This window comes from Thermoactinomyces mirandus (assembly GCF_013868055.1).
In the GTDB taxonomy this organism is placed as follows: domain Bacteria; phylum Bacillota; class Bacilli; order Thermoactinomycetales; family Thermoactinomycetaceae; genus Thermoactinomyces; species Thermoactinomyces mirandus.
Genome location: NZ_JACEOL010000006.1, coordinates 1 through 57,671, shown reverse-complemented (window position 1 = coordinate 57,671; position 57,671 = coordinate 1). Strand labels below are relative to the sequence as shown.

The window sequence follows — 57,671 nt, the reverse complement described above, 5'->3', positions numbered from 1 at the left end:
CAAGCAATGTCGCCTTCGTTTTACTGGGTCAAAAATTGGGGGAACAGAAACTGGTCGACTATATCAACCGGTTCGGGTTTGGGGATATTACCGAACAACTGGGCAAAAAAACGGGAATTGACCTTCCGGCTGAAGGAAGGGGATACTTTTTCGGACGCAATCTTTATTCTTCGGAACTGGCCACCGTCTCTTTCGGACAGGGGATTTCGGTAACACCCATTCAGCAGGTGGCGTCCTTGTGTGCCATTGCCAACGGGGGTACATGGCATAAGCCGCACATCCTCGATTCGGTATGGGAAACCGGTCTGGAAAAGAAAGTCCAGTCTTTTAAACCGGAGAGCCGTCGCATTATCAAGGAATCCACCGCCATGCAAGTGCGGGAACTGTTGCGTGAGGTGGTCAGGAACGGGACCGGTGTGGAAGCGGAGCTCCCCGGGTATGGTGTGGCCGGGAAAACGGGAACGGCCCAAAAACCGGATCCCGATGGCAGCGGATATCTGGAAAACAAGTATATTGTTTCTTTTATTGGATTTGCGCCATACAACAATCCGGAAGTTGTAGTTTATGTTGCCATTGACGAACCTTCTTCGGCTTCGGGAAACGCAACAGGCGGGACCGTGGCAGCACCTGTGGCAAGGGAGATTATGAAAAAGTCATTGCAAATAAGGCAGATTGAGCCCAATGATGAGTTTGCCCAGTCCATAAAATAAAGCGAGAGCGCCTGACCTGGAACAAAACGGGTCAGTTTTTTTATATGGACCCGGGTTATGGTTACCGGACGGGCCGTGTCATTTTTTGAATCTCTCAATCATAATTTCTAAAGTAAGAGACCTGATGGGAGGAAATGGAAAATGCGCGGCCAACAGATCCAAGTCAGGAAAAGACTGTTTTCACTGTTTCTGATTGCATTGTTTGTACTGATCGCTCTCATGGGACGCCTGGCCTATGTTCAGTTGATCGCAGGCGGCGATTTGGCTGAAAAAGCGAAAGAATTGTGGAACCGGAATATTCCGTTTGAAGCCAAAAGGGGAAAAATTCTGGATCGCAACCACAAAAATCTGGCTTACAATATCAGTTCTCCTTCCGTAATGGCGATTCCCGCCCAAATCAAGGACCCGGCCGGAACGGCAAAGAAACTGGCCCGCATTCTCCAGGCTCCGGAACAGAAAATCTATGAAAAAATAACCGAGCGGCAATTGATTGTACGCCTTCATCCATGGGGGAGGAAAATTTCAGAAGAGAAAGCCAGGCAGATTCAGGGATTGCGATTGCCGGGAATCGCAGTCACTGAGGACAGCAAGCGAAATTATCCCAACGGCAGTCTGGCTGCGCATGTGCTGGGATTTACAGGAATTGACAACCAGGGTCTGGCCGGTTTGGAACTCATCTATGATGAGAAGTTAAAGGGAGAAAAGGGGTATGTTTCCTTCAGCGCCACCGCCAGCGGAGAAAAATTGCCGGGCGGCGTGGACCGGTTTGTTCCCCCGAAAGATGGGCTGGATCTGATGTTGACCCTCGATTACCACATCCAATCCGTGCTGGAGCGGGAATTGGACCAGGCCACGGCCCGGTACCAGCCGGAAAACGCTTTGGCGATTGCCATGGATCCAGGTACTGGAGAAATATTGGGAATGAGCACCCGCCCGACGTTTCGACCGGATCAATACCGCATGACCGATCCCTTGATTTATAACCGAAATTTGCCTATTTGGAAAACGTATGAACCTGGCTCAACCTTCAAAATTATTACGCTGGCCGCTGCCCTGGAAGAAAACAAGGTGAATTTGAACGACTATTTTCATGATCCGGGGTACATCATGGTGAGCGGAGCCAGGCTGCGCTGTTGGAAAGCCGGAGGACATGGACACCAGAGTTTCCTGGAGGTTGTGGAAAACTCGTGCAACCCGGGATTTGTCACATTAGGCCAGCGGCTGGGAAAAGAAACGCTGTTCTCCTATATTAAAAAGTTTGGTTTTGGACAAAAAACAGGGATTGATTTAAATGGTGAAGCGAGAGGGATTTTATTCAAGGAAAGCCGGGTAGGGCCGGTGGAACTGGCTACGACAGCATTTGGACAGGGGGTTTCGGTCACGCCCATTCAGCAGATTGCGGCGGTATCTGCGGCGATTAACGGCGGCAAACTGATGACACCACATCTGGCAAAAGCGTGGATTGATCCGGAAAGCGGAGAAACGGTACAAAAGATCGAACCCCGGATGAAAAGGCGCGTCATCTCCGAAGAAACCTCGCAAAAAGTTCGCCATGCCCTGGAAAGTGTCGTTGCGAAAGGAACAGGAAGAAAAGCGTTTATTGATGGCTACCGCGTGGGGGGAAAAACGGGAACAGCGCAAAAGGTGGGGCCGGACGGCAGATATATGAAAAACAATCACATTGTCTCTTTTGTAGGGTTTGCTCCTGCCGATGATCCGCAGCTGGTAGTATATGTAGCACTCGATAATCCTAAAGGGATTCAATTCGGAGGTGTTGTCGCCGCCCCGATTGTGGGAAATATCCTGGATGACAGCTTGCGCTATCTGAAAGTGCCCAAGCGCCAGAAACAGATTCCTCCGGAAAACAATCCGACGGTTACCCCGATTGTTGCCACGCCCAACCTGATCAATCAGGATATTGACCAGATCCGCTCCAGCCTGTACTCTTTTCCTCTGAAAGTTTACGGCAAAGGGGAAAAAGTGATTGACCAGATGCCAAAGCCGGGGCAACGGGTCAAAAAGGGGACGATGATCAAAATTTATCTGGGGAACTGAAACGTTCCTGAAACCTTTGAGGAAGCATCTTCCTTTTGGACCAGACATTTTCATGATTTTAATTGCAAACAATTTGCAAACAAAATGCAAACAGGTAAATGGATATTCAGCCGTTCATACCTCTCTCCTTATACTTGCGAAATCCTGCCCGTTGGCGGCATGAAAAGTGCATGCTTTTTCTGACAAGTGACAAATGATAGAAAGGAGATTAAAATAGGGTATGTGAATAAACTATGCCAGGAATATCCCCTGGCTTTTTCTGTTGTCTTTCCGTCTAAAAAAGGAGGAAGAACATGCAAGTACGCGAGTTAATCCAGCCACTATTGTTGCACAAGGCAACAGGGGATTTGACAACTGAAATAAAAGGGATTCAACTGGATTCCCGTCAGGTTCAGCGAGGAGACCTGTTTATTGCACTCAGAGGGACAAAGGTGGATGCCCACCGTTTTGTTGAACAGGCCGTGGCGGGTGGTGCCGCTGCGGTAATGGTGGAAGAATCGGTGGCTTTGCCGGAAGTTCCCGTAATTCAGGTTCCCGATACGCGCAGAGCCATGGCAGTGGTAGCGGCAAAATTTTACGGATATCCGACGAAAGAGTTAAAATTGATTGGTGTAACAGGAACAAATGGAAAGACAACCACTACTTATCTGATTGAACAACTTCTCCGGCACAAAGGTGTATCAACCGGTGTCATCGGCACGATCCAGACAAAGATCAGAGGGAAAACACTCCCGGCCAAAAATACGACACCCGAAGCGGTTGAATTGCAAAAAACATTTCGTATGATGCGGGATGAGGGTTGTGAGTATTCAGTCATTGAGGTTTCTTCCCATGCCCTGGACATGGGCAGGACCAGAGGCTGTCAATTTCATATTGGTGTTTTTACCAATTTGACACAGGATCATCTGGATTATCATGGTACGATGGAAAAATACAGGGAGGCAAAAAGCCTGCTTTTCAGCCAGTTGGGAAACGCCTATTCCGGGCAGTTGGAAAACAATCCGGTTGCCATTTTTAATGCTGATGATGAAGCATCCCGCTATTTCATGAACCGGACTGCTGCCCAGGTTTTAACATATGGGATCGATCAACCCGCAGATGTGAGGGCTGAAAATATCCGATTTTTCTCCTCCGGGACTTCCTTTACGCTGAAGACGTATCGGGGAGAAGTGCCGGTCCGGTTAAAGCTGGTTGGAAAGTTCAATGTATATAACGTCCTGGCTGCTGTTTCTGTAGCTCTTGTGGAAGGAATGGATCTTCAGCAGATTCGGTCCGGACTTTCCGGAATCAAGGGGGTTACCGGACGATTTGAACCGGTGGATCTGGGACAGTCCTTCTCTGTTCTTGTCGACTATGCGCACACCCCGGACAGTTTGGAAAACGTTCTTGCAACGATTCGTGAATTTGCCAGGGGACGCGTTCTTTGCCTGGTCGGATGCGGGGGTGATCGGGATCGGAGCAAACGGCCGATTATGGCAGATATTGCGGTAAAATACAGTGATTATGCCATATTTACATCAGATAACCCGCGTACCGAAGATCCAATAGCGATTCTGGATGATATGCTGACTGGAGTTCAGTCCTGTCCCAAGGAACGTTATGCCGTCATCAGCGACCGCCGCCAGGCAATTCATGAGGCAGTCAGAAAAGCAGAACCGGAAGACGTGATCCTGATTGCAGGCAAGGGTCATGAAACCTACCAGGAGATCAATGGAGTCCGACATCATTTTGATGACCGTGAGGTGGCCCGGGATGCTATTGTATCACGCCTGGCAAAGTGAGGGTTAATGAGATGGAACGCACATGTAACTGGATTTTGAAAACAACCGATGGAGAATGGTTTGGAAGCCCTGTTGATATTTTCCGTCTGGTGAAGGGAGTATCGACCGATACCCGGACACTTTGTCCCAACCAGCTGTATATTCCCTTGACCGGCGAACATTTTGACGGGCATCAGTTTATCGGCCAGGCGGTGGAGCGGGGAGCAGCGGCTGCCTTGTGGAAAAAAGGCCGGCCTTTACCGGAATCACCCGACATTCCGTTTATTGTTGTGAACGATCCTCTCAAGGCATTGCAGCAACTGGCTGCAGGCTATCGTGCCGAGAGCAGGGTGAAAGTGATTGCTGTGACTGGAAGTAACGGGAAAACCACGACCAAAGATCTGGTCGCCTCGGTGCTGTCCGAAAGGTACTCCGTGCATAAAACGAAGGGAAACCTGAACAACCACATCGGTGTCCCGTTAACCTTGCTGTCGATGCCGGAGCAAACGGATCTGGCTGTCGTGGAAATGGGCATGAACCATTCAGGCGAAATTGCCGTCCTTTCCAAAATTGCCCGTCCTGACGTAGCCGTGATCACCAATATTGGCGAATCGCATATTGAACATTTGGGCAGCCGGGAAGGAATTGCGCGCGCCAAATTGGAAATAAGAGAAGGGCTTTCTTCTGACGGCACCATCATCTTTGACGGAGATGAACCATTGCTTCGACTATATTTAAGGGATGAAACCAGGTCGCAAATCAGGGTGGGCTGGCTGGAAGACGCAGATGATGCCCCTGAACAGGCTGAAGTAATGGGAACCAGGGGAATCGTTTTTCGGTCCCGCAAAAAAGGAACCTGGTTTACCCTGCCGTTATTGGGCAGGCACAATATAAAAAATGCGTTATATGCCGTGGAAGTTGCCCGCCATTTTTCATTAACCGAACAGGAAATCGCTTCTGGCCTGGCCAACGCGAACCTGACAGGTATGCGGCTCGAGTTGAAAAAGGCCAAAAATGGCATGCTGATCATTAATGATGCTTATAATGCAAGCCCCACATCCATGAGAGCTGCCCTGGACCTGCTTGCAGAGATCGAACCGGAGCGTGAGAAATGGGCCCTGTTGGGTGACATTCTCGAAATTGGCGAACAAGAGGAAAGTTATCATAGAGAAATAGGGGTTTATGCGATGAAAAAAGGCATAAACCGTTTATATACGATTGGCGAACGAGGTCGTTGGATTTATGAAGGTGCTGTGGAAGCGAAAAATTCTGCCCAGACCCTCGTTCATTTCCATACGCTGGACGATGCCGTAAATAGTTTGACCAAGGAAGGCAATCAAAAGTCTGTCCTCTTAGTCAAAGCTTCACGCGCAGCTCAACTGGACCAAATCGTAAATAAAATGACCGAAGGAGCGTAAGGGAAGAACTATGGGGAATCTAGAACTTCGATTCATATTAATTCCACTTGCTGTAGCTTTTGGTATAGCCGTAATACTCGGACCGATGGTGATTCCGGTTCTGAGGCGCCTGAAATTTGGCCAGAGCATTCGTCAGGAAGGACCGCAGGCCCATCTGAAAAAAGCGGGAACTCCGACGATGGGCGGAGTCATCATACTTACGGCGATTGTCTTGACTGCTGTTCCGCTTAGCAGCCTGACATTGCTCAATAATAATGACCGGATCATAAACGCCGACCTGTTCTTTTTGGTCTTTGCAACACTGGGATACGGGATTCTCGGCTTTTTGGATGACTATATCAAAGTGGTAATGAAACGCAACCTCGGACTGACGGCAAATCAAAAGCTGTTGGGGCAGCTGTTTATCGGTCTGGTCCTTTTCTGGGTTCTGCTCGTTGTACGGACCGGAAAACCAAACAACTATATTTTCAGCCTGGATATACCGTTTACCGATTTGACGATTCAACTCAACTGGCTGTACCTTCCGCTTCTTCTCCTGATGATGATCGGCGCTTCCAACGCCGTCAACCTGACGGACGGTCTGGACGGATTGTTGTCCGGAACAGCGGTTAGCGCATATGGCGCCTATGCCATTATCGGGATTTTGCAAAGCAACCCGACTGTTACTATTTTTTCGGTTGCCGTTGTAGGAGCCCTGTTGGGATTTCTGGTCTTTAACGCCAATCCGGCCAAAGTATTTATGGGTGACACAGGATCACTTGCCTTGGGCGGAGGAATTGCCGCCTTGGCAGTCATTACAAAAACGGAATTATTATTACCGATTATTGGTGGTATTTTTGTCATTGAAACATTGTCTGTCATGATTCAGGTAACTTCCTTTAAAATCCGTGGCAAGCGGGTATTCCGGATGAGTCCCTTGCACCATCACTTTGAATTGTGCGGCTGGTCCGAATGGCGTGTTGTCACGACTTTCTGGTTTTTTGGATTCCTGTTTGCAATTATCGGTGTATTAATGGAGATGTGGCTTAGATGAAAAAGACAAGCGAATGGGCAGGCCGTTACGTGATCGTATTGGGACTGGCCCGCAGCGGAGTGGCCGTAGCCAAACTGTTAAACGAATTAGAGGCCAAAGTGCTGGTCAATGATTGTAAGCCAAGGGAACAGTGCCCGGAAGCAGATGAACTGGAGATGCTGGGAATTCCGGTTCTTTGCGGGGGCCATCCTGACGATCTGGTCAGTGATGAGGTGGATCTGCTCGTTAAAAATCCGGGAATTCCTTATCATGCGAAGCCGATTGTTCAGGCAATCAAAAAAGGAATTCCTGTCATCACCGAAGTGGAAATTGCCGGGGCCCTGTCAGAAGCGCCGATCATCGGCATCACCGGGTCAAACGGCAAGACGACTACCACGACGCTGGTGGGGGAAATGCTGAGCAAAAGCGGTGTAAAAAACAAGGTCGCCGGAAATATCGGACAGGCACTGGCAGACGTGGTAAAGGACAGTACGGAAGATGAGTGGCTGGTGGCCGAATTGAGCAGTTTCCAGTTAAAAGGAACCCGCTGCTTCAAACCGAAGGCAGCGTCGTTATTGAATATTTACCCGGCACACCTGGATTATCATCAGGATATGGAGGATTATTTTTCCTCAAAACTGAAGCTGTTTCAAAACCAGACCGCCGAAGAAGTGGCCGTGCTGAATCTGGATCATCCTTATTGCCGCCAGGCTGCGGAACAGATTCAAAGCGATATCTGGTGGTTCAGCCGGTTACAGGAAGTCCCGAAAGGGGTTTTCGTTCGTGAGGAAACGGTGATCGCAAAATATTCCGATTCCAGGGAAGAACCTGTTATTCCAGTCAGTGAAATCGCGTTGCGCGGTGATTTCAACCTGGAAAACGTACTGGCTGCAATCGCGTTAAGCCTGGTGGCTGGCGCAAATGTTGCCGGTATTTGTGAAGTGCTGAAAAATTTTCCCGGAGTGGAACATCGCCTGGAATATGTGGCTGCCGTAAACGATGTCCGTTATTACAATGATTCCAAAGCGACCAATCCGCAGGCCGCCACCAAAGCCCTGGAGTCGTTTGCTGAGCCAGTGATCTGGATCGGCGGCGGACTTGACCGGGGAATTGATTTTAAAGAGATGGTCCCTGTTTTCAGAAAGAGAGTCAAGGCCATGATTGCCTATGGACAAACGAGGGACATTTTGATTGAGCGGGGCCGGGAAGCGGAACTGAAGGAAGTCCATGCGGCGGATGATTTGAAAAGCGCCGTAGAAATTGCCTCCCGTCTGGCCGGGCCGGGAGATGTGGTGCTATTGTCCCCGGCATGTGCAAGTTGGGATCAGTACACCTCTTTTGAAGAGCGGGGAAGCATATTTAAGCAGACGGTGCATAATCTTCAAATATAGGAAGCTTGCCCATATTTTCAAGAGGTGAAAGCGCCCATGAAAACAAGGAATAACACGCCTGATTTTGTGATTGTCGTCGCGATCATGCTGCTGTTGTCAATAGGTGTATTAATGGTATACAGTGCAAGTGCCTCTTTTGCATATCACAAATATGGTGATGCCTTCTTTTTTGCCAAGCGGCAGTTATTGTTTGCAGCTTTGGGTGTTTTCCTGATGTTTTGGATCATGCGGTTAGATCCTGACCAATTTCATAAATGGGCAAAACCGGGCCTTATTTTATGCTTTATTTTATTATTGATCGTCCTGATCCCGGGAGTCGGGATTTTGCGCAACGGTGCGAGGAGCTGGCTGGGAATCGGGGCTTTCAGCATCCAGCCTTCGGAATTCATGAAACTGGCGATGATCACTTTTTTGGCACGCATGTTTTCCAATCCCGGTTTCCAGATCCAGCGCTTTACCCGGGGATTTTTGCCGGGACTGGTTTTATTGGGAGCTGCTTTTGGGCTCATTATGCTGCAACCGGATTTGGGGACAGGAACTGTCCTGATGGGAACGGGGATCGTGCTGATTTTTGCCGCCGGAGCAAGAATGAAACATCTTACCTTTTTCCTTTTCCTCGGCATGGCCGGTTTTGCCGGACTGGTTCTGGCGGCTCCCTACCGGATCCAGCGTATTGTTGCTTTCTTTAATCCCTGGCAGGACCCGCTTGGTGCGGGATATCATCTGATTCAGTCATTATACGCGATTGGTCCGGGAGGTCTGATGGGACTCGGGCTGGGAATGAGCAAACAAAAGCATCTCTATCTGCCCGAGCCCCACACAGACTTTGTTTTTTCGATCCTGGCCGAAGAGTTGGGCTTTTTGGGAGCGGCAGCCGTTATTATCCTGTTTGTCGTGCTCGTGTGGCGCGGGATTCGTGTGGCAATCGGGGTGCCGGACATGTTTTGCAGCCTGGTGGCAGCAGGAATTACAGCGATGATCATGATTCAGGCCGCAATCAATATCGGGGTTGTTTCAGGGGCGTTTCCGGTAACGGGAATCACCTTGCCTTTTTTGAGTTATGGAGGTTCTTCCCTGACTTTGACGTTGGTGGCAGTAGGAATTTTGTTGAATTTGTCGAGATTTGTCCGTAAAACTGTTTAACCGGGGAGGAAACAGCATGAAACGAATTTTGTTGTCTGGTGGCGGTACCGGGGGCCATATCTATCCGGCTTTGGCAATTGCACGGGCGGTACGGAAAAGATTTCCCGATGTGGAAATTGCCTATATCGGCACGGAAAATGGCCTGGAATCGCGCATTGTTCCAAAAGAAGGAAACATTCGGTTTTATACGGTGGAAATTCAAGGGTTTAAACGCAGTGTATCCTGGGAAAATGTAAGGACCATCCGCAAATTTTTACAAGCAGTCCGCAAATCAAAACAGTATTTGCGGGAATTTAAACCGAATGTGGTTGTAGGCACAGGGGGCTATGTAAGCGGCCCTGCCGTATATGCCGCACACCAGATGGGCATTCCCACGCTGATTCATGAACAAAATGTTGTGCTCGGCTTGACCACCAAATTCCTGTCTCGTTTTGTCGATGTGATTGCAATTAGTCTGGAAGAGTCGCAGAAATATCTGAGCCGTGCCAATCGCATCGTGTTTACGGGAAACCCCAGAGCGACCGAAGTGGTTCAGGCAAACGCGGTCTTGGGGAGAAAATCGTTGGGGATCAAGGATTCACATAAACCGATTATTCTGTTTTGTGGCGGAAGCCGCGGCGCGAGGGTGATCAACGAAGCCGTGTTGCAAATGATCCCGGAAATGAAAAAAATGCCGGAAGTGCATTTTGTTTATGTTACCGGCGAAGTGCATTACGAAAAAATCCGTTCACAAATTCAAGCTGATGAGATTCCCAATTTGGAAGTAAAACCGTTTATCTATAATATGCCGGATGTGCTGTCCGCCACTTACCTGCTTGTAGGACGTGCCGGAGCATCCACACTGGCAGAGTTGACAGCATTGGGTTTACCTTCTATTCTTATTCCATCCCCGTATGTGACAAATAACCATCAGGAAGCAAACGCGCGATGGTTAGAAGAACAAGGGGCTTCCAAAATGCTTCTTGAAAGTGAATGTAACGCAGAAAACCTGTGGCGTGAAGTGAAGCGCCTGATTGAAAACAAAGAGGAGCACCACGCGATGAGTGAGGCGGCCAGCCGGTTGGGGCGCCCGCACGCGGCGGAGGTGCTGGTAGACGAACTGGAAAAGATTGCTTTTATCCAGGTTTAGCAATGGAGGGTGCCAGGTGGGCATTTGTCACATTCTCTGTTTAGCAGCATAAACTGTGTTAAACCAGGTTGGGATGGACTTTACCGGTGTTTTTTGGCTAGGAGGAGCGACAAAGTGAAACAGATCATAGAAGAACTGAAAAATATTGGGATTGAAGATGTGCGAGTCAATGAACCATTATCCCGTCATACAACATGGAAAGTGGGAGGTCCAGCCGACCTTTTGATATATCCGCGCAACAGACATGAGCTTGAGCGGGCGATGCGGTGGGTTTATCAGCACAAGCTGTCCTGGCGGGTCATTGGCAGAGGGTCCAATTTGCTGGTGCGTGACGGAGGAATACGTGGCGTTGTTTTCAAGTTGGATGAAGGCTTTAATCATTTGAATATTGATGGAAACCGGGTCACTGCAGGAGGAGGGGCTTCGACCATTCTGCTGGCAACAGTGACGGCAAAACAGGGTTTGACCGGTTTGGAATTTGCTGGAGGGATTCCCGGAAACGTGGGTGGTGCCATCTATATGAATGCAGGTGCTCACGGGTCAGATATTTCTAAAGTTCTTCATTCGGCCACCATACTTTTGGAAACAGGAGAATGGGTGACATTATCCAATAAGGAAATGGAATTTCGCTACCGTACTTCGGTCCTTCAAACCAAGCTGAAGGGAATAATCACAGAAGCTACATTTTTCCTGGAGTATGGCGAGCGGGAAGAGATCATGTCACGACTGACATCCTACAAGGAACATCGGAGAAAGACACAGCCATTACAATACCCTTGCGCTGGCAGTGTCTTCAGGAATCCGCCGGGGGATTTCGCTGGCCGCTTAATCCAGGAAGCCGGGTTAAAAGGCTATCGAATTGGCGGAGCTGAAGTTTCTTCCATGCATGCAAACTTTATCATTAACCGCGAACACGCAACGGCACAAAATGTAATCCAGCTCATTCAGCACATCAGGGATACCGTTGAGGAAAAGTTCGGTGTGCGTCTGGAACCGGAAGTGCAGGTGGTGGGTGAAGAATAGACGGAGGTGACACATTGGAACAGTTTGTGATTGAAGGTGGAAAGCCTTTGTCAGGATCTGTTCGTGTCCAGGGTGCCAAAAATGCAACTTTACCCATCGCAGCTGCCGTATTGGCAGAAGGAATCTACAAAATCGAGAATGTCCCGACCTGACGGATATACGGGCCATGTGTGAGATTTTGCAAGCACTGGGGGCAAACATTACTTATCGGCCATCTGCCTTATGGATCGATACAACCAGAATCAGTGGATATGGTATACCTGAACATCTGATGAGGCAGATTCGCTCTTCCGTTTTTCTGATGGGGCCTTTGCTGGGACGCCTGCAAAAGGTGAGTGTAACCAGACCGGGAGGCTGTAACATTGGCAAGCGCCCCATTGATCTGCACCTGAGGGGATTAGCCCAGTTGGGTACGGAAATCAGGGAAACGGAGGAGAAAATTACCTGTGAAGCACCCCAATTGACGGGAAGCAACATTTGTCTCGACTTTCCAAGTGTGGGTGCAACCGAGAATATCCTGATGGCTGCTGTACTGGCAAAGGGAACAACCGTGATCCGGAATGCTGCACGTGAACCGGAGATTGTGGATTTGGCAAGGTTTCTGTCCAAGATGGGAGCAAACATTGAGGGGGCGGGAACGCCAACTATACGCATGACGGGGGTTAAGCGGTTACAAGCTGCTTCTCACCGGGTAATGTCAGACCGGATTGTTGCCGGTTCGTTGGCAATTGCGGCAGCAGTAACACACGGAGAGATTGTGCTTAGAAAGGTAAATGATCATGAGATTGACACAGTGGCCCGGCATCTGGAGCCGATGGGCCTGCAGTTTGGCAAAGCTCCGGAAGGGATCAAGATGCGGTGCAGTTCAGTGATCCGGCCGGTCCGTCATCTGGTGACAGAGCCGTTTCCCGGGTTTCCGACAGATCTGCAGCCGCAAACAACCGTTTTGCTCGCCCTGGCAGACGGGAAAAGCAGGCTGACAGAAAATATTTTCGAATCGCGTCTGAAGCACGTGGATCAGTTGAAGAAAATGGGGGCAGTCATGGATTTGGCCGGGAACACGGTTGAGATCCGAGGGGTGAACCGGTTGAGAGGGGACCAGGTCCGTGCCTCGGATTTGCGTGCCGGGGCTGCCCTGATTATTGCCGGGCTTGCGGCAGACGGCCAGACGGTGATTTATGGTGTGAACCATATTGATCGGGGATATGAGTCGCTGGAAAAGGTGTTTCAGCAATTGAACGGAAATATAAAACGGATCAATATGGAAAAACAGTAGCACAGGCCGGTGCCGCTGTTTTTTGTGTAAAAACCTTTAAACATCGTATATTTGTGGTAATATATAGGGAAGATTAAGTATTTTTACACCTTGGTACAGTCAGGCGAAGAGAGAAGAAAGGAGTAAACACTGGCATGGTGGATGAGCATGTTCCTCCCTTTCGCAACCGGGTTGGTAAGAAACGGTCCCCATCACCATGGATTTTCGCTTTTATTTTTTTGTTTTTTACGGGAGCGTTGTTTGCCATATTCTTGCGATCGCCATTAAGCAAAATTAAAAAGATTGAAGTGACTGGAAATCAACTGGTGCCGGCAGAAGAAATCCTGGCCAGGACACAGTTAAAAAAAGGTGTTTCTTTTTTTGGCGTTCAATCCGAAGAAGTAATTGAGCGGCTTTCTGCCCTTCCGGAAATTGAACAGGTGAGGGTGAAAAAAACGTTTCCTGACAAGATTTCGATTTCCATCAGGGAAAAAGAGCACGCCGCATGGTTTGAAACCAAAGAACAGAAACGCTTTCCCATTCTCTCGGACGGTACCATTCTATCTCACCGTTTGTTATCTTCCCAACAGAACCAGATTGCTTTTACAGACTGGAAATGTTCAGATCCCCTTTTGAAATCAGCCGTACGGGAAATTGCAAAATTGCCAGACTCTATCAAACGTACGATCAGAAAAGTGAAACCTGTTTCCGATCACAGGGATCAGGTGGAGATATGGACTGACCGTTATCATCGTATTTTTGTGAGAGTTGAAGATCTTTCACAAAAAATGAGTTATTATCCCTCGTTTTTTAATCATCCACGAGGTACACTATTTTTGTTGGAAAGTATTTGGTTTATTCCAGAAACGTCAAAGAGAGCATCCTGATTTATGGTGGAAGGTTATTAAAAAAGAAAAATATGGAAAAGGAAATCATTAAAAATGGTTGACTTTAAAAAGGGGAAAGCTCAGCGATTGTTGAATATGGTTTGTGAGTGGTTTTTTCCTCCCTTTTCCTTAATATAATTCAAATGTCTGTCTTAAGTTTGACTCTCGGGCAAGGAGGTGCCCAGGATTTGAGCAATCAGGATTTCGTTATAACTTTGGATATCGGATCGTCACAGGTTCGGGTCATTGTCGCTGAAGTGAATGCAGATGGAACACCGCATATTGTGGGAGTAGGAACAGCAAAATCACAAGGGATGAAAAAGGGAGCTATTATTAATATTGACCAAGCTGTACAATCAATACGTGAAGCGGTAGATCATGCCGAGCGCATGGTTGGCATAGAGATTTCAGAGGTTTTTGTCGGAATATCGGGACATCATATCTCTCTGCAACCGAGTCATGGAGTTGTAGCTGTTTCCAGTGAGGACAGAGAGATCGGATATCATGATATTGACCGTGTCTTGCAAGCATCGAGAGTGATTGCTTTGCCGCCGGAACGGGCCATTATTGAAGTGGTTCCCAAACAGTTTATCGTGGATGGTCTAGATGATATCAAGGATCCCAGCGGAATGGTCGGAGTCAGGTTGGAAGTGGATGCGATCATTGTCACCGGGACAAAAACTATCATGACAAACCTGCTCCGCTGTGTAGAGCGGGCTAACCTGAATATAGGCGGCATGGTCTTTTTACCCCTGGCAGTAAGTGAACTTTGCCTGTCCAATGATGAAAAAAAACTGGGAGTGGTCATGGTCGATATTGGCGGTGGTACCACCACGCTAACGGTCTACCAGCAAGGTCATCTGGCAGGGACTTCTGTTATCCCGATTGGCGGAGAATATATAACCAACGATATTGCGATTGGACTTCGAACACAGACCAGCAGAGCCGAAGAGGTAAAATGCCAGTATGGAGTGGCGAGCAAGGAATTTGCAAAAACCGATGAAACTTTTAAAGTGCAGACAATTGGGACAAGCAGGGAACGGATTGTTACACAACTGGAACTTGCACAAATCATTGAGCCGCGTCTGGAAGAAATGTTTCAGTTAATTCGCCAACAAGTGAAAGTCATGGGTTTTTCCGATGAACCGGCAGGCGGTTATGTATTGACAGGAGGGGTCATGGCCACCCGGCATATTCTGGATGTGGCGCAAAGCCAGCTGGGTGCTGCCGTACGAATCGCCATTCCTCAAAATATCGGTGTCAAGGAGCCTTCATATACGGGTGGGGTTGGCATGATTCACTACTTGCATCAACGCGGGGTATTTCAAATTGAATCGGGTCGGTCGACTCATCACCCTCCTCGACAAAAAAAGCAGCGCGGGCCATCTGCTTTTGAAAAAATGAAAAACTGGTTAAGCGAATTTATCTGATCAAGATTTGATGAGATTATTGGAGGGACAAGACTATGTTGGATTTTGATCTGGAAATGGAGCAAATTGCCCAGATAAAGGTCATCGGTGTCGGTGGTGGCGGAAGCAATGCAGTAAACCGGATGATCGAAGCGGGGGTACAGGGAGTTGAATTTATTGCGGTCAATACCGATTCCCAGGCCTTGAACCGTTCAAAAGCACCCTATCGCCTGCAAATTGGTGAAAAGCTTACCAGGGGGTTGGGCGCCGGAGCCAAACCGGAAATTGGCAAAAAGGCGGCTGAAGAGAGCCACGAGCAAATCGAAAATGTGCTGAAAGGCGCAGATATGGTGTTTGTTACAGCGGGTATGGGCGGTGGTACGGGAACAGGAGCGGCACCGGAAATTGCAGCCATTGCCCGTGATTTGGGAGCCCTTACCGTAGGTGTGGTTACCAAGCCATTTACCTTTGAGGGCAGGAGAAGGACCAGCCAGGCCGAACAGGGTGTGGCAGCGCTTAAAGAGAACGTGGACACATTGATTGTGATTCCCAATGACCGCCTGCTGGAAATCGTTGACAAAAACACGCCGATGCTGGAGGCATTCAAGGAAGCAGACAATGTGTTGCGCCAAGGAGTTCAGGGGATTTCGGACCTGATTGCCGTCCCGGGGCTGATCAACCTTGATTTTGCCGATGTACGCACCATTATGACAGAGCGGGGATCGGCATTGATGGGAATTGGTCAGGCTAACGGGGAAAACCGGGCGGCAGATGCTGCGAAAAAAGCGATTTGCAGTCCGCTTCTGGAAACATCGATCGAAGGCGCCCGCGGTGTGCTGATGAATATTACCGGCGGTTCCAACCTGAGCCTGTATGAAGTCTATGAAGCGGCAGATATTGTGACACAGGCTTCACACTCGGAAGTAAACATGATTTTCGGAGCGGTAATCAATGAAGAGCTGAAGGACGAAATTTATGTAACCGTGATTGCAACCGGCTTTGATCATGAAGAACAACAGAAAAAGGGTTTCAAAATGCATCCGCATCAACAAACAGGACAAGGCAAACCTTCGTTCGTCAATACAAATTCGGATTTGAACCCATATGGCCAGACCAGGGAATTAAAACCGCGGTCTGATGATATTGATCTCGAAGTGCCTACATTTTTACGGACCCGCAAAAATAACAAACTCAATAAATAAATCCAGGTACAGATTTGGCGATCGTTTCCCAGATTCTGAGGGAAGCGGTCGCCGTGCTGTTTTGTGGAATTTTTGCGTGCAATATCCTGATAAATTGAACCGGATTTTCAAGGTAAAGGTGACAAGCAGGTTTCTTTTTGATTTGTTTTTCTGTCACACAATGAAATCCCATGAATCTCCGGAAAGAAATCGGAGAAGGGGTTCCTCCGTTGACCCTTTTTTAACGATGATTCAATATTCAATGTATTGCAGTTAAAGTGATGGCAGGATAGAATCGAAATATACCGATAATTTCGACAATAACGCGGTGTATTTTTTTATCACCGATTTCACCACCAATAAGGCGGAGTGGCACCTTGGCTCACCGAGGGGTCTGGAACGGATTTAAAAGGGGGTCTGGAATGTGAAAAAGGATTTTTTCATCATCGCTTCCCTTCTTTTTCTCAGTTCATGTACGGTGGGAGAAATGGAGATACAACAGGCACACATGGGAGTCATCTATACCGATTCCCTGAGAGAGGACAGCCAGTTTGTCCTGCTGGACAATCATGGCCGCATCATGGATTCGCATAAAATAAAAGAAAAAGGAATATTTCAGATTGCGGAAAAGGGAGATGGAAATTTGCTCCTGCCGGTCACCTTTGGCGAAAGGCTTGTCCATATTTCTTCCGACGGGGATATCACCATGGAAAAGACGCCGATTTATCCGCTGTATACGAGGGAAAAAGGCAAGATCCGGATGACGACATATAACACGCATCTGAATTATGGAACATTGGAAATCAGACAGGGAAACAAAAAGAAATCGGTCAGGTTGGATGGCTTCCTGCGCATAGTCGATTTTGATTCCAGGCATGTGTATGTCTTTGCCACCGTGATTCAGGAGAAGCGGCCTGTTCTGTATGTAATCGATCGGGAAACCGGGACCCGGATCAGGGATCTGAATCTGGAAATTGATCTGGCCAATGATCTGGAAATTACAGAGAAATATATTCTTGTCTCTTCCGTCGCCGAAGGAAATAACAAAATTGCGGTCATCAGCAAGAAGGATTGGCAGCAGCGGTACATATCCTTGCCCTGTTCCCAACCGGAATTCATCTATCGAAATGGCGGAAAAATTTATATTACCCACCGGACACAGGGAGAAATTACAGTGCTCGACGAGAACACTTTCAAGGTTTTGCAGGTTTCCCGCTTGCCCCAGTCCATATTTAAGGCAAGGCTGTTAAAGGACAAACTTTATGTACTGTCCCAGGCGGATGGCAAAAAAACGGCCGGAATAATCGGAATTTATGATATCCATACCTGGAAACAGGAAAAAAGGATTTTGCTGCCGAAGATCCGGAATACACTGGTTCAGGATTTAACGGTCATTCAATAACCCATACGGTTGCAGCCGGTTTCTGTCAGGAAGCAGGCTGTTTTTAACTTCAATTCCATAAACCGGGCTCCTTTGGGTGAGCAAAAAGAAGCGGGAAAGCTTATTGATAAGATCCAGTTACCCTTTAAAGTTTTATGCGAGCTTATTAATAGAGATAAAGAAGAGAAAAACCGGATTCAAGAAAAAACGAAGCGGCAAAGCGCTCACAGTGAAAGAGATTTTGCCTTTATCTTTTACGGTGCCAATGGACAGGAAGCAATTCACAAGAGGATCAAGTGAATGAGAAAAAAGGTTTCCCGGTCAGGGCAGCCTTTTTTGGTGCGAATGTAGAGAGATTGGAGAATCTTCAAATTTTTGCGGGCACAATAAATTTCATCAACACACCTGAATATGAATCTGGTTTAAGACCAACGGGTGAAATCAGGATGTTTCCAATTCTTGGGTACGATCAAAGTTCCAAAAGTGAAGCAATCAAGCCGTTCAGCAAATTCTTTTCCTTGCTGGATTTTTGGCGAAAAAAACCGGAAACCCGTCCTTAATATTGCTATTGAAAATTTTTATCAGAATATTTCCGGTCGTAGTATGAGGTTTCGACGAAAAAAGTCAAACAGGATTGGCAAGTTTAGACAGACTTTGAAATATAGATTAAGATATACTATTCTCACTTCGGTTTGGAGAGGGAGTTTTATGACCGTTTATGCTGATGTGATTTTCTTCCTCAACAGTGCCATTGATTTCCTGCTTTTATGGCTGACGTCAGGAATTCGCAAACAGCGGACAACCTGGTGGCGCCTGCTGCTTTCAAGTATGGTGGGCGGTCTGTATTCGATGTTGCACTTATGGTCCCGGTTTTCGATTGCTTATTTTTTTCCGGTGAAGATCATTGTTTCGATCTTCATGGTACTGATCGTGTTCGGCTGGAAGCATCCGTTCGCTTTTATGCGGAATTTGGGGATGTTTTACCTGATCTGTTTCATTACGGGAGGGGCCATGATTGCCTTTCATTATGTGATGACAGGAGACAGCCAGGCAGCCGGCGGCATTTTCTATTCCCAATCTGCTCACGGCTGGGGTTCACCTGTTTCATGGGCGCTCATCATTTTCGGGTTTCCCCTGGTATGGATGTACACGCGTTTTTCCCTGCGGTCCCTGGATGAATGGCAAATGTTCGGCCAATTCATCGCCGATGTGTCGATCCGGCTGCAGGGTAGGGAATTGACCTGCGCCGGCCTTGTTGATACAGGAAATCAGTTGCGTGATCCCATTACCCGGTCGCCGGTGATCCTGGTTGAGCTGGAATCGCTCAAACCGATGCTTCCTGAACCGCTGTGGCAAATGGCGCAAATCCGGGAACTGGAAAAAGGCTGGGACCTGTTGCCGGCCGAATGGCTGAACCGGGTTCGCCTGATTCCTTACCGGGCGGCAGGAAAAGAGAACGATCTGCTTTTGGCGGTCAAACCGGATCACGTAATTGTTTCGCAAGGAGAAAAAAAGAATAAGATTACAAAAATTCTCATAGGTATAGATGTCGGACGTCTATCATCCGATGGGGCTTACCAGGCGATTATCCATCCATCTTGTCTTTCTGCAGCTGTTTCCTGAATCCAAGCAAGAAAGGGAGGTATGGGCATGTTTGCCAAATGGAAAATTGTTTTTCAGATTTTTTGGTATCGTCTTTTATTTCATCTTGGAGTAAAAGGAGAAGAAATTTATTACATTGGAGGAAGCGAAGCCTTGCCACCGCCACTTTCCCGGGAAGAAGAAGCGCACTTGCTGAAGCGTCTCCCGAGCGGAGAATCGGCGGTCAGAGCCATCCTGATCGAGCGGAATCTGCGGCTGGTGGTTTATATTGCCAGAAAGTTTGAAAATACCGGTATCCATATCGAAGACCTGGTATCGATCGGGACAATCGGTCTGATTAAAGCAGTAAACACCTTTGATCCGACGAAAAAGATCAAACTGGCTACTTATGCGTCCCGGTGCATTGAAAACGAGATTTTGATGTTTTTGCGCCGCAACAACAAAATCCGGTCTGAAGTTTCGTTTGATGAACCGCTTAATACAGACTGGGATGGAAATGAACTGTTGTTGTCCGATGTACTGGGTACCGAAAATGATACCATTTACCGGGATATCGAGGATGAGGTGGATAAAAAAATCCTGCGTACCGCCTTGTCAAATCTATCAGATCGGGAACGGAAAATCATGGTTCTGCGGTTCGGACTGGATGGGGGAGAAGAAAAAACACAGAAGGATGTAGCCGATTTGTTGGGAATCTCCCAATCTTATATTTCTCGTCTTGAAAAAAGAATTATTAAGAGATTGCGTAAAGAATTCAATAAAATGGTTTAATTTCATTCTAATTATAAATTCTCCTTCTCAGGACATACTGTAATTTAGTTCCATCCTGAGGAGGAGAATTTGTCATGGCACGAAACAAAGTGGAAATTTGCGGTGTGGATACATCAAAACTTCCAGTACTAAAAAACAAGGAAATGCGTGTCCTGTTCCAGAAGTTTCAGGCTGGAGATCAAAAGGTGCGTCAGAAACTGGTAAACGGGAATCTGCGCCTGGTTTTAAGCGTGATCCAACGGTTCAACAACCGTGGGGAATGTGTGGACGATTTGTTTCAGGTTGGCTGCATTGGCCTGATGAAAGCCATTGATAACTTTGACCTCAGTCAGAACGTAAAATTTTCCACCTATGCAGTGCCAATGATTATCGGTGAGATCAGGCGGTATCTGCGGGATAACAATCCGATTCGCGTTTCGCGGTCCTTGAGGGACATTGCCTACAAAGCACTCCAGGTTCGCGACCAGCTGACAAACCGGTATTCGCGCGAGCCAACCATTTATGAGATATCCGAAGCGATGAATGTTCCGAAAGAAGACGTCGTTTTTGCGCTGGATGCCATTCAGGATCCCGTTTCATTGTTTGAACCCGTGTATCAGGATGGCGGTGATCCCATTTTTGTCATGGATCAGCTGAGTGACGAGAAAACGAAAGATATGCAGTGGATCGAGGAAATCGCCTTGAAAGAAGCGATGAACAAGTTGAATGACAGGGAAAAAATGATCTTATCGATGCGCTTTTTCGAAGGGAAAACACAAATGGAAGTCGCCGAGGAAATCGGTATTTCCCAGGCACAGGTTTCGCGGTTGGAAAAAGCGGCAATTCAACAAATGAATAAATTCATTAATTGAAATAAATGCGAAGCTTGCCCGTTCCGATCAGATGGCAAGCTTTTTTTAATAATAAAAGAACGAATTTCGTACTAAAGGTTTATTTTTCAAGATTTATTATAAATAAATATTTAATCCATAGATCTTAATTATAACAATGATTTGAAAAGTAGAGATATCGGCTTACCAAGCAGGCAGCGGATGGACCTGGTTAACGATCAGTACAAGAACAAAACTGCTTGATCAGTTTCCTGGGAGAACTGAAACTATATCGCCAGCAACAGAAAGAGATTGAAACAAACCTGTACAAACGGTGGGGAAAAATGACGGAAATCCAAAATACTGCGATTGTTGATGCAGTTAAAAGGGCTGCCGAATGAAACAGTCACTTTCCCAAAAATGGGGAAGTGATTATTTCTTATACATTTTCGACCCGTCAGACATATATATAAAATAAATTGAAATGGACGGAGGCATCCTTCATATGAAAATTTCGGAGTTACAGGCGAAAGATGTCGTAAATATCGCAGATGGCCGCAAACTGGGGCAGATATATGATCTGGAACTGGATTTGCGCCGGGGAGCGATTCGCGCCATCGTAGTTCCGGGAGAAAGCAAGTGGTTCGGGCTTGTTTCCGGAGGGCATGAATGGGTAATTCCATGGCGCCAAATCGTCAAGATTGGGTCCGATGTTATCCTTGTCAGGCTGGATGCCCGCGAACAGATTCCGTTTTCAGAATCCCATCCGGCATATATGTTTTCCGATGAACAGGACCAGCGTTAACCTATTTGTTCAGTTAGGAAATTGTGGTAATATGGTACGAAGGGAGGGAGTGTATGGAACCATTTAAATTTCAGGCTGAAAAGGATGTTCCTTATTTTGTGATTGAAGAATGGGAAAATGCGTTTCCCCATCTGACAGTGGGTTTTAGTGCTCGAAATAAAAGGGAAGATATGAATTGCAGGAATTATGCCTTTCATGTGGGCGACCAGCCTGAACGGGTGCTCTCCAACCGGAAGAAACTGGCGTCTCTGCTGAAAATGCCTTTTTCTGCCTGGACAAGTGGTGAACAGGTGCATGGAGTTCATGTCCAGGCCGTTGATGGCGGGCAGAAGGGAGCTGGAAAAGATATGCGCGAAACGGCCGTTCAGGATACGGACGGAATGATTACAGGCGAAACGGATCTTTTACTGGCTGCCTACTTTGCCGACTGTACCCCTCTTTATTTCTATGCCCCCGATATCGACTGGATTGGAGTTGCCCATGCTGGCTGGAAAGGAACCGTGGGGGGAATCGGCCAAAACGTAGTTTCCTGTTTGCAGGAAATGGGAGCCGATGTTGGGGAAATCCGTGCCGCAATCGGGCCTTCCATCGGCCCTTGCTGTTACGAGGTGGATGAACGCGTCATACGGCCGCTGGAAAAGATCCTGGCTGATCAAAAAGCTTTGCATGAGGTTGCGAAAAGTTATATTCCAGGCCGCTGGCAGCTGGATCTGAAAAAAGCAAACGCCAAAATATTGGAAAAATCAGGTATGAAATCACAGCATATCCTTGTATCCAAATGGTGTACAAGCTGTGATGAGGACTACTTTTATTCCCATCGCCGGGATCACGGGGAAACAGGAAGGATGGTTGCATGGATCGGAAAGAAGGAATAAAGGCAGGAATGAACGAATTTGCTTATCGATGGGAAAATGTAAAACAGCGGATTGAACAGGCATGCTTCCGGTCCGGCCGGAATCCGGGAGAGGTAAATGTACTTGCCGTTACGAAGTATCTGGATATTGAAGGTACCAGGAACATTCTCGATTTGGGTTTGCAACACATTGGTGAAAACAGGGTGCAAAATGCTCTCCCAAAATGGGAAGAACTGGGCGACCGCGGAACCTGGCATTTTATCGGACACTTGCAGCGAAGAAAGGTAAAGGATGTTGTTGGCCGTTTTGCCTATATTCATTCGCTGGACCGTTTTTCGCTGGCTGAAGAGATCGACCGCCGTGTAGCGGCAGGAGGATATCCGCCGCAGCGCTGTTTTTTGCAAGTAAATGTTTCCGGAGAAGAATCAAAATATGGAATTTCTCCGCAGGAATTAGAAGAGTTTGCCTGTGAAGTGGCGAATTTATCTACTATTGAGATAGTAGGCCTGATGACTATGGCACCTATTGCGAACGACCCGGAAGAAGTGAGGCCTGTCTTTCGAGAATTGAAACGATTGCAAGGAAAATTACAACGGTTAAGACCCCGTTTACGAGTTCCTCATTTGTCAATGGGCATGTCCCAAGATTTTGAAATTGCTATTGAAGAAGGGGCGACATGGGTTCGCTTGGGTTCCGTATTGGTAGGAGGTGGCAAACGGGGTAGGTAGCCTTGGTTCAGGAGGCGATTTCCTATGACATTGATGGACCGAATCATGGGCTTTTTTGGTGTGAACGATGATGAGTTATATGATGAGGAAGTGGAGGAAGAACGTGAATCCGCTTCATCAAACAAGGGGCGCAGCAACATCGTTTCATTGCATACGCAGAAAAATATCCGCATGGTGCTGTTTGAACCGCGCACTTATGAAGAGTCACCAGAAATTGCGGATCACCTCAAAAGCCATCGTCCTGTTGTTGTCAATCTCCAGTTAGTCCGTCGCGACCAGGGATTAAGAATTATCGACTTTTTGAGCGGGACAGTATATGCTTTAGGAGGAAACATTCAAAAGCTGGGTAACAACATTTTTATCTGTACACCGGCCAACGTGGATATTCAGGGAACGATCACAGACATTTTGAGTGAAGAAGAGGCTAGAGATTTGAGGTGAAGTGACACGAATGATTATTTACAGCATCGTCGACAAATTGTTCATGATTTATTATATTGTGCTCATTATATACATTTTGTCATCGTGGTTTCCCAATTTCAGGGGTACACCGGTTGGCACGCTGCTGGAGAAGTTGTCCGAACCTTATCTGAGTGTGTTTCGGCGTTTCATTCCCCCGATTGTCGGATTGGATTTATCTCCGATCCTGGCGCTGTTTGTCCTTCATTATGTGGAAATGGGATTATTTACTGTAATCAGTTGGGTCTTGTAGACGGATCATGAGCAAACAAAACATATTCATGCACTTTCGTTCGGAAGAATATCCTTTTGTGGAGCGTTCACTGGACTATGTTGAGCGCGCATCCGCAAAAAAAACAGCTGATACTGACGTCTTTTCTTGATCCTGGAAAAGTTGCAATTCTTGCCTCCATTGTACAGCGGGATCCCAATCTGGTTTTTCTGACGGATGGGGGTTATGAGGAAGCCGAGTGAAAACGGGCCATAATCGCACCTGACTACTGTTATGCTGTAAGTCCAGATTCATTTAACATAAGCTGTTTACGCCTGGAAGCCATCGGAATGAAACGCCTGGAACACCGGGACGTTCTGGGTGCCGTGCTGGGATTGGGAATCAAAAGGAATATATTGGGAGATATCATTCCGCACAATAAGGGTAGTGACATCATTGTCGCCAGTGAGATGGAGGATTACCTGTCTGCCAACATTGGACAAGTCGGACGCCATCGTGTTAGTATAAGAAAGATTACTCGCCCTGAACTGGCTCTTCCCGAACAGAACATAAGGATCCGAACAGTTTCTGTGGCCTCGTTGCGTGTGGATGCGGTTTTGTCGGAAGGTTATCGGATCTCTAGAACAAAGGCATCGTCCTTGGTAAAAAGCGGCAAATGCAAAGTGAACTGGAAATTAGTGGATAAACCGGATTGCCCGATTGCACCTGGTGACTTGATCTCCCTGAGAGGATTTGGACGCACGGTTGTAGAAGCTGTTGAAGGACATGGCAAAAAAGGGAGAATATGGATTAAGCTAATTACTTAGATTTGAGGGAAAGTTCTATTTATATAGTGCTTATAGTAATCCGGAAGGATATCTGGTAATATTGTCGAATAGAAAAGAATGCAATTTTTCTAGGAGGTGCGAATGATGCCGTTAACACCTTTAGATATACACAATAAAGAGTTCAAAAGATCTTTCCGGGGATATGATGTTGATGAAGTAAACGATTTTCTTGACCAGATCATCAAGGATTTCGAACTGCTTACCCGGGAAAAGCTGGAACTTGAACAACAGGTGGAAGAGCTTCAGGCGGAAGTAGAACGTTTGATGGAAAGCGAAACGATGTTCCAAAGCGGTCCACAGGAAATTCAGCAGCCGCCGGCTCCCGCTCCGCAAACGATGCAACGCTATCCGGAACCGATGCAGGTGCAACCTTCTCCGCAGGCGTTGTCATCCATGGAGCAAAGCATTCACAAGTCGATTCGGGTCGCCCAGGAAGTGGCGGAAGAAGTTCGCCTGAATGCAAAAAAGGAAGCCGAGTTGATTGTTCAGGAAGCCGAGAAAAATGCCGACCGCATTATCAACGATGCCTTGCAAAAAGCACGTGCCGTACACAGCGAGCTGCTTGATCTGAAACAGAAAGCAACCGTATATCGTGCGCGTTTCCGCACATTGGTACAATCCCATCTTGATATCCTGGAAAACTCCGATTGGGAATCTCTGGAAGAGTTGGAGGCTGGCCTGGAGGAACAGGGGAAAAAGCTGGAGAAACATGCCGAACATAACCAGTCCGACTTGTTGATGGATCAGGCCACACAAGAGTATCAGGATTTTGCCACCCAGGGGTATCAGGACTTCAGTACCCAGGAATATCAGGATTTCAGCAGCATGAATAAGATGGATGATACTACAGTCATGGATGAAGTAGCCGCATCTTCCTATTATGAAGAAGATGAACCGCGCCGCGAGTTGCGCAGGACTTCAAGAAAACTGAAGAAAAAAGCGATGTTTTAATGGACATGTCTATGTTCTGGATGATCAGCAGAAGAAAATTATGGCTAAAGGTTAGGAAAGGGAAGAGTAGATAGATAAACTCGTGTTCAGCGAATTAGGGATGGTGTAAGCCTAATCCGAGTTTCTGTCGAATATCACCCTGGAACCGTCACCTGAAACAGAGTAAGGTCGACCGCGTCATCCACGTTAAGGATGGTAGAGAGGCTTTGTTTCCAATCAAGCAAAGGATTCGAAGCCAGTAGGGTGGTACCGCGGGATACCTTCTCGTCCCTAGAGGATGAAGAAGGTTTTTTTATGTTTAAAACAAAGTCTTGGTTCATGTTTTACATAAAGGAGTGATTCAAAATGTCTGATTACGGGAAAACATTGAATCTCCCGAAAACCGCTTTCCCCATGCGCGGAAATTTGCCAAACCGCGAACCGGAAATGCAAAAATGGTGGGAGGAAATCGATATTTACGGGCAGGTACTGAAAAAACGGAATGGAGCCCCGTCTTTTGTCCTGCATGACGGGCCTCCTTACGCCAATGGCGATCTGCATATCGGCCATGCCTTGAATAAATCACTGAAAGATTTCATTGTCAGATATAAATCGATGAAAGGTTACCATGCTCCCTATGTCCCTGGATGGGATACCCATGGTTTGCCGATTGAGCATGCCGTTGTCAGCAAAAAGAAAGTGGACCGCAAAAAAGTGGATCCTGTCAAATTCCGCGAAATGTGCAAAGACTATGCATTATCGTTTGTCAACAAGCAAAAGGAACAGTTTAAACGGCTTGGCGTTCGTGGTGACTGGAACAATCCCTATCTCACCCTGAAACCGGAATATGAAGCAGAGCAGATTCGTGTGTTTGGTGAAATGGTGAAAAAAGGGCATATTTACCGGGGCATGAAATCCATTTACTGGTCTCCTTCTTCGGAAACGGCACTGGCGGAGGCGGAAATTGAATACCGTGACAAGCGTTCCGCATCGATTTACGTTTCCTTTCCGGTAAAAAACGGAAACGGGGTGATTCCGGAAGAAAATACGTATCTGGTCATTTGGACAACCACTCCCTGGACCATTCCGGCCAACCTGGGCATTGCCCTGAATGAAGACTTTGAATACTGTCTGGTGGAAACAGACGGGCGCAAATTCCTGTTGGCAAAAGAACTGCTGTCTCAAGTGATGGAAACGATCGGAATTTCTGATTACCAAGTCCTTTCCGTCATGAAAGGAACCGATTTGGCCGGAGTTGTCTGCCGTCATCCATTCTATGACCGGGAAAGCCCGATTGTTTTTGGTGACCATGTTACGCTGGATGCCGGAACGGGTTGTGTTCATACCGCACCGGGACATGGGGAAGAAGACTTTTACATTGGCCAAAAGTATAATCTGGGTGTGCTTTGTCCGGTGGATGAAAAAGGACGGATGACTGAACAGGCGCCTGGGTTTGAAGGATTGTTTTATGAGGATGCCAACAAAAAAGTGACAGAAAAGCTGGAGGAAGCCGGTTGTTTGTTAAAATTGACTTTCATTACCCACCAGTATCCTCATGACTGGCGCACGAAAAAACCGGTAATCTTCCGCGCCACGGAACAATGGTTTGCTTCCGTTGACGGTTTTCGCCAGGAAATGCTGGAAGAAATCAAACGCGTCAAATGGACTCCATCCTGGGGAGAAACAAGGATTCACAACATGATTGCCGACCGTGGAGACTGGTGTATTTCCCGGCAACGGATCTGGGGTGTTCCCCTGCCAATCTTTTACTGCAAAAAATGCGGTCATCCGCATATTACGGAAGAGACGATTGAGTATATTGCCAATCTGTTTGCCAAACATGGCTCTTCGGTATGGTACGCCAAACCGGTTGAAGAGCTGCTGCCTCCAAACCAGTCCTGCTCGGAGTGCGGACACCAGGCGTTCCGGAAAGAAACCGATACGATGGATGTCTGGTTTGATTCCGGAAGCAGCCACCGGGCCGTGCTGACCCAGCGGGAAGAATTAACCTGGCCGGCAAGCATGTATCTGGAGGGTTCGGACCAGTATCGCGGATGGTTCAACTCTTCTCTGTCAACAGCTGTGGCGACAAAAGGAAAGGCTCCTTATAAAGAGGTGCTGAGCCACGGCTTTACCCTGGATGGGGAAGGACGGAAAATGTCGAAGTCGTTGGGAAATGTTATCGCTCCTGCCAAAGTGATCAAACAGTACGGAGCCGATATTTTGCGCCTGTGGGTTGCTTCGTCCGACTATCAGGCCGATGTGCGCATTTCCGATGACATTCTGAAACAGACCGCTGAAGCATATCGGAAAATCAGAAATACATTCCGCTTCCTGCTGGGAAACCTGAAGGATTTTCAACCGGAGTCAGATCGGATCAGCGTCAGCGAATTGACGGAACTGGACCGTTTTGCGCTGATCAAATTGCAGCATTTGGTGAAACGTGTAACCAAGGCTTATGACGAATATGATTTCCATCATGTTTATTATCATGTCCATCATTTTTGCACCGTGTTTTTAAGCCAATTCTATTTGGATGTCTTAAAAGACCGGTTGTATGTACTGCCGACGAATGCCAAAGTTCGCCGTTCTGCGCAAACGGTTTTGTATGAAACATTGCTGTCACTGGTAAAAATCATCAGTCCGATTTTGCCGCATACCGCAGATGAAGTGTGGAAATATGTTCCGGCTGTGGAAGAGATCAGTGTCCAGCTTTGCGACTTCCCTGTCGTTTATGAGGAATGGCTGGATGACAGTCTGGAGCAAAAATGGAATCAGCTGCTTTCCATTCGTGATATCGTATTAAAAAATCTGGAAGAAGCCCGGGCAGCAAAATTGATCGGAAATTCGCTTGGCGCTGCGGTTGAATTGACGCCAAGCCCTGAGGCCGGACCCTTGCTTGAATCTGTCAGTGATTTGGATCAACTCTTTATTGTGTCAGGTGTAACCCTGAATAAACCTTCTTCCGGTGTATCGGATGAGGAAAAAGTGAAAGTAGCCGTCCATGTGGCTGAAGGCGAAAAATGCGAACGTTGCTGGATGATTTCGCCATCGGTAGGCAAACACGCAAAACATCCCACGCTCTGTGACCGCTGTGCAACCATTGTCGAAGAAAACTTTGCCGATGCCCTGAATGTGGAAGGTTAAGGGATCATACAAGGAAAAGGCTGATGCCTTGAAGGCATCAGCCTTTGCTATGTCCGCAGGTTATCCGTTCCGTCCGGGTTAAAAGCATTCCCGGCCCCGGGAAGTCCAAACGAATCGGTCAGAGGAAAGGAAATTTTTAAAATGGGAAAGGGAAATTGCTGTATACCGACAGATCGATACCGCAAAGGATGCTTATTTTGGGTTTGTAACACCTCTTTTTGTTTGCTGTCTGGTTCCTGTTTTTTCAAGGGAATGAAAGATTCGGTTTTTCCTATGTATGAATTACATGATATTCTTTATATTGAAAAGGGGGGTCCGTGGTCAGAGACAGTTAGCGTGAATAAGAAAAAAGTGTTTCTGAAAACCGAAGTGACAAGCAGAATACAGCTGATCCGGGGCAATCGGTGTGCAGGTGATTTTTGGACCAGTAACGATCATCAATAGTGAAATCGAAGAGCAGTCAGGAGAATCGTAACAATGACGAATCACAAAATTTTGTTGAGCTTATCCAAGAAATTGATTGTGTCATGTCAGGCACTAGAGCATGAACCGTTATATGGATCGGACATAATGGGCAGGATGGCGCTGGCGGCACAGCAGGGAGGCGCCTCCGGAATTCGGGCTAACACCCGGGAAGATATTGTGACAATCAAGGAGAACGTCCAATTGCCGGTGATTGGAATTATAAAACGAAATTATCCTGATTCATCGGTTTATATTACCCCAACGATAGCAGAAATTGAAGAATTGGTATCCGCAGGTCCTGAAATAATTGCAATGGATGCAACAAACCGGTTGCGTCCCGGTTCACTTACGCTGGAAAAATTGATCGGGCAAATCAAAGATCGATATCCCGGACAAATGCTGATGGCAGATGTTTCGACGACAGAAGAAGCGATTGAGGCAGAGAAATTAGGTTTTGATGTGGTTTCTTCTACCCTGGTGGGATATACGAAGGAGACAGGGGGGAAAAAGATTTATGATGATGACTATGCAATTCTGAAGCAAATGTTGCAACATGTTCATATTCCGGTGTTTGCGGAAGGAAATATCTATACACCGGAAGCGGCCAAACGCTGTTTGGAACTGGGATGTTACGCGGTTGTCGTTGGAGGAGCCATTACTCGCCCGCAACAGATTACCCGGCGTTTTGTTGAAGGGATTTCTTTTTGACGAGGTAATAAGCGGGAAAGGGGTCGGTTGTACTCCTTGCCCCGCTCGTAAACAGGTGAAAGGATTATACTTGGCGGGTCAGCCAAGGTAATCGTTCTGTTCGGAAGGGAATTTCATCCCTTTATTTCTTTTGATTAAATTTGTATGCAAACAGAAATCTTCCTCATTTCAATCGCCCCGGGCGGACTCTTCAAACAGTATTTTCTGGTATAAATCTGGTTATGGAGTGCGAAAAAAATGAAACTGCGGGTGAATTGCGATTCCCGGGAAAATCCGGTGTTAATCGGTTTCATGGTAAGGGAAAATTACCGATTCCCTGGAAAGGCAGTTTACGAAGAATAACTCCTCAACGGGTGGTCACTCTGCAAACCACCTGTTTTCTTTAATTTCTTTTTGATTAATGGAAAGGTGTGTTCATTGTGGGCATAAAAAACAGCATGAAAAAGGAATTCAGGCTTATTTCATTGGATATTGATGGAACAATTTTAAATGAGAAAGGAGAAATTTCCGGCGCGAATCGCCAGGCGATTGCAGAAGCTCGTAAAAAAGGAATTGATGTCGTTCTAAGTACGGGACGATCCATCTTTACTTGTTCACCAATTACTGAGTCTCTACAACTTGATTCGTATCTTGTCACTTTAAATGGAGGTGAGGTATGGGATGGTTCGGGAAACCTGGTGGAAAGATACGGACTTGAAGTTACCTGTATTCAGAACCTGTGGGAGTTGGCAAAAAAATACAGGGCCCAGTTCTGGGGTGTTACCACTGAAAAGGTGTGGAGTAATGAATTTCCCGCAGACATTTTCGCACACCAGTGGCTGAAATTTGGATTTGATATTGAGGATGATTTGATAAGAAAAAAAGTTATAGAGGAACTCTCTCAAGATCCCCGGCTTGAGATAAGCAATTCCAGCCTGACCAACATTGAAGTAAATGCGGCAGGAGTTAACAAGGCGAAAGGGGTGGCCAATGTTTGCCGCAGACTCGGCATATCGATGGATGAAGTTATGGCAATCGGAGACAGCCTTAATGATGTTGCCATGATTCAGCAAGCAGGCTGTGGTGTCGCAATGGGAAATGCTCAAGATATGGTAAAAGAGGTTGCTGACTGGGTAACGGGCACAAACAGGGAGGATGGCGTTGCCCGTGCAATTCGGCATTGGGTGTTGCAGGGATAAGGTTGGCTCCGGTTAGTTGAGTCGAGTCAAACAGCAGCCCACTAGTGGCGGGAGTCATGAAAATTATACTTTTCGTAATGAAGGGCAAATTCATGTGAAAAAGTTAAGCGGCTGTAGTTCAGGGGAATACTACAACCGCTTAATCCCATTTTATCTTGTTTGCTTCACGGGAGTCAGATAAATCTTTTTATTACGAAGTGGAGGTTGGCGTATCCGGCAAAGGATCTCCGGTGAGCTGAGAAGATTTCAATTTGGCTGTAATGATTAATACTGTCATCAGTGATGCATAAACAATGCTGTTAACCATGTTGTCCGGATTAAACAGCAAAGCGACGAAAATTGTTGCCAAAATTCCAAAGGTTAACATGGTCAGATACGGATAAAGAGCCACTTTGAAAAAAGGCATCTGCTGATATTGTTTCCGCAACTTCAATTGTGCCAGGCAGATCATCATCCAGAGCAGGATGGTTGAGTATCCGGGAATGCCCATTAAATACTGGAAAACTTTTTCCTGGGCAAACAGGGCAACAATTGATCCCAGAAACAGGCTGGCCCCGGAAACAATCAGGCTGTTTACCGGTACTCCATTTCTGTTCAGGCGTGAAAAGATAGCCGGGGCTTCCTTTTGCCTGGCCAGCGAATAAAGAACCCGGGAACTCGAATAAATGCCTGTGTTGGCAGCTGATGTAACAGCAATCAACAGGATAAAGTTCATCATATGGGCTACCCCTTTGAAACCGACGGCCGAGAACACCTGGACAAATGGACTGCCCGCTCTTCCAACCTCATTCCACGGAATCAATCCCATAATGATAAACAAGGGAAATACGTAAAACAGGAAAATGCGCAGAATAACACTTTTGATGACCTTAGGCAGAGACTGTTCGGGATTTTTCATTTCGGTGATCGTTAGCCCGACCATTTCAGTTCCTCCATAAGAAAAGATGACGATCAAAAGAGAAGATACAAGCCCCGTCCACCCAAGCGGCAAAAAGCCACCGTGTGCGGTCAGGTTGGACAGCATTGGAGGATGATCCGTGGGGATCAGTCCAAACATCAATCCCGCTCCCAGAACCACAAAAGCAAGCAGGGTAAAAATCTTTATCCCCGTAAGCCAAAATTCCACTTCACCAAACAAGCCGACACTCAACAGGTTAAGCCCAATCAGAATCAAAGCGATCAAAAAGCTGAGCAGCCAGAGCGGCTGGTCTGGAAACCAGAATTTTAAAAAACTTCCTGCAGCCGTAATTTCAACAGCCATGACAAGAATCCAGGTAATAAAGTAAAACCATCCGATCACAAACGAAACCTGATAACCCAACGCTTTAAAAAGCAGGCCCCGCAAATCCAAACCTTTATTGGCAAGAGCCATTTCAGCCAGTGCACTCATCACGACAAACAGCAACAGCCCTGCAAAGAAATAAGAGATTAATACACCAGGACCAGCAGCGTGAATCGTTTCGGCGCTTCCCTGAAATATGCCCGCGCCGATTGCACCGCCTAAGGCAATCATTTGAACGTGCCGGGGGCGCAGTTTCTGTTGCAATTGTCCCATTCGATTCACCTCTCACTTTATTACAAAAAAGCATAACAGTACAAAAGAAAAGAAGGAAGGGGTTTAATGAATTTATATTAATTCAAAATAGTTCGGCGATAATCTGTTCCAATTTATTGGCAGGAAGGATAGGTACATGAAAAGTCTTTGAAACGGAGAAGATAGGAAAGTGACAGGTATGCAGACAAAGTTTGAGGATAAGAAGCTGCTTCCTGACAGAGGTGCTGCTGAGGGAAAAGCGACAAAATATCTTGAACAAAAGCATTTTTTGGGTCCGCCAGAAAGCGCCGGCCGCTTATTCAACAGACAGGAGGAGGAGTTTATGAACGAAATTGAGAAACGACAATTACGGCAACAACTGGAACAGGAAAAGGCCGAGATCGAGCAACGGTTGCGGCAAACGGACAATTATGGACTGGAAGCAAGCATGAATGTGTCCACAGGCGAATTGTTGGGGTATGACAATCATCCGGCAGACCTGGGTACCGAACTTTTTGAACGGGGCAAGGATTTGGCGCTCAACGAAAATGACGAACGCCATCTGGCGGAAATTGAATCAGCTTTACGGAGAATGGACGAGGGAACCTATGGCTGTTGCAAGGTTTGCGGCGAGGAAATTGCCTTTGAACGGTTGGAAGCCGTTCCGGCGACAGAATATTGCATTGCCCATCAGCCGGACCGGCATTCATCCATTCGGCGACCGGTTGAAGAGGAAGTACTAAAGCCCGGTTATACCGATATTGATGGAAAGGACAAAACCTTTTACGACGGGGAAGATGCATGGCGGGAAGTGGAGCAGTACGGAACTTCCAATCCTCCGGATTTTTTTGTGGAAGGGCGCAATTATAACGAATTGACAGTTGACCACGATGAAAACCGGGGTTACGCAGATCTGACGGAAGGATTTTCAATCACCGATCTGTCCGGGCATACGGACGAGATTTCCGAGATTACGCATAATGATGCCTACCGTCAGAAAGAGTGGGAAGAAATTGCGGAAGAACAGGGCCGCGACGAGCTTGTTTGAACTTGTGGGAAAGAACGGGCCTGTGCTACAATCGGATAGATAAAAGGATATTCGACTGTGGGAGACAGGAGGAAGACTTTTGAGATACTTTTTTATTGCGCTTTTGGTGCTGATTTTTGATCAATCGACCAAATGGCTGGTTGTGCACAAAATGAACCTGTATGAATCGATTCCGGTCATACATGGTTTTTTTTACCTGACCTCACACCGGAATCGCGGTGCGGCATTTGGCATCCTGCAAGATAAAGTCTGGCTGTTCATATTGATTACCTTGATTGTGGTGGTGTTCATCATTTATTATTTGTGGCAATTGAAAAATGAAAGTACGGGAATGTCAATTGCCTTTTCCTTGATTCTGGGAGGTGCAGTCGGCAACCTGGTTGACCGGGTCCAGATGGGGGAAGTAGTTGATTTCCTTCATTTTCAATTTGGTTCTTACCAATTCCCGATCTTCAATATTGCCGATTCATCGATTGTCATCGGTGTCGCTCTTCTGTTGATCCTGACTTTCTTTACAGCGGAGCAAAAGGAATCATTTTCTGAAATGAGGGACACACATTGAGTGGGCAATCGGAAGAAATGGAATATTGTGAATGGACAGTGAACCCATCTTTTGAAGGTGAACGTTTAGATAAATATATCGTGCAAATGAATGATGAATGGTCACGCGCACGGGTTCAGGAGTGGATTCGTGCGCAATTGGCATCGGTAAACGGGCAAGCCAGGAAAGGAAACCATCGTCTGAAAGCGGGAGATATTGTTTCGTTAAAGGTGCCACCGGCTGTTGAACCGGAGATTCACCCGGAACCGATTCCTCTGGACATCCGGTATGAAGACCAGGACGTGCTGGTGGTGAACAAGCCGCGCGGCATGGTGATCCATCCGGGTGCGGGAAATTACTCGGGGACGCTGGTTCATGCCCTCCTTGCCCATTGCAGGGGAGAACTGTCAGGTATTGGAGGCGTGGCACGTCCGGGAATTGTGCATCGGATCGACAAGGATACCTCTGGTCTGCTGATGGTGGCCAAGAATGATCTCGCGCACCAGTCACTGGCTGAACAATTGAAGGATCATACGATTGAGCGCATGTATTCCGCTTTTGTCCACGGCGTGATTCCCCATGACCATGGAACAGTGGATGCCCCCATTGGCCGGGACAAAAAAAACCGCCAGCGCATGGCGGTCATCCATCAAAACAGCAAACCGGCGGTTACCCATTTTTCCGTGCGTGAACGGTTCCGGAGCGCAACGCTTGTCGAGTGCCGGCTGGAAACCGGGCGGACGCATCAAATCCGGGTCCATATGAAATATATCGGGCATCCGTTGATTGGCGATCCGGTTTATGGTCCCCAAAAAAACCCGTATGCCATCGAGGGCCAGGCACTCCATGCACAGGTTCTCGGTTTTACTCATCCGAGAACCGGAAAGCGGATCGTACTGGAAGCAGAGTGGCCGGAAGATATGGAAAAACTGTACCGGACATTGAAAAGCAAAAGTTTTGTTTGACAAACAGAAGAATTTTCGGCATAATTTTCTTTAGAAGGAATAGAACCTTTAAATCCAGTCCCGTGAGGCTGGCAAGGGCACGGAAAAATTACAGGCAATATCTTCCTGTTTTTCAAAAAGCCTTTTGTCTGCCAGCGAACTGGACAAAAGGCTTTTTTTGTGCCGACAGAAAAAGGAGGAACCTCTCGTCATCATGGAAAAAGAAAAAGTTATCCTCGACGAGCCAAGCATTCGGCGGGCATTGACAAGAATTGCGCATGAAATATTGGAGCGAAACAAAGGTGTTGATGATTGCGTCATTGTTGGTATCAAGACAAGGGGAATTTATCTGGCCAATCGCCTCAGGGAACGGATTTTCCAGATTGAAGGGAAATTTCTTCCGGGCGGGGAACTGGACATTACGCTTTACCGGGATGATTTGACGGAAAAAAGCAACCAGCCCAAGGTACGTGACACCGATCTTCCCGATGTTACCGGTAAAAAAGTGATCCTGGTTGATGATGTCCTGTTTACGGGAAGAACGGTGCGGGCTGCGATGGATGCGCTCATTGATCTGGGACGGCCGCAGATGATCCAGCTGGCAGTCCTGATCGATCGGGGACATCGGGAATTGCCTATTCGTCCCGACTATGTCGGCAAAAATGTTCCTACATCCAGATCGGAAGTGGTTTCCGTACATTTGAAGGAAGTCGATCCAGGTGAGGACCGGGTAAGTATTCAACAAAATCTGATATAAGGAATAAAAGGTTGTCCCTTTTAAATCGGTCCAGAGAGGCCGGCAAAGGGAACGCGGATGACTAGCGCTGTACAAGGTTTACTGCGTCTCTTTGCATGCGGGCAAAGAGACTTTTTTTATCTCAATTAAAGGAGCCGAAAAAGATGAATCAGCAAAAAATTATCATGGATGTGCACGACAGGCCAAAGGCGGTGAAATGGATGCTTCTCAGCTTCCAGCATTTGTTCGCCATGTTTGGTGCAACGATTCTCGTGCCGCTTTTGACCGGGCTGAGTCCGGCGATTGCACTGATGTCAAGCGGAGTGGGAACATTGGCCTATCTGATCGTGACACGGGGAAAAATTCCGGCATACCTGGGTTCTTCCTTTGCGTTCATTGTTCCAATCGTTTCGGTATCCCAAGGTGGAAAACATGTAGGTGAAGCACTGTTTGGCTGTTTGCTGGTAGGGATCACCTACGGTGTGGTTGCCCTGGTCGTGTACCGTCACGGAATCAGATGGCTTGACAAACTGCTCCCGCCGGTTGTCATCGGTTCGGTGGTAATCGTGATCGGACTGGCCCTGGCCGGAACCGCCGTGGATATGGCAAGCAAAACGGATATTACGGTACAGATGCCGCAAACGGCCGAAGAATGGGCAGCGGTCAATGGGACGATCAAAGAGGTTAATCCGGAAAACAGCACTGTTACGGTACATGTCTATTCCCTGAAAAATTTCATTGTTGCCCTTGTAACCCTGGGAATCGCCATTGTCGCAAACCTGTTTTGCCGCGGATTCCTGCGGAACATTCCCATCCTGGTTGGAATGATTGGCGGATATCTGGTGTCTTTGATGATGGGAATGGTTGACTTCACTGCCGTTTACAACGCAGAGTGGTTATCGGTTCCGGATATGACAATGCCGGTTGTTTCCTGGAATGCGGCCATGGTCATGCTGCCTGTTACTCTGGTTGTACTGGCTGAACACATTGGCCATCTGCTCGTTCAGGGAGATATCATGGGAAGAAATCTGGCGGAAGATCCAGGATTGCACCGCTCTTTGCTGGGAGACGGGATTGCGACAAGTATCGCTTCCATGATCGGCGGTCCTCCCACCACCACGTATGGGGAAAATATCGGGGTAATGGCCATGACCCGCATCTTCAGCGTCTGGGTGATTGGCGGAACAGCGGTTTTGGCTGTCCTGTTCAGCTTTGTCGGTAAAATTTCCGCGCTTATTCAAACGATTCCAACTCCTGTTATGGGGGGAGTATCGATTCTCCTGTTTGGAATCATCGCTTCAGCAGGCTTAAGAATGCTGATTGAAAACCGGATTGACTTTAACGACCGGCGCAATCTGGTCATCGCTGCTGTCATTCTGGTGATCGGAGTTGGCGGAGCGTTGCTTCGGCTGGCCAATATTCATCTGGAACTGGAAGGAATGGCTTTATCCACCGTTATCGGTGTTTTGCTGAACCTGGTTCTGCCCAAACAAGATCAAGAAAACCAGGAAGCAGTGAAAGCTGCGTAATGGACAAAGGGGGAGATTTCATGGTGATGCGGCTGTCGCAACCTGCAATGAAAAATCTGGTAGATACGAAACAGCTGTCCAAACCGGAATTGGTGACTCTTTTGGAAAGGGCCCGTTATTGGGAAGAACACTGGCGTCCCGGCTGCAAAAGATTTCAGGGACAGTTTGCGGCCAATCTGTTTTTTGAACCTAGCACTCGAACCCGCTTTTCTTTTGAAGTAGCAGAAAAACGTTTGGGGATGGAAGTGATCAATTTTACCCCGGAAGTATCCAGCACAGCTAAGGGGGAAACCCTGTATGACACGGTGAAAACTCTTGCTTCGGTGGGAGTGGAAGTGGCAGTGATCCGGCATTCCGATCCCGAGGCATTTCTGAACCTGACCGTTCAGGAACCCGGATGTGCGTTGATCAATGCGGGAGCCGGATGCTATGCCCATCCCACGCAGGCGTTGCTTGACCTGTATACGATGGTAAAACAGTTTGGAGATTTAACGGGGAAAAAAGTGGCAGTTGTCGGAGATATCAGACACAGCCGGGTAGTCCGGTCCAATATTTGGACATTGAAACAGTTTGGTGCAGAGATGATGGTGAGCGGTCCGGCTTCCATGCGCGATGATGAAGTAGAAAAAATGGTCCCTTATGTCCCCTTTGCCGAAGCACTCCAGACGGCAGATGTCGTCATGATGCTGCGTGTCCAGCTGGAACGACACCATCAGAAGCTGTTTTCCTCTGCGACCGAATACCATCAGCAGTATGGATTAACGCGGGAAAAGGCCGCCATGCTCAAGCCAGGTGCGATTATCATGCATCCTGGCCCCGTGAACCGCGGGGTTGAAATCGCAGATGAAGTGGTGGAACATCCCAGTTCCAGAATATTTGACCAGATGACAAACGGTGTGTGGGTGCGCATGGCTGTCATCGAAAGAGCGTTGGGGGGAGTAAATTGAAAATACTCATAAAAAATGGGATGCTCATTCATCCTGTTACCAAAAAACTTGAAAAAAGAGATATTATGATAGAAGAGCAAAAAATCAGGCAGATCCTTCCCGAAATCGATGCCGGGGAAAATGTCGCAGTGATCAATGCGGCAGACAAATTTGTTGCTCCCGGACTGATTGACATGCATGTACATTTACGGGAACCAGGATTTGTGCACAAAGAAACAATTGAATCCGGATGCCGGGCTGCAGCGCGCGGCGGGTTTACAACGATTGCCCCCATGCCCAATACGCGTCCGGTAACGGACTCTTCGGAAATTGTGAAAGAAGTTATTAGCCGGGCGGACAAACTGGGTATCGCCCGGGTGGTTCCTTTTGGTGCGATCACCCTTCGTGAAGAAGGCCAGGTACTGGCAGATATCGCCGGAATGAAAGAAGCCGGGATTATTGGCGTATCTGATGATGGTGTTGGGGTACAAAGCAGCAAAATGATGAAACAGGCGATGGAATTGGCCCGGTCTCTGGCTCTGCCGGTGGTTGCCCACTGTGAAGACAATACGCTGGCCAAGGGTGGATGCGTCCATGAAGGAGTTTTTGCAGAAAAATTCGGATTACGGGGAATCCCTTCATCTGCGGAATCGGTTCAGATAGCCCGCGATATTTTGCTGGCCGAAGAAACCGGCGCTCACTATCATGTCTGTCATATCAGTACGGAACAATCTGTCCGTCTTGTTCGTGAAGCGAAATCACGGGGACAGAAAGTGACAGCGGAAGTGACGCCTCACCATCTGCTTTTATGCGATGAAGATATCCCCGGGCCGGACGCGAATTGGAAAATGAATCCGCCTCTACGCTCCAGACGGGATCGGGCTGCCTTGCTGGAAGGTTTGAAAGACGGAACGATCGATATCATTGTCACTGATCACGCTCCCCACACCGAAGGGGAGAAGAAAAAGGGGATGTCATTGGCTCCGTTTGGAATTGTGGGTTTGGAGACCGCATTTCCGCTGCTTTATACACACCTTGTGTTAAAAGGAGTGCTTACGTTAGCTGAGTTGATCGAAAAGATGACGGAAAGACCGGCCCGACTTTTTCAATTGCCTTATGGTTCTATTGTGGAAGATGGGACGGCCGATTTGACAATCATCGACCTGAAACGGGAAAAAGAGATCAATCCGGAGGACTTTGCCTCCAAGGGACGCAACACACCATTTACCGGCTGGAAAGTAAAAGGCTGGCCCGTCATGACGATCAAAAATGGCCAAATTACATGGAAGGAACCAGGCTTTTATATGCAGTAAAAAAGGAGGATGGCTCATGAAAGCCAGAGTGTTACTGGAAGATAATTCGTTATTTTATGGGGAATCGTTTGGAGCAGAAGGAGCTTGGGTAGGAGAGGTTGTGTTTAACACAAGTATGACAGGATATCAGGAGATTTTGACTGATCCGTCGTATTGCGGACAGATTATTACGATGACTTATCCCCTGATCGGGAATTACGGAATTGCCCGGGATGATTTCGAATCCATGCGGCCGCACGCACAGGGATTTCTGGTCAGGGAATTTGCGGAATATGCCAGCAATTGGCGAAATGAAATGCCGTTGGCCCAATTTTTGAAAGAATACGGGATCATTGGAATCTCGGGAATTGATACCCGCATGCTGACCAGAAAAATCCGTTTGCATGGAACGATGAAAGCTGTGCTGACAACGGGGGACGAAAGCTTGCAGGAATTAAAAGAACGGTTGAACACGCCCCTGATGAGGGATCAGGTAGCACGGGTCAGCACGAAAAGTATTCACGTATACCCCAATACCGGTAAACGGGTAGTGCTGATGGACTTTGGTGTAAAACACAGCATTGTTCGAGGACTGGCAGGAAGAAATTGTGAAGTGGTTACCGTTCCGTATAATACCTCTGCCAAAGAAATTCTGCGTTTTCGGCCTGACGGGGTCGTGCTTTCAAATGGCCCTGGAAATCCCAAAGACGTTCCCGAGGCAATCTATACAATCAGGCAATTGTTGGGGAAAGTCCCCATTTTCGGCGTATGCATGGGACATCAATTGCTGGCGCTGGCTTGCGGGGCGGATACGGAAAAAATGAAATTCGGACATCGCGGAGGAAATCAGCCGGTGAAAGCGTTAAAGACGGGAAATACGGTCATTACTTCACAAAACCATGGCTATGCCGTAGTTAAGGAATCGCTTCAGGGTACGGGCCTCGAGGTAACCCATATCGCCTTGAACGACGGATCGGTCGAAGGACTTGCCCATCAGAGTTTGCCCTGTTTTTCGGTGCAGTACCACCCTGAGTCGGCACCTGGTCCCCGTGATTCTGAAAGTTTGTTTGACCATTTTGAAAAACTGATGGAATCATTTGCACAAAAAGGAGAGTCGATCCATGCCTAAAGATCCAACACTGAAAAAAATACTGGTGATCGGGTCTGGCCCGATTGTGATTGGTCAGGCTGCCGAGTTTGATTATGCGGGTACACAGGCTTGTGAAGCCCTGAAAGAGGAAGGGCTGGAAGTGGTATTGGTCAACAGCAATCCGGCTACGATCATGACAGATACCCATATTGCCGACAAAGTATACATTGAGCCCTTGTCTGCTGAATTTATCACCCAGGTGATCCGTAAAGAACGCCCGGACGGACTGCTTCCGACATTGGGCGGACAAACCGGATTGAACCTGGCTGTCGAACTGGCCAGACAGGGTGTGCTGGAACGGGAAGGGGTCCGGTTGTTGGGAACCGATTTGCGGGCAATTACCAATGCGGAGGATCGCGACCTGTTTCGGGAATTGATGAATGAATTGAATGAGCCGGTTCCCGAAAGCACGATTGTGCAGGATGTGGAGCAGGCCGTCCGGTTTGCGGAAGAAAACGGCTATCCGGTCATTGTGCGGCCGGCATATACCCTGGGAGGGACCGGAGGCGGCATTGCAGGCAGTGAACAGGAATTAAGGGAGATCGTGGAAAACGGACTGCGCTACAGCCCCATCAACCAGTGCCTGATTGAAAAAAGCATTGCCGGATATAAAGAGATTGAATATGAAGTAATGCGTGATGCCGCCGACAGCTGCATCGTGGTCTGCAACATGGAAAACTTTGATCCGGTCGGAGTACATACCGGGGACAGTATCGTGTTCGCACCCAGCCAAACCTTGTCAGACCGGGAATACCACATGCTCAGAAACTCAGCCTTGAAAATCATACGCGCTTTGGATATCCGTGGAGGATGCAATATCCAGTTTGCGCTGGACCCGGACAGTTTCCGCTATTATGTGATCGAGGTGAATCCGCGGGTCAGCCGTTCGAGCGCACTTGCTTCCAAAGCCACCGGCTATCCGATTGCCCGCATTGCCGCCAAAATTGCTCTGGGGTATACCCTGGATGAGTTGAAAAACCCCGTTACCCGGCAAACCTATGCCTGCTTTGAACCCACCACCGATTATGTTGTCAGCAAGATTCCGCGCTGGCCATTTGACAAATTTGTTTCGGCCAACCGGAAATTGGGCACCCAGATGAAAGCCACCGGAGAAGTGATGGCCATTGGCCGCACCTTGGAAGAATCCCTTTTAAAAGCAGTACGTTCTCTGGAAATTGGTCTCGATTATCTGCAATTGCCTGAAGCCGGGAAAATTTCAGATGAAGTGCTGGCAGAACGGATTGAAAAAGCGGATGACGAAAGGCTGTTTTTACTCGCGGAATGGTTCCGGCGCGGGCATAGCCTGGAAAAAGCCCACAGCCTGACGAAAATAGACCGGCTGTTCCTGTACAAAATTGAGCGCCTGGTGAAATTCGAGCAGGAACTGAAAGCTGCCCCGGAACTTTCCAAAGATCTGCTGCTAAAGGCTAAACGGTTTGGACTGACTGACCGCACCATCGGGTCGCTGGTCAACCAAACCGAAGTGGAGATTCGCGCTTTGCGCAAGGAATCAGGTATCCTGCCTGTTTACAAAATGGTCGATACCTGCGCGGCTGAGTTTGCTGCCGAAACTCCTTACTATTACTCTACTTATGAAACTGAAGATGAGGTTGTCAAAGGGAACAGGCAAAGCATCATTGTGCTTGGATCGGGGCCGATCCGGATCGGGCAGGGGGTCGAGTTTGACTACGCCACTGTCCACGCGATCTGGGCCATCCGGGAAGCCGGTTATGAAGCCGTGATTATCAATAACAATCCGGAGACCGTGTCGACCGACTTTAACACTTCCGACCGGCTGTATTTTGAACCGCTGTGTAAAGAAGATGTCCTGAATATCATCGAAAAGGAAAATCCGCTTGGAGTGATTGTGCAATTCGGTGGCCAAACGGCATTGAACCTGGCGCGGGATTTGAGCGAAGAAGGCATCCGGATTCTGGGAACATCCCTGGAGGAAATCGACCGTGCCGAAGACCGGAAGAAATTTGAGCAGCTGTTAAGAGATTATCACATTGCCCAGCCTCCGGGGACCGCGGTCACATCTGCGGATGAAGCTGTTGAAGCAGCCAAAAAGCTGGCTTATCCGGTCCTTGTGCGTCCTTCCTATGTGCTGGGGGGACGAGCGATGGAAATTGTTTATAACGAAACCGAATTGCGTTCCTATATGGATCAGGCTGTCAAAATAAATCCCAAACATCCGGTTTTGATCGATCGTTATCTGCTCGGGAAAGAACTGGAGGTCGACGCGATCTGCGATGGCGAGGATGTATTGATTCCGGGAATTATGGAACATATTGAACGGGCCGGTGTCCACTCGGGGGACTCCATTGCTGTTTATCCGCCGCAATCCCTGGCGCCGGAGCATAAAAAAAGGATCATTGGGATTACGGAAAATATTGCCAGGGCGCTGAAAACAAAAGGCTTGATCAATATCCAGTTTGTTCTGTACCAAAACCGGATGTATGTACTTGAAGTAAACCCCCGTGCGTCACGGACGGTTCCATTTTTAAGCAAGATAACCGGAATTCAGATGGCGCGGGTGGCTACAAAAATCATGTTGGGGCACAGTCTGAAAGAGCAGGGATATACCGGCGGATTGTGGCAGGAAAGCGAAATGGTGGCTGTCAAAGTACCGGTGTTCTCATTTGCCAAGTTGCGCCAGGTTGATGTCACTCTGGGGCCTGAAATGAAATCAACCGGAGAAGTGATGGGACGTGACCGGGATTATGCAAGAGCTTTGTACAAAGGCATGGTGGCCGCCGGAATTGAAATGCCCCGTTTCGGAACAGTGATTGCAACGGTGGGTGACAAGGAGAAAGAGGAAGCGATTCCGCTTATGCAACGTTTCCATCAATTAGGTTATAAAATTGTGGCTACCAACGGCACGGCCAAGGTTCTTGAACAAGCCGGCCTGCCGGTAGAACGGGTGAAAAAGCTGAAGGAAGGCTCTCCCCATATCCTTGATCTGATCCGGCAGGGAAAAGCCGATTTTGTGGTAAATACCTGGACCCGCGGCCGTACCCCCGAACGGGATGGTTTCCGGATTCGCCGGGAAGCGGTCGAGCATGGAGTAGCCTGTTTAACCTCTCTGGATACCGTAAACGCCTTGCTGGAAACACTGGAGTCCATTTATCTGAATGCTGAACCGTTCCAAGAGCCGGCTTGTGCCGCTGAAAATCGGGGCATGTAAGGAGGGTAGAAACTTGCAGAATCCGGCACATCGTATCATTCTTGCCCTGGATGTTCCGGACGGAAAGCAGGCAGAGCGCTTGCTTTCTGTTTGGGATGATGGTTTTCGCCCGTTTATCAAGGTGGGTTACCAGCTGTTTTTCAGAGTGGGGCCCGAGTGGGTTGCAAGGAGAAAAGAAGAAGGATATCCGGTTTTTCTCGATTTGAAACTGCACGACATTCCCAATACCGTAGCCAGGGGAATCGAGTCGCTTTGCCGCCTGGGAGTGGATTTTGTTACGCTTCATGCCAGCGGCGGCAGAAGGATGATGGAGAAAGCGCGGGAAACGGTGGAAAAGGAAGCAACCGGTTCCCGCCGCATGAAACTGTTGGCTGTCACTCAACTGACAAGTACGGATCAGCAGATGTTGCACGAAGAACTCGGGATTGGCGAACCGTTGGGCCAGTCTGTGCAAAGATTGGCGGTATTGGCACATCGCTCCGGCATGGATGGTGTCATTTGTTCAGGACTGGAAGTGCAAACAGTGAAAAAAGCTACCTCTCCGGAATTTTTGGCGGTAACACCCGGTATTCGGCCCGCCGGTGCTTCCGCCCATGACCAGAAACGGGTGATCACCCCTGACGAGGCGCTAAAAAACGGAGCGGATTATCTGGTGATCGGGCGGCCAATCACACAAGTTCCTGATCCGAAAAAAGCTTTTCAGGAACTGATTGAAAGTATTCAATAAAAAGGAGTGATCATACCTTGGCATGGTCATTGGAAGAAGCGATCAGGCGGACGGGTGTATTGAAGGAAGGGCATTTCCTGTTATCCTCCGGCCGACACAGTGACCGGTACATGCAATGCGCCCAGCTTTTGATGCATCCGGAGGAAGCGGAAAAAACGGGACAGGCACTGGCGGAGTTGTTTGCAACAGAACCGGTTGATCTGGTGGTCGGACCGGCACTGGGCGGAGTGATTATTGCCCATGAAGTTGCCCGTTCTTTGGGTGTGCCCTGTATTTTTACCGAACGGAAAGAGGGCGAGATGCAACTTCGGCGCGGGTTTACGGTTTCTCCCGGACAACGGGTTCTGGTGATTGAGGATGTGGTTACGACCGGAGGATCTGTAAAGGAAGTCATCCGGCTGCTCGAGGAGCGGGAAGCCAACATTGTTGCGGTCGGTTCGATTGTGGACCGGAGTGGGGGGATCAATCCTTTTAGCTATCCTTACCGGGCACTGATGAAGATCGATATTCAGAGTTATGCACCAGCAGAATGCCCTTTGTGCAAACGGGGAATTCCGGCAGTGAAACCGGGTAGCCGTACGCAAAAGCAAATATGAAAATAAGCAAAAATCCCTCAGGTAAATAGCTCACCTGAGGGATTTTATTTGTAGAAAGGTTGCGATTTGGGGACTCGTTCTACGCTCCTGTGTTCACCTGCAGAAGGTCTGTAAAACTTGCTTTCGCTCAAACCGTTTCACCCGTTTTCCCTTTCAGCAAATGCCTATATAGCGGTTTAAAATCACTTCATTTCTGAGAATCGCTTTCTCAAACTTGGTCGACAAGCTGATATTCCCCGGACGTACCGGGGATTTTTATCATCCATCAAAATCAGGTTATGAAGACGGGTTTAACAAACGCATGATCACTTCTTCCCGGGGAGTCACATAAATGGTTTGCTGATGGTCATAGGTGACAAAACCGGGTCTGGCTCCTGACGGTTTTTTTACATGCCTGACCTGTGTGTAATCGACGGGGACCTGGGAAGACTTGCGTGCTTTGCTGAAATAGGCTGCCAGCATCGCCGCTTCCATCAGAGTTTGTTCGCTTACCGTTTGTGAACGGATGACGACATGGGAACCGGGAATTTCTTTGGTATGAAGCCATATGTTTGAAGCGGACGCCAGTTTGTGGGTCAAATAATCGTTTTGTTTGTTGTTTTTCCCGATCAGGATGGTTGTTCCGTCTGTCGCAGTTGCTTTATAAGGGACGGGCTCTTCTTTTTTGCGCGGTTTCCTTTTCCTGTCAGGGTTTTTAAGCCAGCCTTCTTCAATCAGTTCCTCGCGAATCTGTTCAATGTCCCCCAGGCTTGCGTTTTCCATCTGCACCATGACGGATTCAAGATACCGGTTTTCTTCGCGGGCTTTTTCGATCTGTTCCCGGTTCCACTTCCGGGAAGCTTTCAATTTGTTGTATTTCTTGAAGTATCGCTGGGCATTTTGAGCCGGGCTTAGGGCGGGGTCCAGTTCAATGGTTATGTGCGGGGCATCCGATTCATAAAAATTGACCAGTTCTGCCTTATGGTCCCCGCGCTTTATTCCATGAAGATTGGCTGTGATCAGTTCCCCGAAAATCCGGTATCTGTCAGCTTTTTCCGCCTGTTTCAATTCTTTCTCCAAAATCCGGATCTTCTTCTTGTTCTTCTCCATTTCATTTTTCAGTTTACGCATCAGATCATGTGTCTGCTGCTGGATACGGTTGCGTTCGGCCTTGCCGTAATAAAAATGCTCCAGACATTCACTGATTGAGGCAAAGAACGTAACTTTTCCTGAAACATGGGCAAGCGGCCAGACAGAAAACACCATTTTCCTGTCTGTTTGCATGATGGCGGGATGGTATTCGTGTTTTGTAGCTTTTTCCATCAATTGCCGGAAGGAATCCCATAATTGATTGCGATCACCCAGCCCTGCCTGGTGGACAATTTCTTTGGCCAAGAGGGGACTGATGCCGGTAAAGCGCTCCACAATCTGTTTGTCCAGCCGGCCGCGGTTGTAATCAAATCCGGCGATAAAACGCTCCTTGTCGGTTTTAAGAGGATTGGCCTTGTTTTGTGCCGGCGGTGAAATATACTGAACACCGGGATAAATCTGCCGGTACTGGCTCATCCCATGGCTGACGCGGCGGATTCCGTCATATACCGTGTTTGTTACGGGATCAATGAAGATAATATTGCTGTGCCTGCCCATAATTTCCACAATCAGCCGGCGTGGCACTTCGTCTCCCAAATCATTGCGGGTTCGGAATTTGATGTGAACAATGCGTTCCAGACCGACCTGTTCAATCGAATCGATGATTGCTCCATCCAGATGTTTCCGCAGTACGCGGCAAAACATGGGCGGTTCCTTGGGATTATCCGGAGAGGAGGTAGTCAGTTGCAAGCGTGGGTAAGCCGGGTGTGCGCAAAGCAGCAGTTTATGATTTTTTCCTTGGGACCGGATCTGCAGGAGCAATTCAAATTCCCCCGGCTGATAGATTCTGGTGACTCTGCCTCCAGGCAAAGTCCGGTTTAATTCCCTGCAGACGGCCCGAGTCACAATTCCATCAAATGACATACGATTCATCCTTTGCATCTCATCATCGTCATACTTTTTTATTTTACAATAATCGCCGAATAAAAGACCACGTTTCAATCGTGGACTCTTTTATCATTTTGTATTCTTCATCGCCACTGTCGCCCCGTCGAGGGAAACAATGGAAAATCCTGTTTAAAGGAGCGTTGTAGTTGAATCATCCTGTTTGCCCTGTTCAGGTAACGGGATATTTGCTAATCCATTCCCGTTGCAGCTCTGTATCCCCGCAATAAGCAGGCTTACCTGACACGCACTTGATGTTTCTTCAAGATAAAGGAAAACCCGGGATTTCTCTTCTCCTGGCATGTTTGCAAGCTTGTCTGAATACATTGAAAGTGACAGTTGAGACAAAGGAGGTAGGATTTTGACAGAGCAAGTACGTTGGGTTGACTGGGAGAAAGAAGAAGTAGCCGAATATTTCCAGGTAAATCCGTCTGTTGGCCTCAGCGAAAAAGAAGCAAAAAAACGGCTGGACCAGGTCGGGCCAAACCAGTTGTCGGAAGGGGGGGAAATTTCCCTTTTGGCCCTGTTTATCGACCAGTTCAAGGATTTTATGGTCCTTGTCCTGTTGGCGGCTACCCTGATTTCGGGATTGCTCGGAGAATATACGGATGCGATTGCCATCATTGCGATCGTTTTTTTAAATGCCGGTTTGGGTTTTTTCCAGGAAGTGCGGGCGGAAAAATCGCTTCAGGCCCTGAAGAAATTGTCGGCTCCAACAGCGAAGGTGAAACGGGATAGAAAGTGGATAAAAATTGAGGCGCAACAACTGGTTCCCGGAGATATCGTGGCTTTGGAAAGCGGTGATCGCATCCCGGCTGATGTCCGGCTGATTGACACAGAAAATTTGTATGTTGAGGAATCGGCGTTAACGGGAGAATCGGTTCCGGTATCCAAAAACAGTGCCGCATTGCCCCGCGCCGATGTTTCACTTGGGGACCGGAGAAATATGGGTTATATGGGAACGATGATTGTTCGGGGAAACGGAACCGGTATTGTGGTTCATACCGGGATGGGAACCGAAATGGGAAGAATTGCCCACCTGATCGAAAACACCGAAGCGATGGACACTCCCCTCAAACGCCGGCTGGAACAGCTGGGCAAGGTATTGATTGTTGTCGCTTTCTTTTTGACGGCTCTTGTGGTTGTCACAGGAATCTATCACGGTCATGATGCTTATAAAATGTTTTTGGCCGGGGTGTCTTTGGCAGTTGCCGCCATTCCTGAAGGACTGCCGGCGATTGTCACGATTGCCCTGGCTTTGGGAGTACAGCGGATGATCAAACGGCGCGCCATCGTCCGCAAGCTTCCTTCCGTCGAAACATTGGGCTGTGCCACTGTGATCTGTTCCGACAAGACCGGAACCCTGACCCAGAATAAAATGACGGTAACCCACATCTGGGCCGATCAGGCACTTTTTCAGGTGACAGGAGACGGCTATGATCCAAAAGGAGATATTCTTTTGGAGAGAAAGAAGGTGAACGTTCGAAAGTGGGCTTCCCTGGAGCGTCTGATGGAAATTGCGGCCCTGTGCAACAATGCCAGTTTCCTCCCGAAAGAGAAAAAAGGGATGTTCCACAAAAACGGCGGCTGGGAAATAGACGGTGACCCGACTGAAGGGGCTCTGATGGTAGTTGCACATAAAGCCGGTTTTGACCGCAGGCGCCTGGATGCAGAGTGGAAACGGCTGAAAGAGTATCCGTTTGATTCGGAAAGAAAAATGATGTCCGTGCTGGTTCAGCATTCATCGGGAAAACAGTTCCTTTATGCCAAGGGGGCGCCTGATGTCCTGTTAAATAAATGTACCCATCTGTTTGTCGACGGGAAACTGATGCCGCTTACGGAAGCAGGGCGCAAGAAAATCATGCAAACGAATGAACAGCTGGCCGCCAGGGCGCTGAGAAATCTGGCCTTTGCCTACCGGGACATCAAACCGTCGGCAAAAACAATGCAGGATTGGCAGGCTGAACAGCAGTTGGTCTTTGTCGGTTTGGCCGGCATGATCGACCCGCCCCGCCAGGAAGTAAAAAAAGCCATCAGGCAAAGCAAAAAAGCAGGCATCAAAACGGTTATGATTACCGGAGACCACCAGAATACGGCTGTTGCCATCGCGACCGAACTGGGGATCAAGCGGGCAAACGGTTTGACATTGACCGGACAGGATCTTTACAATATGAGAGATGAAGAATTTTTGAAAATCGTGAATGATGTGGATGTTTATGCCCGTGTGTCTCCCGAACACAAGCTGCGCATTGTCAAGGCATTGCAGAAAAAGGGGCATGTCGTGGCCATGACAGGAGACGGTGTCAATGACGCTCCGGCAATCAAGGCTGCTGATATCGGCATTGCCATGGGAATAGCCGGCACCGATGTTTCAAAGGAAGCCTCGTCACTCATATTGGCTGACGACAATTTTGCCACGATCGTGTCAGCGGTTGAAGAAGGTCGGAATATTTATGAAAATATCCGTAAATTTATCAGTTATTTGCTGGCAAGCAATGTAGGGGAAATCCTGATCATGTTTCTGGCCATGCTGGCCAGTTTGCCCCTGCCGCTTGTCCCGATTCAGATCCTGTGGGTCAATCTGGTGACTGATGGCTTGCCGGCGATGGCTTTGGGAGTAGATCCGGCTGAGGAAAACACCATGGCCCGCCCGCCGCGCAACAGCCGGGAAAGCATCTTTGTGCGGGGGGTTGGCTGGAAAATTGTAACGCGCGGCCTGTTGATCGGGCTTTGTTCTTTGGCCGCTTTTTGGATCGCCTACATGGAAACCCCGGAAAATCTGGTGCGTGCCCAGACGGTGGCTTTTGCCACACTGGTATTGTCACAATTGGTGTATGTGTATGACTGTCGCTCACAAGGGACTATTTTTCAGCGCACTCCCCTTGACAATCCGATGCTGGCGATGGCCGTGTTGTCTTCCGTTATTTTGCTGGCAGTTGTTATATACTATCCGCCACTTGGGCCTGTTTTCCATACCGTTTCGCTGGGATTCAGGGAATGGGTGTTGGTGATCGTCACCTCCACATTACCCGTGCTTGTTGCAGGCTTGATCGATCTCCTGCGTCCGTCCGCATTCCATAAAAAGCCGGCAAGGACCGCTGTTGAAGGATAATTGGAAGGAGATAAGGAAAACATCATGAACTTCACCAAAATGCACGGACTTGGAAATGATTTTGTTCTCGTCTGTCAGGTGCAGGCACCGTCACAAACGGAAATGTCAACATTGGCGCGAAAGATGTGTGATCGCCATCTGGGAGTGGGTGCTGATGGTCTGGTGGCCGTTTATCCATCCGCCAGCGCCGATGTGGCCATGCGAATTTTCAATAGTGACGGAACATTGGCAGAGCAATGCGGAAATGCCATGCGCTGTGTGGCCAGATACTACTATGAAAGAATTTCAAGTGAGAAAACAGAATTTGCGATCGAGACGAAAGTGGGGGTCCAGCCGGTTTGGATCATTGAGGAAAGAGGAAAGGTGAAGCAGGTTCGGGTGGATATGGGAAAACCTGTACTGGTGCCGAAGCAGATTCCTGTTTTGGCAGCCGGCGAATTAGCGGTTAACAAAGTGATCAGGGCAAATGACAAAACCTTCCGGTTTTCAGCGGTATCCATGGGAAACCCGCATGCCGTCATTGAGGTAAACGAGGCGGAGAAATTCCCGGTTGATGTGTGGGGGCCTCTGCTTGAAAGCCATGAAATATTTCCGCAGAAAGCCAACATTGAATTTGTTACGTATCACTCACCCCAGGAAGTAACCATGCGCGTATGGGAACGGGGGGTCGGCCAGACCATGGCGTGTGGCTCCGGAGCCTGTGCGACCGTGGTTGCAGGCTTCCTTTCCGGCCGGTGTGGGCGGAAAGTGCTGGTTCATCTGCCTGGCGGAGATTTGATGGTGGAATGGGATGAACAGGACCAGCATGTGTACATGACCGGCCCGGCCGAATTTGTTTTTGACGGGGCATGGCTGTCTTGAGGCCATGCCCGCAAATGGCTATTTTTCGTCATCCCGGCGAAACGGGACAGGAGGTTCACCCGGTGAATCTCCTGTCCTTTTTTTTCGTTTGTGCCGGTGAAACCGAAAAATGGCCATTATCAGACACCCTGCAGCAATCAGGAGAATGATGCTCCATGTAACCGGGTTGGGAACGTGATACATGACATAAATCGGATTAGGCTCTACCGGGTCAATCTTCCATGTCAAGGTTTTGCCATCATCCTGAACGGTCGTGGCATTATGTTCCCTGGCCCTGATCGGGGTCGTCAGATGAAATCGCAAGTCAACCTGTTTCAAAAGCCATTGCTCCACCCGCTGCCTGCTGAGCCGGTCTCCCAGATCAATCACATTTCGGTAAGCGATCGTTGTTGTAAAGAAATGGTTTCGAACCTCAAGCCCGTCTATAGCAGCTTTTTTCATTGCCGGTGAAAAAGCGGTTGTCTGATTGATCGTCGTGAGGGATGTTGCGGGAGGTTCATCCAAAATGCTGGGCACCCGTTTTGTGGCAATCCATCCTCGCTCATCTGGATTTTCAATTTCCCTGATTTGAAAACCTTGCTGCCGCAATTGGTCTTTTGTCCCGGTCAGCCGGGACAGCACCCATTCGTTGGACAATACTTTGATTTGATAAGTTCCGGAACCATCTTTCTGAATGCGGATATGCAAGTCGGCATTGACACAGCCGGTTAAAAGAAAGAAAAAAGCCAGGCAAAAAAACCGCATGAACCTTGATTTGCCAATTTTCATAACCTTCTCCTTATAGCTTGATTAAATTGGAAAGCATATGTTAGCAAAGGATTATACACCGAATCAGAAACCGGATCAATTTGTTTCCCTGAAGGCGATTGCAGAATAAATGTAATAGAAATACGACTATTTCATATTTATTGTTTTTTGAAATGTGTATTTGGGTACATTAGAATGAAAGAAAGCTTAAATGTAAGTATTTTACTATTCAAGGAATTAACGAGTGAGGGAAAACAGATGAAAAATACTATCTCTTTTGACTACACAAATGCGAATGCTTTTTTGAAAGAACATGAAGTAAGGCAAATGGCTCCGGCCATTCACATGGCCCACGATCTGTTGGTCAACCGGACAGGTGCCGGTTCCGATTTTCTCGGCTGGGTGGAGCTGCCGCAAAAATACGATCAGGAAGAATATAAACGGATCAAACAGGCAGCCCGGAAAATTGGGTCGGATTCTGACGCCCTGGTTGTAATCGGGATTGGGGGCTCTTATCTGGGAGCGCGTGCAGCGATTGAAATGCTGACTCATACCTTCTACAATCAATTGCCCAAATCATCCCGCAAAACACCGGAAATTTATTTTGTAGGGAATCATATTGCTTCTACATATGTGGTCGATCTGTTGGAACTGCTGGAAGGGAAAAAAATCAGCGTCAATGTGATTTCAAAATCGGGAACGACCACAGAACCGGCCATTGCATTCCGGATTTTCCGTGAATATATGGAAAAACGGTATGGAAAGGAAGAAGCCCGGAAAAGAATCTACGCCACGACAGACCGGGCAAAAGGTGCCTTGAAAAAGCTTGCTGATGAGGAAGGTTATGAAACCTTTGTCATTCCCGATGAGGTCGGCGGACGCTATTCGGTTCTGACTGCTGTCGGATTGCTTCCGATCGCCGCAGCGGGCATCGATATTGATGAAATGATGGCCGGGGCACAGGCAGGAATGGCCATGTACGGATTTTCCCGGCTGGAGGAAAACGAGAGTTACCAGTATGCGGCGGTTAGAAACGTCTTTTACCGCAAAGGAAAAACGACTGAGATTCTTGTCAACTATGATCCTTCCCTGCAATATTTCAGCGAGTGGTGGAAACAGCTGTACGGAGAAAGCGAAGGAAAGGACCAGAAAGGGATTTTTCCGGCATCTGTCAATTTTACAACCGACCTGCATTCGATGGGACAGTATATTCAGGAAGGATTGCGCAACATTTTTGAAACCGTGGTATTCATCGACAGGTCTCCCAAATCCATTAGCCTGCCCGGTGATGAAAACAATCTGGATGGTCTCAATTATCTGGCTGGCAAAGACCTTGACTTTGTCAACCGCAAAGCGTTTGAAGGAACGATGCTGGCCCATACGGATGGCGGCGTGCCCAATCTGGTCGTCAAGGTAAGTGAGAACAGCCCGTATGCGTTTGGCCAACTGGTTTACTTCTTTGAAAGAGCCTGCGGCATCAGCGGATATTTGCTGGGAGTCAATCCTTTTGACCAACCGGGCGTAGAAGCTTATAAAAAGAACATGTTTGCTTTGCTGGGAAAACCAGGTTTTGAAAAGAAAAGGGAACAATTGTTAAAGCGGCTGGAGTCATAAGTTGAGCCAGTTTCATGGCGGTGAATGAAAGATTTTCATTCACCGCTTTTCTCTATTTATCTGACTTGATTTACCTGTATTAAACGGATTTTGGAAAGACAGCCCGATGAGCCGCCAGTTGTTTTGCAAAGTTTTTCACATGCAAAGGACTCCGGCATGTTTATGGGTCCGACCGGCCATGAATTGTTTTGTATAAAGTTGTATCCCAGAGAATAAATATTGAATGTTGGATCTGTTTGAAATTTCATGTGATAATAAAAAGACAGGTTATTTCATGGCAATATATTTAAGGAGCAAGCAAGTATTCTTGGGGGAGTTTTGAGAAACAGGAGGATTAGCTATGGATTATTTGCAAAGTCTGATGGAAGAACTGGTAAATGCAAACGGCATACCTGGGTATGAGCTAGGAGTCAAACAAATTGTCAAAAAGCATTTGCACCATTTGTCCGAAGAAATCCTGGCCGATCGTCTGGGCGGGCTGGTTGGCAAAAAAACGGGTGACGCGAACGGTCCCAGGATTTTGCTGGCCGGACACCTGGATGAGATCGGATTTATGGTTACGCAGATTACCGACAGCGGCTTTTTGCGGTTTCAACCGCTGGGTGGCTGGTGGTCCCATAATATATTGGCACACCGCGTTGTGGTACAGTCCCGCAAGGGGGAATACCTTGGCATAATTGGTTCGAAACCGCCTCATGCACTGAAGCTGGAGGAACGAAGAAAAGTGATGGATTTCAAGGACATTTTTATTGATATCGGGGCAAAAAGCCGTTCCGAAGCGGAAGAGATGGGAATTCGCCCAGGGGATGGCATCGTGCCTGTGTCTGATTTCTTTACCATGCGCCATGGCGAGATCTGGGGTGGCAAAGCCCTGGACAACCGCGCCGGTTGCGCGCTGGCAGTGGAAGTGCTCCGGCAATTGCAGGATGGAAAACACCCCAATGTGGTATACGCTGGAGCGACTGTTCAGGAAGAGGTTGGCGTACGGGGAGCCGGCACGCTTTCCGAACTGGTACAGCCGGATGTGGCCTTTGCCTTGGATGTAGGTGTTTCCTATGATATTCCGGGGTTTGATGGTCAACAGGGGGAAGCCGCCATGGGTGAGGGGCCGCTGATGTTTATCCTGGATCATACGATGATTCCTCATACGGGATTGCGCAATCTGGTGATGGATACCGCTGAAGAGCTGGGTATCCCTTTGCAGTATGATTCCCTGATGGGCGGAGGCACAGACGGGGCAAAATTCCATTTGCACGGGATCGGATGTCCTACCGTCGTGATCGGGTTTCCGATCCGGTATGTGCACAGCCACAATTCACTGATGGCCAGAAGCGATTTTGAACAGGCGGCCCGATTGTTGGTGGCGGTAATCAGGAAAATCGACAATGCCACATTGGACCACTGGTTTAAGTAGGTTTCACGGCGAAACAGGACCTACTGTCCAGTGTGGTGATCTCATCCGGATGATGGCTTGTCTGCGGATCAAACCTGAGAGCGGTGAGGTTTAACAGATGGATACCGTTTGTACGGCAGGCAGCAGAGGCCATCAGGATCTTGCGGCAAAATCCGGGAACTTATCGAAGTCACAAAAAAGCGCTCCGCGTAAAAGCATGCGGAGCCAATTTATTTTCCCGTAGATTGCATCAGGACGAAAGTCTGGCCGTTAAGTGGAACAACTCCGCCTTTAGCCAGGTAATCACAACCGGCCTTTTTTCGCCAATTCCAAAAATTTTTGATCAGGATCATGTTCTTCCTTTTTGATCATGGACGAGACTTCCGGTACTGGTTGGTCAATGGATCGATCAACCCGGATATAAATCATTTCTGCATTTCTGGAGAAAGCTTTGAAGCTTCGGTTTGACTTCTAATCCCTGACGGAAACAACTTAAATGCATTCTTACTGATAAAACCGGTTTCCGGTGAAAATGATTTGCTCCGGTCTTTTTTAAAGAAGTTAGACGGTTACAGGTTGTTTTAACATAAAATATATTACTTCAGCGTGTTTTTAACCTGTTATCCTAAAAAAATTCCTGCCACAAAAGTCTGAAAACCGGGAATAACGTGAAATTATTGGACCGAAAATAAACTAATTATTATTTTTTTATACTAGTTGAAAAAAACATTTAAATTCATTAATATATATATAACTTATTTAAAGTGTATTATACTTTTTATGTATTTTATGAATTATTTTGAAAAGCAAAATCTATATTACAGTATGATTGGGGGATAGTTCTTGTAAACTGAACAAGCAAGAAAACTGAAGGTTTATTTTATTTTTGCAAATTGTCGGAATAGATAAACAATATTTATTTGCGTGATTTTCCCTTGTTTTAGAAAAATCTTGCTGCCGGTTTTATTGAAGCATTCACTACAGGAGGAGAGGTAAAAGTGAGTTTGTTTCGAAAAAAGGATTTGTCCGCTGCTGTGGCGGAGACGCGGGAAAAAGGGCAATTAAAAAGGGCTTTGGGTCCGTTTGATTTAACCATGTTGGGAATTGGCGCGGTCATTGGAACCGGAATTTTTGTGCTGACGGGAACGGGTGCACTCAAAGCCGGACCAGCGCTTTCTGTTTCGTTTGTCATCGCTGCCATTGCCTGTGCATTTTCGGCGCTGGCATATGCTGAATTCGCTTCGATGGCTCCGGTTTCCGGTTCAGCTTACACATACAGCTATGCCACTTTGGGAGAGCTGATTGCCTGGATTATCGGCTGGGATCTTGTTCTGGAATATCTGTTTGCGGTAAGCTCCGTTTCGGCAGGATGGTCGGGATATTTCCAATCGCTCCTGAGCGGATTTGGAATTGATTTGCCCTTGGCATTAACGGCGGCTCCCGGGGCGTTGGGTGAGAATGTAATCACCTATTTTAACCTGCCTGCGTTTGTCATTGTGATGCTTCTTACTTTTTTGCTTTCACGTGGAATTACGGAATCGAAAAAAGCAAACAACATCATGGTGATTATCAAATTAGTCGTTATTCTGCTCTTTATTTTCGTCGGTGTGAAGTATGTCAAACCGGAAAACTGGGTTCCGTTTACCCCGTTTGGCCTTGAAGGAGTCTTTTCCGCTGCGGCACTGGTCTTTTTCGCATTTGTCGGTTTTGATGCCGTCGCGGCTGCAGCTGAAGAAACACGCAATCCCAAACGCGATTTGCCGATTGGTTTGCTGGCGTCACTCGCAATTTGTGCCCTTCTCTACGTCATCGTTTCTCTGGTCATGACAGGAATTGTTCCCTATATGGATTTTGAAAACAATATTTCCCATCCGATTTCTCTGGCTTTGCAAGTGGCAGGGGCAAATTGGTTTGCCGGAGTCGTTGACCTGGGAGCGATCATGGGGATGACAACCGTCATGCTGGTCATGCTGTATGGACAAACCCGGATTTTCTTCTCCATGTCCCGTGACGGTTTGTTGCCCAAGGTATTTTCCAGAGTACACAGACAATACAGAACTCCTTATGGAAGTACGTGGATTCTCGGTACGATTGCCGCTTTTGCCGGAGGACTGATTCCTCTTGACCGGTTGGCGGAATTGGTAAACATCGGCACATTGTTTGCCTTTGCCATCGTGTCCGTTGGCGTCATCGTACTGCGCAAGACCCGGCCTGATCTGCCACGGGCATTTCGTTGCCCCGGGGTACCTGTCGTGCCTTTGATCGCTGTGGGTGCCTGCCTGTTCCTGATTTCCAAACTTGAGGTTATCACCTGGGCCGCATTTGGGATCTGGTTCTTGATCGGATTGGGAGTTTACTTCTCGTATTCCCAAAAGCATTCCATGCTGAATGAACTATCCCAATGAAAAAAGGCATCCTCCTTTTGGAGATGCCTGAGCTTGATGACAAACCC

The 57,671-nt window shown here is 47.9% G+C and carries 48 protein-coding genes, 1 pseudogene and 1 other annotated feature (1 of these 50 running past the window's edge); of the genes and pseudogenes, 45 read left to right on the top strand and 4 right to left on the bottom strand.

Annotation, left to right across the window (positions count from 1 at the left end; all coding sequences use genetic code 11):
- The 29 genes and pseudogenes from H2C83_RS02310 to H2C83_RS02170 all read left to right on the top strand — a co-directional run.
- Positions 1 to 710: the 3' end of a peptidoglycan D,D-transpeptidase FtsI family protein gene (locus H2C83_RS02310; protein WP_181737360.1), read on the top strand. The gene continues 1,057 nt to the left of window position 1, outside the view; 710 of the gene's 1,767 nt are visible here — the last part of the coding sequence; its start codon lies off the left edge, out of view; it ends in the stop codon at positions 708 to 710.
- A 141-nt stretch (positions 711 to 851) separates the two neighbouring features.
- Positions 852 to 2,765: a stage V sporulation protein D gene (locus tag H2C83_RS02305; RefSeq protein ID WP_181737359.1), complete on the top strand. Its 1,914-nt coding sequence runs from the start codon at positions 852 to 854 to the stop codon at positions 2,763 to 2,765.
- A gap of 293 nt (positions 2,766 to 3,058) precedes the next feature.
- Positions 3,059 to 4,546: a UDP-N-acetylmuramoyl-L-alanyl-D-glutamate--2,6-diaminopimelate ligase gene (locus H2C83_RS02300; protein WP_181737356.1), complete on the top strand. Its 1,488-nt coding sequence runs from the start codon at positions 3,059 to 3,061 to the stop codon at positions 4,544 to 4,546.
- 11 nt (positions 4,547 to 4,557) lie between these two features.
- The gene (locus tag H2C83_RS02295; protein WP_181737354.1) at positions 4,558 to 5,943 is read left to right on the top strand and encodes a UDP-N-acetylmuramoyl-tripeptide--D-alanyl-D-alanine ligase; all 1,386 of its coding nucleotides are present in this window, start codon (positions 4,558 to 4,560) and stop codon (positions 5,941 to 5,943) included.
- Positions 5,944 to 5,953: 10 nt separating this feature from the next.
- Complete coding sequence (gene mraY / locus H2C83_RS02290) at positions 5,954 to 6,976, top strand: phospho-N-acetylmuramoyl-pentapeptide-transferase (protein ID WP_181737351.1); 1,023 nt, start codon at positions 5,954 to 5,956, stop codon at positions 6,974 to 6,976.
- A complete protein-coding gene (murD, locus tag H2C83_RS02285; protein WP_181737349.1) occupies positions 6,973 to 8,346 on the top strand; it encodes a UDP-N-acetylmuramoyl-L-alanine--D-glutamate ligase in 1,374 nt (457 codons plus the stop codon). Before mraY ends, murD begins: the two co-directional genes overlap by 4 nt.
- A 36-nt stretch (positions 8,347 to 8,382) precedes the next feature.
- The gene (gene spoVE / locus H2C83_RS02280) at positions 8,383 to 9,489 is read left to right on the top strand and encodes a stage V sporulation protein E (protein ID WP_181737347.1); all 1,107 of its coding nucleotides are present in this window, start codon (positions 8,383 to 8,385) and stop codon (positions 9,487 to 9,489) included.
- Between the two features lie 16 nt (positions 9,490 to 9,505).
- Positions 9,506 to 10,618, top strand: a complete 1,113-nt coding sequence (murG, locus tag H2C83_RS02275) for an undecaprenyldiphospho-muramoylpentapeptide beta-N-acetylglucosaminyltransferase (protein ID WP_181737345.1) — start codon at positions 9,506 to 9,508, stop codon at positions 10,616 to 10,618.
- Positions 10,619 to 10,732: 114 nt separating this feature from the next.
- Complete coding sequence (gene murB / locus H2C83_RS02270) at positions 10,733 to 11,641, top strand: UDP-N-acetylmuramate dehydrogenase (protein WP_181737342.1); 909 nt, start codon at positions 10,733 to 10,735, stop codon at positions 11,639 to 11,641.
- A 14-nt stretch (positions 11,642 to 11,655) separates the two neighbouring features.
- Positions 11,656 to 12,917: pseudogene (gene murA, locus H2C83_RS02265) on the top strand (UDP-N-acetylglucosamine 1-carboxyvinyltransferase).
- Between the two features lie 134 nt (positions 12,918 to 13,051).
- Positions 13,052 to 13,783, top strand: a complete 732-nt coding sequence (locus tag H2C83_RS02260; protein ID WP_181737341.1) for a cell division protein FtsQ/DivIB — start codon at positions 13,052 to 13,054, stop codon at positions 13,781 to 13,783.
- Positions 13,784 to 13,971: 188 nt separating this feature from the next.
- Positions 13,972 to 15,213 carry a cell division protein FtsA gene (gene ftsA, locus H2C83_RS02255; protein WP_181737339.1) on the top strand — a complete coding sequence of 414 codons (1,242 nt, stop codon included), beginning with the start codon at positions 13,972 to 13,974 and terminating at the stop codon, positions 15,211 to 15,213.
- 35 nt (positions 15,214 to 15,248) lie between these two features.
- A complete protein-coding gene (gene ftsZ / locus H2C83_RS02250) occupies positions 15,249 to 16,394 on the top strand; it encodes a cell division protein FtsZ (RefSeq protein WP_181737337.1) in 1,146 nt (381 codons plus the stop codon).
- A gap of 403 nt (positions 16,395 to 16,797) precedes the next feature.
- On the top strand, positions 16,798 to 17,775 hold the full coding sequence (locus tag H2C83_RS02245) for a YncE family protein (RefSeq protein ID WP_181737335.1): 978 nt from the start codon (positions 16,798 to 16,800) through the stop codon (positions 17,773 to 17,775).
- Positions 17,776 to 17,847: 72 nt separating this feature from the next.
- Positions 17,848 to 18,054: a hypothetical protein gene (locus tag H2C83_RS02240; protein ID WP_181737333.1), complete on the top strand. Its 207-nt coding sequence runs from the start codon at positions 17,848 to 17,850 to the stop codon at positions 18,052 to 18,054.
- A gap of 408 nt (positions 18,055 to 18,462) precedes the next feature.
- Positions 18,463 to 19,377 carry a sigma-E processing peptidase SpoIIGA gene (spoIIGA, locus tag H2C83_RS02235; RefSeq protein ID WP_181737331.1) on the top strand — a complete coding sequence of 305 codons (915 nt, stop codon included), beginning with the start codon at positions 18,463 to 18,465 and terminating at the stop codon, positions 19,375 to 19,377.
- Between the two features lie 27 nt (positions 19,378 to 19,404).
- Positions 19,405 to 20,127, top strand: a complete 723-nt coding sequence (sigE, locus tag H2C83_RS02230) for an RNA polymerase sporulation sigma factor SigE (protein ID WP_181737329.1) — start codon at positions 19,405 to 19,407, stop codon at positions 20,125 to 20,127.
- Positions 20,128 to 20,201: 74 nt separating this feature from the next.
- The gene (gene sigG, locus H2C83_RS02225; protein WP_181737327.1) at positions 20,202 to 20,978 is read left to right on the top strand and encodes an RNA polymerase sporulation sigma factor SigG; all 777 of its coding nucleotides are present in this window, start codon (positions 20,202 to 20,204) and stop codon (positions 20,976 to 20,978) included.
- Positions 20,979 to 21,196: 218 nt separating this feature from the next.
- On the top strand, positions 21,197 to 21,337 hold the full coding sequence (locus tag H2C83_RS02220; protein WP_181737326.1) for a hypothetical protein: 141 nt from the start codon (positions 21,197 to 21,199) through the stop codon (positions 21,335 to 21,337).
- Positions 21,338 to 21,441: 104 nt separating this feature from the next.
- Positions 21,442 to 21,741: a YlmC/YmxH family sporulation protein gene (locus tag H2C83_RS02215; RefSeq protein ID WP_181737324.1), complete on the top strand. Its 300-nt coding sequence runs from the start codon at positions 21,442 to 21,444 to the stop codon at positions 21,739 to 21,741.
- 53 nt (positions 21,742 to 21,794) lie between these two features.
- Entirely contained in the window at positions 21,795 to 22,616 is an 822-nt protein-coding gene (pgeF, locus tag H2C83_RS02210) for a peptidoglycan editing factor PgeF (protein ID WP_181737322.1), read from the top strand.
- Positions 22,595 to 23,323 carry a YggS family pyridoxal phosphate-dependent enzyme gene (locus H2C83_RS02205; RefSeq protein ID WP_376766323.1) on the top strand — a complete coding sequence of 243 codons (729 nt, stop codon included), beginning with the start codon at positions 22,595 to 22,597 and terminating at the stop codon, positions 23,321 to 23,323. The genes pgeF and H2C83_RS02205 overlap by 22 nt, the downstream gene beginning before the upstream one ends.
- 24 nt (positions 23,324 to 23,347) lie before the next feature.
- Complete coding sequence (locus tag H2C83_RS02200) at positions 23,348 to 23,764, top strand: cell division protein SepF (protein ID WP_181737320.1); 417 nt, start codon at positions 23,348 to 23,350, stop codon at positions 23,762 to 23,764.
- A 10-nt stretch (positions 23,765 to 23,774) separates the two neighbouring features.
- The gene (locus tag H2C83_RS02195) at positions 23,775 to 24,035 is read left to right on the top strand and encodes a YggT family protein (RefSeq protein ID WP_181737318.1); all 261 of its coding nucleotides are present in this window, start codon (positions 23,775 to 23,777) and stop codon (positions 24,033 to 24,035) included.
- 308 nt (positions 24,036 to 24,343) lie between these two features.
- Positions 24,344 to 24,820 (top strand): YlmH/Sll1252 family protein, encoded by a 477-nt coding sequence (locus tag H2C83_RS02190; RefSeq protein ID WP_181737316.1) that lies wholly within the window; start codon positions 24,344 to 24,346, stop codon positions 24,818 to 24,820.
- Positions 24,821 to 24,925: 105 nt separating this feature from the next.
- Entirely contained in the window at positions 24,926 to 25,792 is an 867-nt protein-coding gene (locus H2C83_RS02185) for a DivIVA domain-containing protein (protein WP_181737479.1), read from the top strand.
- Positions 25,793 to 25,836: 44 nt separating this feature from the next.
- Positions 25,837 to 26,067 (top strand) — a binding site (T-box leader).
- 70 nt (positions 26,068 to 26,137) lie between these two features.
- The gene (gene ileS, locus H2C83_RS02180; RefSeq protein WP_181737314.1) at positions 26,138 to 28,918 is read left to right on the top strand and encodes an isoleucine--tRNA ligase; all 2,781 of its coding nucleotides are present in this window, start codon (positions 26,138 to 26,140) and stop codon (positions 28,916 to 28,918) included.
- 477 nt (positions 28,919 to 29,395) lie between these two features.
- Positions 29,396 to 30,091 carry an N-acetylmannosamine-6-phosphate 2-epimerase gene (locus H2C83_RS02175; RefSeq protein WP_181737312.1) on the top strand — a complete coding sequence of 232 codons (696 nt, stop codon included), beginning with the start codon at positions 29,396 to 29,398 and terminating at the stop codon, positions 30,089 to 30,091.
- A 437-nt stretch (positions 30,092 to 30,528) separates the two neighbouring features.
- Positions 30,529 to 31,269 (top strand): Cof-type HAD-IIB family hydrolase, encoded by a 741-nt coding sequence (locus H2C83_RS02170; protein ID WP_181737477.1) that lies wholly within the window; start codon positions 30,529 to 30,531, stop codon positions 31,267 to 31,269.
- Between the two features lie 190 nt (positions 31,270 to 31,459).
- Here H2C83_RS02170 and H2C83_RS02165 read toward each other — a convergent pair whose 3' ends face one another.
- The gene (locus tag H2C83_RS02165) at positions 31,460 to 32,824 is read right to left on the bottom strand and encodes an amino acid permease (protein ID WP_181737310.1); all 1,365 of its coding nucleotides are present in this window, start codon (positions 32,822 to 32,824) and stop codon (positions 31,460 to 31,462) included.
- A gap of 322 nt (positions 32,825 to 33,146) precedes the next feature.
- On the opposite strand from H2C83_RS02165, the gene H2C83_RS02160 reads away from it, so the two are divergent.
- The 11 genes from H2C83_RS02160 to pyrE all read left to right on the top strand — a co-directional run bounded on the left by H2C83_RS02160 (position 33,147) and on the right by pyrE (position 45,479).
- Complete coding sequence (locus H2C83_RS02160; RefSeq protein WP_181737308.1) at positions 33,147 to 33,851, top strand: TraR/DksA C4-type zinc finger protein; 705 nt, start codon at positions 33,147 to 33,149, stop codon at positions 33,849 to 33,851.
- 79 nt (positions 33,852 to 33,930) lie between these two features.
- On the top strand, positions 33,931 to 34,413 hold the full coding sequence (lspA, locus tag H2C83_RS02155) for a signal peptidase II (protein ID WP_181737306.1): 483 nt from the start codon (positions 33,931 to 33,933) through the stop codon (positions 34,411 to 34,413).
- 17 nt (positions 34,414 to 34,430) lie between these two features.
- Positions 34,431 to 35,357 carry an RluA family pseudouridine synthase gene (locus tag H2C83_RS02150; RefSeq protein WP_181737476.1) on the top strand — a complete coding sequence of 309 codons (927 nt, stop codon included), beginning with the start codon at positions 34,431 to 34,433 and terminating at the stop codon, positions 35,355 to 35,357.
- A 193-nt stretch (positions 35,358 to 35,550) separates the two neighbouring features.
- Complete coding sequence (pyrR, locus tag H2C83_RS02145) at positions 35,551 to 36,093, top strand: bifunctional pyr operon transcriptional regulator/uracil phosphoribosyltransferase PyrR (protein ID WP_181737304.1); 543 nt, start codon at positions 35,551 to 35,553, stop codon at positions 36,091 to 36,093.
- Positions 36,094 to 36,236: 143 nt separating this feature from the next.
- Positions 36,237 to 37,601, top strand: a complete 1,365-nt coding sequence (gene uraA, locus H2C83_RS02140; RefSeq protein WP_181737302.1) for a uracil permease — start codon at positions 36,237 to 36,239, stop codon at positions 37,599 to 37,601.
- Between the two features lie 20 nt (positions 37,602 to 37,621).
- Positions 37,622 to 38,548, top strand: coding sequence for an aspartate carbamoyltransferase catalytic subunit (locus tag H2C83_RS02135; RefSeq protein WP_281364077.1), 927 nt, complete (start codon positions 37,622 to 37,624; stop codon positions 38,546 to 38,548).
- Positions 38,545 to 39,840, top strand: a complete 1,296-nt coding sequence (pyrC, locus tag H2C83_RS02130) for a dihydroorotase (protein WP_181737300.1) — start codon at positions 38,545 to 38,547, stop codon at positions 39,838 to 39,840. The genes H2C83_RS02135 and pyrC overlap by 4 nt, the downstream gene beginning before the upstream one ends.
- Positions 39,841 to 39,856: 16 nt before the next feature.
- On the top strand, positions 39,857 to 40,948 hold the full coding sequence (gene carA / locus H2C83_RS02125; RefSeq protein ID WP_181737299.1) for a glutamine-hydrolyzing carbamoyl-phosphate synthase small subunit: 1,092 nt from the start codon (positions 39,857 to 39,859) through the stop codon (positions 40,946 to 40,948).
- Positions 40,941 to 44,156: a carbamoyl-phosphate synthase large subunit gene (gene carB / locus H2C83_RS02120; protein ID WP_181737297.1), complete on the top strand. Its 3,216-nt coding sequence runs from the start codon at positions 40,941 to 40,943 to the stop codon at positions 44,154 to 44,156. The genes carA and carB overlap by 8 nt, the downstream gene beginning before the upstream one ends.
- A 13-nt stretch (positions 44,157 to 44,169) precedes the next feature.
- A complete protein-coding gene (gene pyrF, locus H2C83_RS02115) occupies positions 44,170 to 44,883 on the top strand; it encodes an orotidine-5'-phosphate decarboxylase (protein ID WP_246333688.1) in 714 nt (237 codons plus the stop codon).
- 17 nt (positions 44,884 to 44,900) lie between these two features.
- Entirely contained in the window at positions 44,901 to 45,479 is a 579-nt protein-coding gene (gene pyrE, locus H2C83_RS02110) for an orotate phosphoribosyltransferase (RefSeq protein ID WP_220183959.1), read from the top strand.
- 276 nt (positions 45,480 to 45,755) lie between these two features.
- Here pyrE and H2C83_RS02105 read toward each other — a convergent pair whose 3' ends face one another.
- On the bottom strand, positions 45,756 to 47,471 hold the full coding sequence (locus H2C83_RS02105) for an Rqc2 family fibronectin-binding protein (protein WP_181737469.1): 1,716 nt from the start codon (positions 47,469 to 47,471) through the stop codon (positions 45,756 to 45,758).
- Between the two features lie 382 nt (positions 47,472 to 47,853).
- Here H2C83_RS02105 and H2C83_RS02100 point away from each other — a divergent pair, with 382 nt between their 5' ends.
- Both H2C83_RS02100 and dapF read left to right on the top strand, forming a co-directional pair.
- Positions 47,854 to 50,604: a calcium-translocating P-type ATPase, SERCA-type gene (locus tag H2C83_RS02100; protein ID WP_181737293.1), complete on the top strand. Its 2,751-nt coding sequence runs from the start codon at positions 47,854 to 47,856 to the stop codon at positions 50,602 to 50,604.
- A 24-nt stretch (positions 50,605 to 50,628) separates the two neighbouring features.
- Positions 50,629 to 51,465, top strand: a complete 837-nt coding sequence (gene dapF, locus H2C83_RS02095; protein ID WP_181737291.1) for a diaminopimelate epimerase — start codon at positions 50,629 to 50,631, stop codon at positions 51,463 to 51,465.
- Positions 51,466 to 51,483: 18 nt separating this feature from the next.
- On the opposite strand, the gene H2C83_RS02090 is transcribed toward dapF, so the two are convergent.
- A complete protein-coding gene (locus H2C83_RS02090) occupies positions 51,484 to 52,233 on the bottom strand; it encodes a DUF3153 domain-containing protein (protein WP_181737289.1) in 750 nt (249 codons plus the stop codon).
- Positions 52,234 to 52,470: 237 nt separating this feature from the next.
- On the opposite strand from H2C83_RS02090, the gene H2C83_RS02085 reads away from it, so the two are divergent.
- Both H2C83_RS02085 and H2C83_RS02080 read left to right on the top strand, forming a co-directional pair.
- Positions 52,471 to 53,826: a glucose-6-phosphate isomerase gene (locus H2C83_RS02085; RefSeq protein WP_181737288.1), complete on the top strand. Its 1,356-nt coding sequence runs from the start codon at positions 52,471 to 52,473 to the stop codon at positions 53,824 to 53,826.
- A gap of 340 nt (positions 53,827 to 54,166) precedes the next feature.
- Positions 54,167 to 55,240 carry a M42 family metallopeptidase gene (locus tag H2C83_RS02080; protein WP_181737286.1) on the top strand — a complete coding sequence of 358 codons (1,074 nt, stop codon included), beginning with the start codon at positions 54,167 to 54,169 and terminating at the stop codon, positions 55,238 to 55,240.
- A gap of 282 nt (positions 55,241 to 55,522) precedes the next feature.
- Here the strand turns inward: H2C83_RS02080 and H2C83_RS18025 are convergent, their stop codons facing one another.
- Positions 55,523 to 55,648 carry a hypothetical protein gene (locus H2C83_RS18025; protein ID WP_281364075.1) on the bottom strand — a complete coding sequence of 42 codons (126 nt, stop codon included), beginning with the start codon at positions 55,646 to 55,648 and terminating at the stop codon, positions 55,523 to 55,525.
- A 569-nt stretch (positions 55,649 to 56,217) separates the two neighbouring features.
- Between H2C83_RS18025 and bcaP the strand changes: the two genes are divergently transcribed.
- Positions 56,218 to 57,624, top strand: coding sequence for a branched-chain amino acid transporter BcaP (gene bcaP / locus H2C83_RS02070; protein WP_181737282.1), 1,407 nt, complete (start codon positions 56,218 to 56,220; stop codon positions 57,622 to 57,624).
- The last annotated feature ends 47 nt before the right edge of the window (positions 57,625 to 57,671 follow it).

Bases quoted from the DNA above. Each gene is read 5' to 3' on its own strand.
- H2C83_RS02195 (WP_181737318.1), top strand. From the start codon at position 23,775: ATGATTATTTACAGCATCGTCGACAAATTGTTCATGATTTATTATATT.
- pyrR (WP_181737304.1), top strand. From the start codon at position 35,551: ATGGAAAAAGAAAAAGTTATCCTCGACGAGCCAAGCATTCGGCGGGCA.
- spoVE (WP_181737347.1), top strand. From the start codon at position 8,383: ATGAAAACAAGGAATAACACGCCTGATTTTGTGATTGTCGTCGCGATC.
- carB (WP_181737297.1), top strand. From the start codon at position 40,941: ATGCCTAAAGATCCAACACTGAAAAAAATACTGGTGATCGGGTCTGGC.
- H2C83_RS02090 (WP_181737289.1), bottom strand. From the start codon at position 52,233: ATGAAAATTGGCAAATCAAGGTTCATGCGGTTTTTTTGCCTGGCTTTT.
- H2C83_RS02105 (WP_181737469.1), bottom strand. From the start codon at position 47,471: ATGTCATTTGATGGAATTGTGACTCGGGCCGTCTGCAGGGAATTAAAC.
- H2C83_RS02205 (WP_376766323.1), top strand. From the start codon at position 22,595: ATGGATCGGAAAGAAGGAATAAAGGCAGGAATGAACGAATTTGCTTAT.
- H2C83_RS02215 (WP_181737324.1), top strand. From the start codon at position 21,442: ATGAAAATTTCGGAGTTACAGGCGAAAGATGTCGTAAATATCGCAGAT.
- H2C83_RS02080 (WP_181737286.1), top strand. From the start codon at position 54,167: ATGGATTATTTGCAAAGTCTGATGGAAGAACTGGTAAATGCAAACGGC.
- H2C83_RS18025 (WP_281364075.1), bottom strand. From the start codon at position 55,648: ATGATTTATATCCGGGTTGATCGATCCATTGACCAACCAGTACCGGAA.
- H2C83_RS02085 (WP_181737288.1), top strand. From the start codon at position 52,471: ATGAAAAATACTATCTCTTTTGACTACACAAATGCGAATGCTTTTTTG.
- H2C83_RS02135 (WP_281364077.1), top strand. From the start codon at position 37,622: ATGGTGATGCGGCTGTCGCAACCTGCAATGAAAAATCTGGTAGATACG.
- ileS (WP_181737314.1), top strand. From the start codon at position 26,138: ATGTCTGATTACGGGAAAACATTGAATCTCCCGAAAACCGCTTTCCCC.
- H2C83_RS02165 (WP_181737310.1), bottom strand. From the start codon at position 32,824: ATGGGACAATTGCAACAGAAACTGCGCCCCCGGCACGTTCAAATGATT.
- H2C83_RS02175 (WP_181737312.1), top strand. From the start codon at position 29,396: ATGACGAATCACAAAATTTTGTTGAGCTTATCCAAGAAATTGATTGTG.
- H2C83_RS02260 (WP_181737341.1), top strand. From the start codon at position 13,052: ATGGTGGATGAGCATGTTCCTCCCTTTCGCAACCGGGTTGGTAAGAAA.
- H2C83_RS02305 (WP_181737359.1), top strand. From the start codon at position 852: ATGCGCGGCCAACAGATCCAAGTCAGGAAAAGACTGTTTTCACTGTTT.
- carA (WP_181737299.1), top strand. From the start codon at position 39,857: ATGAAAGCCAGAGTGTTACTGGAAGATAATTCGTTATTTTATGGGGAA.
- H2C83_RS02300 (WP_181737356.1), top strand. From the start codon at position 3,059: ATGCAAGTACGCGAGTTAATCCAGCCACTATTGTTGCACAAGGCAACA.
- spoIIGA (WP_181737331.1), top strand. From the start codon at position 18,463: ATGACCGTTTATGCTGATGTGATTTTCTTCCTCAACAGTGCCATTGAT.
- sigG (WP_181737327.1), top strand. From the start codon at position 20,202: ATGGCACGAAACAAAGTGGAAATTTGCGGTGTGGATACATCAAAACTT.
- ftsZ (WP_181737337.1), top strand. From the start codon at position 15,249: ATGTTGGATTTTGATCTGGAAATGGAGCAAATTGCCCAGATAAAGGTC.
- uraA (WP_181737302.1), top strand. From the start codon at position 36,237: ATGAATCAGCAAAAAATTATCATGGATGTGCACGACAGGCCAAAGGCG.
- sigE (WP_181737329.1), top strand. From the start codon at position 19,405: ATGTTTGCCAAATGGAAAATTGTTTTTCAGATTTTTTGGTATCGTCTT.
- H2C83_RS02160 (WP_181737308.1), top strand. From the start codon at position 33,147: ATGAACGAAATTGAGAAACGACAATTACGGCAACAACTGGAACAGGAA.
- mraY (WP_181737351.1), top strand. From the start codon at position 5,954: ATGGGGAATCTAGAACTTCGATTCATATTAATTCCACTTGCTGTAGCT.
- H2C83_RS02190 (WP_181737316.1), top strand. From the start codon at position 24,344: ATGAAACGCCTGGAACACCGGGACGTTCTGGGTGCCGTGCTGGGATTG.
- murD (WP_181737349.1), top strand. From the start codon at position 6,973: ATGAAAAAGACAAGCGAATGGGCAGGCCGTTACGTGATCGTATTGGGA.
- pgeF (WP_181737322.1), top strand. From the start codon at position 21,795: ATGGAACCATTTAAATTTCAGGCTGAAAAGGATGTTCCTTATTTTGTG.
- dapF (WP_181737291.1), top strand. From the start codon at position 50,629: ATGAACTTCACCAAAATGCACGGACTTGGAAATGATTTTGTTCTCGTC.
- murG (WP_181737345.1), top strand. From the start codon at position 9,506: ATGAAACGAATTTTGTTGTCTGGTGGCGGTACCGGGGGCCATATCTAT.
- H2C83_RS02200 (WP_181737320.1), top strand. From the start codon at position 23,348: ATGACATTGATGGACCGAATCATGGGCTTTTTTGGTGTGAACGATGAT.
- H2C83_RS02170 (WP_181737477.1), top strand. From the start codon at position 30,529: ATGAAAAAGGAATTCAGGCTTATTTCATTGGATATTGATGGAACAATT.
- H2C83_RS02150 (WP_181737476.1), top strand. From the start codon at position 34,431: ATGGAATATTGTGAATGGACAGTGAACCCATCTTTTGAAGGTGAACGT.
- H2C83_RS02295 (WP_181737354.1), top strand. From the start codon at position 4,558: ATGGAACGCACATGTAACTGGATTTTGAAAACAACCGATGGAGAATGG.
- H2C83_RS02185 (WP_181737479.1), top strand. From the start codon at position 24,926: ATGCCGTTAACACCTTTAGATATACACAATAAAGAGTTCAAAAGATCT.